The sequence below is a fragment of the Nocardia sp. GTS18 genome (assembly GCF_013839555.1).
Taxonomy (GTDB): Bacteria; Actinomycetota; Actinomycetes; order Mycobacteriales; family Mycobacteriaceae; genus Nocardia; species Nocardia rosealba.
Genome location: NZ_JACBIU010000026.1, coordinates 1 through 56,286, shown reverse-complemented (window position 1 = coordinate 56,286; position 56,286 = coordinate 1). Strand labels below are relative to the sequence as shown.

58 protein-coding genes (1 of these 58 only partly in view) are annotated in these 56,286 nt (G+C 68.3%); 27 read left to right on the top strand and 31 right to left on the bottom strand.

The genetic code is table 11. The features are described 5' to 3' along the window. The 6 genes from HYG95_RS19090 to HYG95_RS19065 form a co-directional block, all read left to right on the top strand. Positions 1-1,022, top strand: the 3' portion of a protein-coding gene (locus tag HYG95_RS19090) for a nitrate reductase subunit alpha (protein ID WP_181699597.1). It extends 2,689 nt beyond the left edge of the window; 1,022 of the gene's 3,711 nt are visible here — the last part of the coding sequence; the start codon falls outside the window, past its left edge; it ends in the stop codon at positions 1,020-1,022. A gap of 10 nt (positions 1,023-1,032) precedes the next feature. Then, positions 1,033-2,721: a nitrate reductase subunit beta gene (gene narH, locus HYG95_RS19085; protein WP_181699628.1), complete on the top strand. Its 1,689-nt coding sequence runs from the start codon at positions 1,033-1,035 to the stop codon at positions 2,719-2,721. Then, the gene (gene narJ, locus HYG95_RS19080; RefSeq protein WP_181699594.1) at positions 2,718-3,398 is read left to right on the top strand and encodes a nitrate reductase molybdenum cofactor assembly chaperone; all 681 of its coding nucleotides are present in this window, start codon (positions 2,718-2,720) and stop codon (positions 3,396-3,398) included. The genes narH and narJ overlap by 4 nt, the downstream gene beginning before the upstream one ends. Then, positions 3,395-4,150 carry a respiratory nitrate reductase subunit gamma gene (gene narI / locus HYG95_RS19075; RefSeq protein WP_181699592.1) on the top strand — a complete coding sequence of 252 codons (756 nt, stop codon included), beginning with the start codon at positions 3,395-3,397 and terminating at the stop codon, positions 4,148-4,150. Before narJ ends, narI begins: the two co-directional genes overlap by 4 nt. Positions 4,151-4,219: 69 nt before the next feature. Next, positions 4,220-5,383 carry an NADH:flavin oxidoreductase gene (locus tag HYG95_RS19070; protein ID WP_181699590.1) on the top strand — a complete coding sequence of 388 codons (1,164 nt, stop codon included), beginning with the start codon at positions 4,220-4,222 and terminating at the stop codon, positions 5,381-5,383. A 93-nt stretch (positions 5,384-5,476) separates the two neighbouring features. Continuing rightward, positions 5,477-6,124: a maleylpyruvate isomerase family mycothiol-dependent enzyme gene (locus HYG95_RS19065; protein ID WP_370465843.1), complete on the top strand. Its 648-nt coding sequence runs from the start codon at positions 5,477-5,479 to the stop codon at positions 6,122-6,124. A 77-nt stretch (positions 6,125-6,201) separates the two neighbouring features. On the opposite strand, the gene HYG95_RS19060 is transcribed toward HYG95_RS19065, so the two are convergent. The 4 genes from HYG95_RS19060 to HYG95_RS19045 all read right to left on the bottom strand — a co-directional run bounded on the left by HYG95_RS19060 (position 6,202) and on the right by HYG95_RS19045 (position 10,862). Beyond that, positions 6,202-6,546 carry a hypothetical protein gene (locus HYG95_RS19060; RefSeq protein WP_181699588.1) on the bottom strand — a complete coding sequence of 115 codons (345 nt, stop codon included), beginning with the start codon at positions 6,544-6,546 and terminating at the stop codon, positions 6,202-6,204. Between the two features lie 130 nt (positions 6,547-6,676). Further along, entirely contained in the window at positions 6,677-8,329 is a 1,653-nt protein-coding gene (locus HYG95_RS19055; RefSeq protein ID WP_181699587.1) for a class I adenylate-forming enzyme family protein, read from the bottom strand. Then, positions 8,326-9,495 (bottom strand): serine hydrolase, encoded by a 1,170-nt coding sequence (locus HYG95_RS19050; RefSeq protein ID WP_181699586.1) that lies wholly within the window; start codon positions 9,493-9,495, stop codon positions 8,326-8,328. Before HYG95_RS19050 ends, HYG95_RS19055 begins: the two co-directional genes overlap by 4 nt. Continuing rightward, complete coding sequence (locus tag HYG95_RS19045) at positions 9,492-10,862, bottom strand: NAD(P)/FAD-dependent oxidoreductase (protein WP_181699585.1); 1,371 nt, start codon at positions 10,860-10,862, stop codon at positions 9,492-9,494. Before HYG95_RS19045 ends, HYG95_RS19050 begins: the two co-directional genes overlap by 4 nt. A gap of 80 nt (positions 10,863-10,942) precedes the next feature. Between HYG95_RS19045 and HYG95_RS19040 the strand changes: the two genes are divergently transcribed. Further along, entirely contained in the window at positions 10,943-11,587 is a 645-nt protein-coding gene (locus HYG95_RS19040) for a TetR/AcrR family transcriptional regulator (protein WP_255495531.1), read from the top strand. 3 nt (positions 11,588-11,590) lie between these two features. Here the strand turns inward: HYG95_RS19040 and HYG95_RS19035 are convergent, their stop codons facing one another. The 3 genes from HYG95_RS19035 to HYG95_RS19025 all read right to left on the bottom strand — a co-directional run bounded on the left by HYG95_RS19035 (position 11,591) and on the right by HYG95_RS19025 (position 14,921). Next, on the bottom strand, positions 11,591-14,149 hold the full coding sequence (locus HYG95_RS19035) for a LuxR C-terminal-related transcriptional regulator (RefSeq protein ID WP_181699583.1): 2,559 nt from the start codon (positions 14,147-14,149) through the stop codon (positions 11,591-11,593). A gap of 155 nt (positions 14,150-14,304) precedes the next feature. Beyond that, positions 14,305-14,520: a hypothetical protein gene (locus HYG95_RS19030; RefSeq protein WP_181699582.1), complete on the bottom strand. Its 216-nt coding sequence runs from the start codon at positions 14,518-14,520 to the stop codon at positions 14,305-14,307. A 68-nt stretch (positions 14,521-14,588) separates the two neighbouring features. Further along, entirely contained in the window at positions 14,589-14,921 is a 333-nt protein-coding gene (locus HYG95_RS19025; RefSeq protein ID WP_181699580.1) for a TfoX/Sxy family protein, read from the bottom strand. Positions 14,922-15,068: 147 nt separating this feature from the next. Between HYG95_RS19025 and HYG95_RS19020 the strand changes: the two genes are divergently transcribed. Continuing rightward, on the top strand, positions 15,069-15,497 hold the full coding sequence (locus tag HYG95_RS19020) for an Ig-like domain-containing protein (protein WP_181699578.1): 429 nt from the start codon (positions 15,069-15,071) through the stop codon (positions 15,495-15,497). A gap of 56 nt (positions 15,498-15,553) precedes the next feature. Here HYG95_RS19020 and HYG95_RS19015 read toward each other — a convergent pair whose 3' ends face one another. After that, positions 15,554-16,519, bottom strand: a complete 966-nt coding sequence (locus tag HYG95_RS19015) for an alpha/beta hydrolase family protein (RefSeq protein ID WP_181699576.1) — start codon at positions 16,517-16,519, stop codon at positions 15,554-15,556. Positions 16,520-16,597: 78 nt separating this feature from the next. Beyond that, positions 16,598-17,530, bottom strand: a complete 933-nt coding sequence (locus HYG95_RS19010) for an NAD-dependent epimerase/dehydratase family protein (protein WP_181699574.1) — start codon at positions 17,528-17,530, stop codon at positions 16,598-16,600. Positions 17,531-17,627: 97 nt separating this feature from the next. Here HYG95_RS19010 and HYG95_RS19005 point away from each other — a divergent pair, with 97 nt between their 5' ends. Continuing rightward, on the top strand, positions 17,628-18,575 hold the full coding sequence (locus HYG95_RS19005) for a GlxA family transcriptional regulator (RefSeq protein ID WP_181699572.1): 948 nt from the start codon (positions 17,628-17,630) through the stop codon (positions 18,573-18,575). Between the two features lie 55 nt (positions 18,576-18,630). Here the strand turns inward: HYG95_RS19005 and HYG95_RS19000 are convergent, their stop codons facing one another. The 3 genes from HYG95_RS19000 to HYG95_RS18990 form a co-directional block, all read right to left on the bottom strand. Beyond that, positions 18,631-19,212 (bottom strand): TetR/AcrR family transcriptional regulator, encoded by a 582-nt coding sequence (locus HYG95_RS19000; protein WP_181699570.1) that lies wholly within the window; start codon positions 19,210-19,212, stop codon positions 18,631-18,633. A 25-nt stretch (positions 19,213-19,237) separates the two neighbouring features. Further along, positions 19,238-20,131 (bottom strand): hypothetical protein, encoded by an 894-nt coding sequence (locus HYG95_RS18995; protein WP_181699568.1) that lies wholly within the window; start codon positions 20,129-20,131, stop codon positions 19,238-19,240. A 96-nt stretch (positions 20,132-20,227) separates the two neighbouring features. After that, positions 20,228-20,953 (bottom strand): SDR family oxidoreductase, encoded by a 726-nt coding sequence (locus HYG95_RS18990; protein ID WP_181699566.1) that lies wholly within the window; start codon positions 20,951-20,953, stop codon positions 20,228-20,230. An 87-nt stretch (positions 20,954-21,040) separates the two neighbouring features. Here HYG95_RS18990 and HYG95_RS18985 point away from each other — a divergent pair, with 87 nt between their 5' ends. Beyond that, positions 21,041-21,928 (top strand): LysR family transcriptional regulator, encoded by an 888-nt coding sequence (locus HYG95_RS18985; protein ID WP_181699564.1) that lies wholly within the window; start codon positions 21,041-21,043, stop codon positions 21,926-21,928. 296 nt (positions 21,929-22,224) lie between these two features. On the opposite strand, the gene HYG95_RS18980 is transcribed toward HYG95_RS18985, so the two are convergent. The 6 genes from HYG95_RS18980 to HYG95_RS18955 form a co-directional block, all read right to left on the bottom strand. Continuing rightward, complete coding sequence (locus tag HYG95_RS18980; protein WP_181699562.1) at positions 22,225-22,971, bottom strand: sirohydrochlorin chelatase; 747 nt, start codon at positions 22,969-22,971, stop codon at positions 22,225-22,227. Next, on the bottom strand, positions 22,965-24,203 hold the full coding sequence (locus HYG95_RS18975) for a uroporphyrinogen-III synthase (protein ID WP_181699560.1): 1,239 nt from the start codon (positions 24,201-24,203) through the stop codon (positions 22,965-22,967). Before HYG95_RS18975 ends, HYG95_RS18980 begins: the two co-directional genes overlap by 7 nt. After that, positions 24,200-24,577, bottom strand: a complete 378-nt coding sequence (gene nirD / locus HYG95_RS18970) for a nitrite reductase small subunit NirD (protein ID WP_067491499.1) — start codon at positions 24,575-24,577, stop codon at positions 24,200-24,202. The genes HYG95_RS18975 and nirD overlap by 4 nt, the downstream gene beginning before the upstream one ends. A gap of 63 nt (positions 24,578-24,640) precedes the next feature. Further along, entirely contained in the window at positions 24,641-27,187 is a 2,547-nt protein-coding gene (nirB, locus tag HYG95_RS18965; protein ID WP_181699558.1) for a nitrite reductase large subunit NirB, read from the bottom strand. 30 nt (positions 27,188-27,217) lie between these two features. Then, a complete protein-coding gene (locus HYG95_RS18960) occupies positions 27,218-28,657 on the bottom strand; it encodes a NarK/NasA family nitrate transporter (protein WP_181699555.1) in 1,440 nt (479 codons plus the stop codon). A 266-nt stretch (positions 28,658-28,923) separates the two neighbouring features. Further along, positions 28,924-30,075, bottom strand: coding sequence for an MFS transporter (locus tag HYG95_RS18955; RefSeq protein ID WP_255495538.1), 1,152 nt, complete (start codon positions 30,073-30,075; stop codon positions 28,924-28,926). A gap of 294 nt (positions 30,076-30,369) precedes the next feature. Here HYG95_RS18955 and HYG95_RS18950 point away from each other — a divergent pair, with 294 nt between their 5' ends. Continuing rightward, entirely contained in the window at positions 30,370-31,041 is a 672-nt protein-coding gene (locus HYG95_RS18950) for a FadR/GntR family transcriptional regulator (RefSeq protein ID WP_181699551.1), read from the top strand. 150 nt (positions 31,042-31,191) lie between these two features. Continuing rightward, positions 31,192-32,673, top strand: a complete 1,482-nt coding sequence (locus HYG95_RS18945; protein ID WP_181699549.1) for an MFS transporter — start codon at positions 31,192-31,194, stop codon at positions 32,671-32,673. Between the two features lie 55 nt (positions 32,674-32,728). On the opposite strand, the gene HYG95_RS18940 is transcribed toward HYG95_RS18945, so the two are convergent. The 3 genes from HYG95_RS18940 to HYG95_RS18930 form a co-directional block, all read right to left on the bottom strand. Next, positions 32,729-33,580: a TIGR02569 family protein gene (locus tag HYG95_RS18940; RefSeq protein WP_181699625.1), complete on the bottom strand. Its 852-nt coding sequence runs from the start codon at positions 33,578-33,580 to the stop codon at positions 32,729-32,731. Between the two features lie 108 nt (positions 33,581-33,688). Further along, complete coding sequence (gene moeZ, locus HYG95_RS18935; RefSeq protein WP_067637377.1) at positions 33,689-34,870, bottom strand: adenylyltransferase/sulfurtransferase MoeZ; 1,182 nt, start codon at positions 34,868-34,870, stop codon at positions 33,689-33,691. 199 nt (positions 34,871-35,069) lie between these two features. Beyond that, positions 35,070-36,080, bottom strand: coding sequence for a DUF3152 domain-containing protein (locus HYG95_RS18930; protein ID WP_181699547.1), 1,011 nt, complete (start codon positions 36,078-36,080; stop codon positions 35,070-35,072). A 273-nt stretch (positions 36,081-36,353) separates the two neighbouring features. Here HYG95_RS18930 and HYG95_RS18925 point away from each other — a divergent pair, with 273 nt between their 5' ends. Further along, positions 36,354-37,019: a TetR/AcrR family transcriptional regulator gene (locus HYG95_RS18925; RefSeq protein ID WP_067985004.1), complete on the top strand. Its 666-nt coding sequence runs from the start codon at positions 36,354-36,356 to the stop codon at positions 37,017-37,019. 169 nt (positions 37,020-37,188) lie between these two features. On the opposite strand, the gene HYG95_RS18920 is transcribed toward HYG95_RS18925, so the two are convergent. Continuing rightward, positions 37,189-37,416, bottom strand: coding sequence for a DUF3107 domain-containing protein (locus HYG95_RS18920; protein WP_067491482.1), 228 nt, complete (start codon positions 37,414-37,416; stop codon positions 37,189-37,191). A 104-nt stretch (positions 37,417-37,520) separates the two neighbouring features. Beyond that, the gene (locus HYG95_RS18915) at positions 37,521-38,054 is read right to left on the bottom strand and encodes a YceI family protein (RefSeq protein WP_181699545.1); all 534 of its coding nucleotides are present in this window, start codon (positions 38,052-38,054) and stop codon (positions 37,521-37,523) included. A 100-nt stretch (positions 38,055-38,154) separates the two neighbouring features. On the opposite strand from HYG95_RS18915, the gene HYG95_RS18910 reads away from it, so the two are divergent. After that, a complete protein-coding gene (locus tag HYG95_RS18910; RefSeq protein WP_181699543.1) occupies positions 38,155-39,012 on the top strand; it encodes a helix-turn-helix transcriptional regulator in 858 nt (285 codons plus the stop codon). A 233-nt stretch (positions 39,013-39,245) separates the two neighbouring features. On the opposite strand, the gene HYG95_RS18905 is transcribed toward HYG95_RS18910, so the two are convergent. Next, the gene (locus tag HYG95_RS18905) at positions 39,246-39,935 is read right to left on the bottom strand and encodes a ferritin-like fold-containing protein (protein WP_181699541.1); all 690 of its coding nucleotides are present in this window, start codon (positions 39,933-39,935) and stop codon (positions 39,246-39,248) included. Between the two features lie 28 nt (positions 39,936-39,963). After that, positions 39,964-41,016, bottom strand: coding sequence for an alpha/beta fold hydrolase (locus HYG95_RS18900; protein ID WP_181699539.1), 1,053 nt, complete (start codon positions 41,014-41,016; stop codon positions 39,964-39,966). A gap of 430 nt (positions 41,017-41,446) precedes the next feature. Between HYG95_RS18900 and HYG95_RS18895 the strand changes: the two genes are divergently transcribed. The 5 genes from HYG95_RS18895 to HYG95_RS18875 all read left to right on the top strand — a co-directional run bounded on the left by HYG95_RS18895 (position 41,447) and on the right by HYG95_RS18875 (position 46,552). Further along, complete coding sequence (locus HYG95_RS18895) at positions 41,447-43,186, top strand: DEAD/DEAH box helicase (protein WP_181699538.1); 1,740 nt, start codon at positions 41,447-41,449, stop codon at positions 43,184-43,186. Between the two features lie 335 nt (positions 43,187-43,521). Beyond that, positions 43,522-44,757 carry a PQQ-binding-like beta-propeller repeat protein gene (locus tag HYG95_RS18890; protein ID WP_181699536.1) on the top strand — a complete coding sequence of 412 codons (1,236 nt, stop codon included), beginning with the start codon at positions 43,522-43,524 and terminating at the stop codon, positions 44,755-44,757. 26 nt (positions 44,758-44,783) lie between these two features. Next, on the top strand, positions 44,784-45,392 hold the full coding sequence (locus HYG95_RS18885) for an acid phosphatase (protein WP_181699535.1): 609 nt from the start codon (positions 44,784-44,786) through the stop codon (positions 45,390-45,392). After that, positions 45,389-45,868, top strand: coding sequence for a GNAT family N-acetyltransferase (locus HYG95_RS18880; protein WP_356985773.1), 480 nt, complete (start codon positions 45,389-45,391; stop codon positions 45,866-45,868). Before HYG95_RS18885 ends, HYG95_RS18880 begins: the two co-directional genes overlap by 4 nt. Positions 45,869-45,874: 6 nt before the next feature. After that, complete coding sequence (locus HYG95_RS18875) at positions 45,875-46,552, top strand: endonuclease V (RefSeq protein ID WP_181699533.1); 678 nt, start codon at positions 45,875-45,877, stop codon at positions 46,550-46,552. On the opposite strand, the gene HYG95_RS18870 is transcribed toward HYG95_RS18875, so the two are convergent. Next, positions 46,549-46,992, bottom strand: coding sequence for a hypothetical protein (locus HYG95_RS18870; RefSeq protein ID WP_181699531.1), 444 nt, complete (start codon positions 46,990-46,992; stop codon positions 46,549-46,551). The two genes, HYG95_RS18875 and HYG95_RS18870, sit on opposite strands and share 4 nt — an antisense overlap. Positions 46,993-47,092: 100 nt before the next feature. Here HYG95_RS18870 and HYG95_RS18865 point away from each other — a divergent pair, with 100 nt between their 5' ends. Together HYG95_RS18865 and HYG95_RS18860 are read left to right on the top strand one after the other, a co-directional pair. Continuing rightward, positions 47,093-48,037, top strand: a complete 945-nt coding sequence (locus HYG95_RS18865) for a diacylglycerol kinase family protein (protein ID WP_181699530.1) — start codon at positions 47,093-47,095, stop codon at positions 48,035-48,037. A gap of 252 nt (positions 48,038-48,289) precedes the next feature. Beyond that, positions 48,290-48,544 carry a WhiB family transcriptional regulator gene (locus HYG95_RS18860; protein ID WP_022567051.1) on the top strand — a complete coding sequence of 85 codons (255 nt, stop codon included), beginning with the start codon at positions 48,290-48,292 and terminating at the stop codon, positions 48,542-48,544. Between the two features lie 111 nt (positions 48,545-48,655). Here HYG95_RS18860 and HYG95_RS18855 read toward each other — a convergent pair whose 3' ends face one another. Further along, positions 48,656-50,170 (bottom strand): sensor histidine kinase, encoded by a 1,515-nt coding sequence (locus HYG95_RS18855; protein WP_067491462.1) that lies wholly within the window; start codon positions 50,168-50,170, stop codon positions 48,656-48,658. 31 nt (positions 50,171-50,201) lie between these two features. Next, complete coding sequence (locus tag HYG95_RS18850; protein ID WP_181699621.1) at positions 50,202-50,417, bottom strand: biotin/lipoyl-binding carrier protein; 216 nt, start codon at positions 50,415-50,417, stop codon at positions 50,202-50,204. 148 nt (positions 50,418-50,565) lie between these two features. On the opposite strand from HYG95_RS18850, the gene HYG95_RS25210 reads away from it, so the two are divergent. Continuing rightward, complete coding sequence (locus HYG95_RS25210; RefSeq protein WP_022597109.1) at positions 50,566-50,640, top strand: 50S ribosomal protein bL37; 75 nt, start codon at positions 50,566-50,568, stop codon at positions 50,638-50,640. A gap of 56 nt (positions 50,641-50,696) precedes the next feature. Here the strand turns inward: HYG95_RS25210 and rsrA are convergent, their stop codons facing one another. Continuing rightward, positions 50,697-50,960 carry a mycothiol system anti-sigma-R factor gene (gene rsrA / locus HYG95_RS18845; protein ID WP_181699618.1) on the bottom strand — a complete coding sequence of 88 codons (264 nt, stop codon included), beginning with the start codon at positions 50,958-50,960 and terminating at the stop codon, positions 50,697-50,699. An 11-nt stretch (positions 50,961-50,971) separates the two neighbouring features. Then, complete coding sequence (locus HYG95_RS18840; RefSeq protein WP_067491716.1) at positions 50,972-51,607, bottom strand: sigma-70 family RNA polymerase sigma factor; 636 nt, start codon at positions 51,605-51,607, stop codon at positions 50,972-50,974. 201 nt (positions 51,608-51,808) lie between these two features. Here HYG95_RS18840 and ybaK point away from each other — a divergent pair, with 201 nt between their 5' ends. Further along, positions 51,809-52,300 carry a Cys-tRNA(Pro) deacylase gene (ybaK, locus tag HYG95_RS18835; protein ID WP_181699528.1) on the top strand — a complete coding sequence of 164 codons (492 nt, stop codon included), beginning with the start codon at positions 51,809-51,811 and terminating at the stop codon, positions 52,298-52,300. An 88-nt stretch (positions 52,301-52,388) separates the two neighbouring features. Beyond that, entirely contained in the window at positions 52,389-52,697 is a 309-nt protein-coding gene (locus tag HYG95_RS18830) for a hypothetical protein (protein ID WP_181699526.1), read from the top strand. A gap of 21 nt (positions 52,698-52,718) precedes the next feature. Here the strand turns inward: HYG95_RS18830 and HYG95_RS18825 are convergent, their stop codons facing one another. Next, on the bottom strand, positions 52,719-53,492 hold the full coding sequence (locus HYG95_RS18825; RefSeq protein ID WP_181699525.1) for an SOS response-associated peptidase: 774 nt from the start codon (positions 53,490-53,492) through the stop codon (positions 52,719-52,721). A gap of 85 nt (positions 53,493-53,577) precedes the next feature. Between HYG95_RS18825 and aroA the strand changes: the two genes are divergently transcribed. The 3 genes from aroA to HYG95_RS18810 form a co-directional block, all read left to right on the top strand. Next, on the top strand, positions 53,578-54,888 hold the full coding sequence (gene aroA, locus HYG95_RS18820) for a 3-phosphoshikimate 1-carboxyvinyltransferase (RefSeq protein ID WP_181699616.1): 1,311 nt from the start codon (positions 53,578-53,580) through the stop codon (positions 54,886-54,888). After that, positions 54,885-55,889 carry a ribosome small subunit-dependent GTPase A gene (rsgA, locus tag HYG95_RS18815; protein WP_181699614.1) on the top strand — a complete coding sequence of 335 codons (1,005 nt, stop codon included), beginning with the start codon at positions 54,885-54,887 and terminating at the stop codon, positions 55,887-55,889. The genes aroA and rsgA overlap by 4 nt, the downstream gene beginning before the upstream one ends. 101 nt (positions 55,890-55,990) lie before the next feature. After that, positions 55,991-56,286: hypothetical protein (locus HYG95_RS18810; RefSeq protein WP_181699524.1), on the top strand; the 296-nt coding region annotated here is incomplete at its 3' end.

The window sequence follows — 56,286 nt, the reverse complement described above, 5'->3', positions numbered from 1 at the left end:
TCGGTCCGCTGGTCGACACGCTCGGGGTGACCACCAAGGGCATCACGACCTACCCGGACAAAGAGGTGGAATACCTCGCGGGCAAGAACGGCACCGTGGTGTCGGGGATCGCGGCCGGGCGGCCGTCGCTGGCCAAGGACACCTTCGCCGCCGAGACGATTCTCGCGCTGTCGGGCACCACCAACGGGCGTCTCGCGGTCGAGGGTTTCCACCAGCTCGAGCGCCGTACCGGCACGAAACTGGCCGACCTCGCCGCCGAGGCCGAGGGCAAGCAGATCACCTTCGCCGACACCCAGGCGCGTCCCGTTCCGGTCATCACCTCCCCGGAGTGGTCGGGCAGCGAGAGCGGTGGACGCCGGTACTCGCCGTTCACCATCAATGTGGAGCGGCTCAAGCCGTGGCACACCCTCACCGGGCGTCAGCACTTCTACCTCGACCACGACTGGATGATCGAACTCGGTGAGCAACTGCCGATCTTCCGTCCGCCGCTGGACATGTCGGCGCTGTTCGCGGAGCCGAGCATCGGCAATGTGAGCGGCAACGGGCTCACCGTGCGTTACCTGACCCCGCACTCGAAGTGGTCGATCCACTCGGCCTACCAGGACAACCTGCACATGCTCACGCTCTCGCGGGGTGGTCAGACGATCTGGATGTCGGATGTGGACGCCAAGAAGATCGGTGTGGCCGACAACGATTGGATCGAGGCGATCAACCGCAACGGTGTCGTCGTGGCCCGGGCGATCGTCTCGCACCGCATGCCCGAGGGCACGGTGTTCATGTACCACGCTCAGGACCGCGCGGTAGACGTGCCGCGCATCGAAGGCGCCGAGGACACCACCAAGGAAGCCAAGGGCAAGCGCGGCGGTATCCACAACGCACTCACCCGGGTGCTCATCAAGCCTTCGCACCTGATCGGCGGCTACGCCCAGCAGTCGTTCGCGCTGAATTACCACGGCCCCACCGGAAACCAGCGCGACGAGGTCACCACCATTCGCCGCCGCAACCAGAACGTGGAGTACTGACATGCGCGTTATGGCTCAGCTCGCCATGGTCATGAACCTGGACAAGTGCATCGGCTGCCACACCTGCTCGGTCACCTGCAAGCAGGCGTGGACCAATCGCGGTGGCACCGAGTACGTCTGGTTCAACAATGTGGAAACCCGTCCGGGACAGGGCTATCCGCGCCAGTACGAGGACCAGGAGAAGTGGAAGGGTGGCTGGACGCTCAACAAGCGCGGCAAGCTCACCCTGAAGTCGGGGTCGCGGTTCAAGCGGTTGATGAACATCTTCGCCAACCCGGATCTGCCGACGGTCGACGACTACTACGAACCGTGGAGCTACGACTACGACAACCTACTGTCGTCGCCGCCCACCGACACCACGCCGGTCGCCCGGCCGAAATCGCTGATCACCGGTGAGGACACCAAGGTCACCTGGGGTGCGAACTGGGACGACGACCTGGGTTCGGGCCCCGAGCAGGTCGGCAAGGACCCCTTGCTCGGCAAGCTCGAGGACAAGGTGAAACTGGAGTTCGAAGAGACCTTCATGTTCTACCTGCCGCGCATCTGCGAGCACTGCCTCAATCCCTCGTGCGCCGCGTCGTGCCCGTCGGGCGCGATCTACAAGCGCGAGGAAGACGGCATCGTGCTCGTCGACCAGGACAAATGCCGTGGCTGGCGGCAGTGCATCACCGGCTGCCCGTACAAGAAGATCTACTTCAACCACAAGACGGGCAAGGCGGAGAAGTGCACCTTCTGCTACCCGCGCGTGGAGGTCGGCATCCCGACCGTGTGCTCGGAAACCTGTGTGGGCCGGCTGCGCTACATCGGCGTGATGCTCTACGACGCCGACGCCGTGCTCGAGGCGGCACAGGTCACCGACCCGCAGGATCTGTACACCTCCCAGCTCGGAGTCTTCCTCAACCCGCACGACCCGCGAGTGATCGCCGAAGCGGAGAAGGCCGGAATCTCACCGGAATGGATTGCCGCCGCGCAGGATTCACCGGTGTACAAGCTGATCGTCGACTACCAGCTCGCGCTGCCGCTGCATCCGGAATACCGCACCATGCCGATGGTCTGGTACGTGCCGCCGCTCTCGCCGGTGGTGGATGTGCTCACCGAGACCGGCCACGACGGCGAGGACGCGCGCAACCTGTTCGGCGCCATCGATGCCCTGCGCATTCCGATCGGCTACCTGGCGGAGCTGTTCACCGCCGGTGAGATCGGCCCGGTACGCGCCTCGCTGCAAAGGCTCGCCGGGATGCGGGCTTTCATGCGGTCGGTGAACCTCGGTGAGGAACCCGATACGGGTATCGCGCCCTCGATCGGGCTGGAGCCCGAGGAGATCGAGGCGATGTACCGGCTGCTCGCCATCGCCAAGTACGAGCACCGCTATGTGATCCCCAGCGGCGCGACTTCCCGTGCGCACGAGCTGGATTCGCTGGCCACCGGGTGCAGTCTCGACACCGACGGCGGGCCGGGTATGACGGCGTTCGACCAGGTGGTGGAGAAGTTCTCCCTCGCCGACACGAATCAGGCCGCACCGGAGGAGAAGTCGGGGCGGATCAACCTGCTCAACTGGGACGGTCGCTCCACCGCGGGCCTGCTACCCGGCAGCGACAACGGCAACGGTAACGGCCACACCGGCAACGGCGCCGGATCCGGTGGTGGCGGCAACGGCGCCGCCACCACCGACCCGGCCGTCAGTGGGGTGCCGCAATGAGTCTGCTCTCGATCCGGCGGCGACCCGAGCCCGTCCTCGCACTGGCCGAGCACGAGCGGCGCATGGTCTGGCGCCTGGCCGCGCTGCTGCTGGACTATCCCGGCGAACAGACCCTGGCCCTGCTCGACCAGCTCGGCTCTGCCGCAGCACAATTGCCCGACGAGGTGCGCGTCCATTTCGAGCCGGTACTCGCCTACCTGCGCGACACCCCGGACATCGAGGTCGCCCAGAGCTACGTCGAGACCTTCGACATGCGTCGCCGCGCCAGCCTGCACCTGACGTTCTACGCCTACGGCGACACCCGCAAACGCGGCATGGCACTGCTGCGTTTCAAGCACGCCTACCGCCAGGCCGGCGCCGAACTCGGCGACGAGGAGCTGCCCGACCACCTGCCGGTGCTGCTCGAGTTCGCCGCCACCGTCGACCCGATCGGCGGTGAACGCCTGCTCGGCGAGCACGTGCCCGTCTTGGAACTGCTCCGACTGTCGCTGGGCGACAACAACTCCCCGTACTCGGGTGTCCTCGCGGCCGTCCTGGCGACCCTGCCACCGGTGACCACCGCCGACCGCCGCCGCATCGCCGAACTCGCCGCCCAGGGCCCGCCCGAGGAAGAGGTCGGCCTGGAACCCTTCGCCATGGACCCCGCCCTCTTCGACGCAACAGAAGGCCGCCGATGAACGCCACCATTCCGCTTCCCGAAGGCCTGTGGCTGATCCTGCCCTATATCGCCGCGACTTCCTTTGTGCTGGGCCATGTCTGGCGCTACAAGTTCGATCAGTTCGGGTGGACCACGCGGTCCTCGCAGATCTACGAGTCCAAGCTGCTGCAGCTGGGCAGTCCGCTGTTCCACTTCGGCATGCTCGGGGTGTTCGGCGGACACGTGATGGGTCTGCTGATTCCGCAGTCGTGGACGGCGGCGCTCGGGATCTCCGAGCACACCTATCACCTGGTCGCGGTCGGCGCGGGGTCCGTCGCTGGCCTGATGGTGGTGGCCGGAGTCGCCATCCTGTGTTACCGCCGCATCGTCGTGCCCGCCGTGCGCAAGGCGACCAGCCGCAACGACATCATGATGTACACGCTGCTCACGTTGGCGCTGGTCACCGGGCTGCTCAACACCTGGGGCTCGAACCTGCTGTGGGGCACCTACAACTACCGCGACACCGTGTCGCCGTGGTTCCGCAGCCTGTTCACCATCAACCCGGAGCCGGGGCTGATGGTCGGTGTGCCGTGGACCTTCCAGCTGCACGGACTGGTGGTGCTCGCCCTGGTCGCGGCTTGGCCGTACACCCGGCTGGTGCACATGTTCAGCGCGCCCATCGGCTACCTCACCCGCCCGTACATCGTGTACCGGCGCAAGGAAGTGGACACCAAGGACAAGACCCGTTTCGCCAAGGCCTGGGACGCCCCGGTGACTCCCGATCGCTGGTAGGTCACCTTTTCGCCCGGTGAGCGGGCGATACCGTTGCGGCCCGTAATTGAAACGTGTTTCACTTCGGGGATGAGCGATGTCCTCGCGCCGGCCCGCCTCGGTCCCCTCACCCTTCGTAACCGCGTGCTCAAGGCGGCCACCTTCGAAGGGCGCACCCCCGACGCGCTGGTCACCGACGAGCTGGTGGAGTTCCATCGCGAGGTCGCCGCCGGTGGAGTGGCCATGACGACGGTCGCCTACTGCGCGGTCGCGCCGGGTGGGCGCACCGATGCGCAGCAGATCTGGATGCGGCCGGAGGCGGTGCCGGGGCTGCGGCGGCTCACCGATGCCGTGCATGCCGAGGGCGCGGCGGTGAGCGCGCAGCTCGGGCACGCGGGGCCGGTGGCGAACGCGCGGTCGAACCGGGCGCCCGCGCTGGCGCCGAGCCGGATGTTCAATCCGCTGGGGATGCGGTTCACCAAGGTACCCGACGCGCTCGCCATCGCCGAGGTGGTTCAAGCGCATGCGCGGGCGGCGCGGTTGGCACGGGAGTCCGGATTCGACGCCGTCGAGGTGCACCTCGGCCACAACTACCTGGCCAGCGCCTTCCTGAGTCCGCTGCTGAACCGCCGCCGCGACGAATACGGCGGTTCGCTGGTGAACCGGGCACGGGTGGCGCGGGAACTGGTGCGTGCCGTGCGCGACGCGGCGGGCGACGACATGGCGGTCACCGCCAAACTCACCATGGAAGACGGTGTGCGCGGGGGTTTCTCGATCGAGGAGTCGCTGCGGGTGGCGCGCTGGCTACAGGACGACGGTGCCGTCGACGCCATCGAACTCACCGCGGGTAGCTCCCTGCTCAACCCGATGGCCATCTTCCGTGGCGACGCACCGCGCCGGAACTTCGCCCGTGCCCTGCCGATTCCGGTGCGCTGGGGTTTCCAGCTCGTCGGCGGCAAATTCCTGCGCGAATACCCTTATCGCCCCGGCTATCTGCTCGACAAGGCGCGGCGCTTCCGTGCGGAGCTGACGATGCCGCTGATCCTGCTCGGCGGCATCACCGACCTGGCGGGTGCCGAACAGGCCCGCGCCGAGGGCTTCGATTTCGTCGCCATGGGCCGGGCCCTGCTCCGCGAACCCGATCTCGTCCGCCGCTGGCAGTCCGACCGGGCGACTCCGTCGCTGTGCACGCATTGCAACGAGTGCGTGCCGACCATCTACTCGAAGACCCGCTGCGTGTTGCGAACCTCCTGACCGATAAATTCGCGGCGTTCACGTCGTCTGCATCATGGGACGTCGGCTCGGCACCACGGCGCCCGGTGATCGAGCGTGCCACGGAGGTTTCACGTGCCCGATTCCCGTGCCGCGCTGTGGGCGCTGACGCACGCCGAACGCGCCGCTCTCGCGGACGACCTCGCCCGCCTCGACGACGACCAGTGGAGTTCGCCGTCGCTGTGCGGTGCGTGGACTGTCGAAGACGTGGTCGCGCACCTCACGGCCGGTGCGAGTACCGGCCGGATGTGCTGGCTGGTGAGCGTTCTCGCGGCGCGCTTCGACTTCGACAAGCACAACGAGCGGCGCAAGGCCGAACACCTCGGGACGACACCGGCCGAAACCCTCGAACGGTTCCGGGCGATCGTCGACAGCACCACCGCACCTTCGGGCGATACCGCCGCCTGGCTCGGTGAAATCGTGGTCCATGCCCAGGACATCCGCCGACCACTCGGGCTCACCACCACCCCGTCTATCGAGGCGACCACCGCCGTCGCCGAATTCTTCGCCGGGCGCGACTTCACCGTCCCCAGTCGCACCCTCATCGAAGGCCTCCGCCTCGAGGCGACCGATGGTCCCTTCACCCACGGCACCGGGCCGCTGATCCGCGGAACGACGATCGCGCTGACCATGGCGATGGCGAGCCGAATCGCCTACTGCGACGACCTCACCGGCCCCGGCCTCCCCACGCTGCGCGACCGCATCACCGGCAACGAGAACTGAATCGACGCAGGTCCCGGCCGAGGCGATCGGCCTTTCCCCGACACCGCGCTTTCGTCCCCGCAGTGTCGGGCAGGATGTCAGGCTTCGGCGCCGAGAGCTTTGCGAACGGTGTCGAACCAGGCCTGGGTACCGGCCAGGCCCGCTTCGATGTCTTTGCGGCCGCCGTGGAAGCCGAAGAGTTCGGCGGCGTAGCGGCTGAGGACGGTCCCTTCCGACTCCTCGAGTTCGGTGAGGACGTCGAGGTCGCCGAGGAGGTAGGCGACGGCCGCGACCTGGCCTGCCGTCCACTCGGGGCGGTGGGTGTCCCAGCCGTCGGCGCGGACCGCGCGGGCGCGGGTGAGCAGGTCCTCGCGCAGGGCGTCGCGGTCGGCGTCGGTCGGCTTGCGCGGTTTACCCCAGCTGATCCGTTTCGCGTCAGACATGTCGGTCCTCTCGCTGCTGTGCGCGGGGCAGGTCGGAGCGACCGCCCGTTGTCAGCTCAGCGTCGCAGATCGACGCCGAGCCATCGCGCGCCGGGCCGCCACGGACACGAACACAGCCGCCGCCGCACCCCTACACCGCGAGGTCGCGCCGGGTCACCTTGCCGGTCGCATTGCGCGGCAACGCGTCGGAGGTGATCCGCCAGCGTGCGGGCACTTTGAAGTAGGCGAGCCGGGCGGTGAGGTACTCGCGCAATTCGTCCTGCTCGACCGCGCCCGGTTCGGCGACGACCACGGCCGCCACTTCTTGGCCCAGGTCGGGGTGCGGCACGCCGAAGACCGCGCAGTCGGTGACCGAGGGGTGTTCGACGAGGACGTTCTCGATCTCGGTGGGGTACACGTTCTCCCCACCGCGCAGGATCAGGTCGGTCCGTCGGCCCGACACGGTGAGCCTGCCGTCGGTCATCGTCCCGAAATCACCTGAGCGCAACCACCTTCCGTGGTCGAGGACCTCCGCTGTCGCGGATTCGTTGTTCCAGTACCCGAGCATCACGTACTGACTGCGAATGAAGATCTCGCCTTCGGCACCGTCGGGCAGCACCGCGCCGTCGGGGTCACGGATCTCCACCGACACCCCGATGATCGGCCTGCCGACCGACCCCGGGTCGGCCAGCAGATCCAGCGGTGTCGCCACGGTGGCGGCGGTGCCGCTCTCGGTGAGCCCGTAACTGGTGGTCAGCGACAGCGGAACTCCGGCGAGGTGTTCGCGCAACCGCTCGAGCAGGGCGGGCGCCGAGGGTGCGGAGTTCAGTGACAGTGCCGCGAGCGTCGACAGGTCGTACCCCGACACGTCGTGGTCGAGCAGGCGGGTGGCCATGGTCGGCACCGCCGCCCAGTTGGTGACCCGTTCACGCTGGACCAGGGTCAGCACCCGGTCCACGTCGAAGGCGCCGTGTGGGAACACCGCCGCCGCACCGGTGGCCAGGCGCGGGATCACCAGATTGTGCAGGCTGGCGATGTGGAACAGTGGGGCGGTGACCAGATAGCGGCGCTCGCTCGGGCCGTCACCGACCGGCTGACCGGTGAACGCGGCCTGCATCGCATCGGTGAAACGGTGGTATTCCGTGATCGCCAACAGGTTTCGCTGGGTATGCACCACGCCTTTGGCGCGCCCGCTCGTGCCGCTGGTGTACAGGATGACGGCCGGGTCGTCCTCTGCCACCTCGGTTTCCGGCATCGCGGCACCCCGGTACTCCGCGATGAGGGCGGGCAGGTCCTCCTCGAAGGTCAATACCGGCACCTCGCTGCCGGTCTCAGCCAGCCGCGCAGTCCTTTTCGCGTCGGCGACCACCACCTTCGGGGTGGTGTGGCCGAGTGCGTAGGCGATTTCCGGCGGCGCCCACCAGGCGTTGTAACCCACCGGGACGGCCCCGAGACACTGCGCCGCCCAGAAGCTGACCACCCAGTCGGGGCCGTTGGCGGCCAGGATCGCGACCCGGTCGCCCTTGCCCACGCCGTGGCGTCCGGCCAGTGCGGTCGCCAGCGCACCGACAGCCGCCGCATGCTCGGTGAAGCTGACCCGGCGGTCCTCGGTGACGAGATAGTCGCGATCACCCCAGGTCAGGGAGTGCTCGAGCAGCTCACGCAGGCTGCGCCGCCGACGCGCGAACACCGGCATCGGCGCGCCGAGCACCTCCTCGACCGTCATCTCGAAGGGCGCGCCGGGCGTGGTGAGCCCGGCCGCCACCTGCGCGACGAACACCTGGGGGTCAACGGCTTCGGTCATGAGGTCCTCCCTCGAGAACGGTCGGTTCCGGCGACCGCGTCGAAGACCGCCTTCAGATAGTTGTCGCAGCGGTCCGATCCGATTACGCCCGGCGCCATCCGATTCATGGTGTAGGCGAAGGTGATTCGGCGATCCAGGTCGTTGACCACCATGGCGCCGCCGTAGCCCGCCCACCAGCAGACCCGGCCGTCGGGAATGTGCGGGTAGGTCTGGGGACGCGGCAGCCCGTAGCCGATGCCGAACCGCAGCGGAGCGAGCAGCGCCAGGTCGAGGCCGTCGGCCTGTTCGCGGAAGATCGACTCGATCGTGGCGGGCGAGAGGAACCGCCTGCCACCGAGCTCGCCACCGCACGAAACCAGGGACTGCACGCGGGCGACCGAACGCGCGTTGCCGTGCCCGTTGACCGCCCCGAGCTCGGCGGAACGCCAAGCGGGAGTCGCTGTCTCGGCGATATCGAGCAGCGGGCTCGTCAGCGTTTTGACGAGAATGCTGTCGGGGTCGAGGGCGGACATGTCGAATTCGCGTTGCGGCGGCGCGACCAGTGTCGCGATCCGGTCGGCGTGCTCGGGTCCGGTGCCGATGTAGAAATCCGCACCGAGCGGCCCAGCCAGCTCGGCGGCGAAGAACTCACCGAGGGTGCGACCGGTGATGCGCCGCACCAATTCCCCGACCAGATGCCCGTAGTTGAGGGCGTGATAGCCCGAGGCCGTGCCGGGCTCCCACCACGGTGGCTGAGCGGCGAGCCGGGCGGCGGCGGCTTCGGTGTCGTAGATGTCGGCGAGCGCGATGGGCCGTTCCCAGCCCGAGACGCCCGAGGTGTGCGACAGCACGTGGCGCACCTCGACACGGTCCTTGCCCTCGGCGGCGAACTCGGGCCAGTACCTGGCCACGGGTGCGTCCAGGTCGAGGTCGCCGCGATCCACGAGCAGCAGGGCGCACAGCGCGGTCATCGTCTTGGTCACCGAGAAAACGTTCACCAGGGTGTCGGCCTGCCAGGCAACGGTGCGATCGGGATCGGCGTGACCACCCCACAGGTCGAGGACCGGATCGCCGTCGACCGTCACGCACAGCGACGCGCCGAGCTCTGCGCCCGTGGCGAGCTGCTCGTCGAATACCGCTCGCACCTGCGCGAAGTCGTCCCGGCAGAAGCCCGCTGCGCGCGTCATCGGCTGGCCTCGGCCTGAGTGCGGGCGGGTACCGGCAACGTATTGCCCGCGGCCGCGGCACGTTTGGTCCCGCGCTCGAGCTCCTTGGTCAGGCCGCGGACGTACGGCTCGAATTCGACCTGGATGGTGTGGCGCGGCGAATCGTAGTACCGGCCGGCGCGGGCATCGAGCCGCTCGTCGACCTCGGCGTCCATCTCGGCCCGCGAAGGCAGGTGATAGCGGCCGGTGAGGTAGGCGGCGACCAGCTTGGTCTGCCGTTCGGCGAAGTTGACCAGCGTCGGAGTCGGTTGTGCCAGACCGAGATAGAACAGATTGTCCACCGCGGGTCGCATCATCATCTGGAACAGCGGGAACCGGTTGTCGGTATCCGGCACCAGCGACGGATCGGTGAAGAACGGGAAGCTGATGTGATAGCCGGTGGCGCACAGCACCACGTCGACCTGTTCGCTCGAGCCGTCGGCGAAATGGACGGTGTCACCGTCGAGCCGGGTGATGGCGGGTTTGCATTCCACATCCCCGCAGCCGGCGCGGTGCAGGAATTCCTCACTCGCCGACGGGTGCGCCTCGAACGGTTCGTGATCCGGTGCGGGCAGACCGTAGTTCTGCATCAGACCGCGATTCTTGCGCACGAAGCGCTGTTTGAGTTTCAGCGCGACCTTCGGCGGCATCCACTTGGGCATCGACCGCCGGTCACCGACCTGGCCGCGCACGTATTTCGGCAGCACCCACACACCGCGCCGAGCCGACACGAACAGCCGTTCGGCCAGGAAACGCTGGGACAGTTCCGAGGCGATATCGAGCCCGGAATTGCCCATGCCGACCACTACGATGCGCTTGCCACGCATGTCGATGGGATCGAACGGGTCGTTGTAGGCGTGGCTGTGCATGAGCACACCGTCGAAATCACCGGGGTAATCCGGCATCCGGGGGTCCCAGTGGTGGCCGTTGCAGACGATCAGGGCGTCGAAGACCTCGGTGTCACCGGCCGCCGTCACCAGCCAGCGGCCGTCGTCGGCCCGCTCGGCGGCGGTGACCAGCGCGTTGAACCTGATCCGGTCGCGCAGGCCGAAATGGTCGACGTAGTCCTTGAAGTACTGGTGCAGTTGCGAATGGTGCGGAAAGTCCGGCCAGTCCGCGGGCGCGGGGAAGTCCTCGAACTGCAAGCGGTACTTGGACGTATCGATGTGCAGGCTCTGATAGCAGGCCGACATGCCGTTGGGATTGCGGTAGTACCAATTGCCACCCACCTCGTCGGACGCCTCGTAACAGACGAACGGAATGCCGTACTCGGCAAGGCGTTTGGCCGCCGTGATACCCGACGGGCCCGCCCCGATGACGCAAACCCTCGGCAGCTCCGATGTATTCATGCACGACTCCTCATCGACTCACGCTCGCCGACGTGACCCGCACCACACGATAGCGGTTCGCTGGACACAGCGTCCAGCGAATGAGCATGCCGTCTACGATGGGCCTCATGTCGCCGGAACCCACCGCCCAGCGGGGCTCGCTGCGTGAGGAACACAAGCGCCTGACCACGGCACGCATCGTCGACACCGCGCGCACGCTGTTCGAGACCCGCGGCTATTCCTCGGTCCGGGTCGACGACATCGCCGCCGCCGCGGGCTGCAGCCGGGCCACCTTCTACCTGCACTTCGCCGGTAAACCCGAGGTACTGCGCGCCATCGCCAACCAGGGCACGCTCACCAGCGTCCGGATGGTCTACGCCGACCTCGACCGCGTGCTCACCACCGGATCGCGCGCGGCGTTCGCGGACTGGATGGCTCGCGCCATCGACTGGTTCTTCGTGAACAAGGACATGCTGCCTGCCTGGGACGAGGCCACCGCGGTGGAACCGGAATTCCGCAGGCTGGCCCGCGAGGGGATCATGACGCTGGCCGACAGCATGCCGGACTACCTGGCCCGCTGGCCCGAGGACCGGCGCGACGAAGCCCGGTTACGGATCGAACTGCTCGTCGCCCAGCTCGAGCGGTTCTTCACCCGCTGGGCCATGCAGGGCACCATCGACGTGACCGCCGAACAGGCCGCCGAAGTCCTCACCGACGTCTGGTTCCCGGCGCTGCGCGCCCCGTGAAACTCAGAGCAGGCCGACGCACCGCGCCTGCGCGATGGCCGCACCGCGCGCGTTCACACCGAGCTTCTGGTAGATGCCACGCAGGTGTGTCTTCACCGTGTTCACCGAGACGCCGAGGTCGGCGGCGATGCTGGTGGCGGTCAGCCCCGACGGAAGACGGCGCAGCACAACGAGTTCGGTGTCGGTGAGCCGTGGTGCGTCGGCCATGGCGCCCCGGTGGGCGCGCACGTGGTCGACGAAGGCGTCGTAGCGACCGAAGTGCGAACCCAGCCGGTCGAGCAGTTCGGCGGCACCGGGCACGTCGAGGAACGGGCGGATCAGGTGTTCCCCACTCGCGTGGGCCAGGGCCTGCTCGAAGGCATCCTCGACCTTGCGCGGGCGATCGAGATGATCGGCGGCGACCGCGATGAGCAGCCACGCGGCCACGGCCTGACCGTCGGTGACCTCGCCCACCAGCGGTGTCAGCAGCGGCAGGACAGCGGCCGGGCGCTGGGTGTGCAGGGCGAGGGCGGCTTCGGCCAACTGGGTGTCGACGGTCTTGCCGAGCACCCGGGTCGCGTGGTCGACGAGGGCGCGTGCCTCGACCTTGGCATGCACCCGCAGCAGCAGCCACAGCACCTCGGTGACGAGGTTTCCGGCGCCGAGCAGCGCCGGGGCATCGTCGAGCAGGTGGTGCAGGCGTCTGCTCAGCATGGTGGCCGCGGCGGCACGGTCGACGGTGTCGTCGAAGGTGAGGACGCCGATGACGATGCGGGCCTGTCGCAGCAGGGCCGGCGTGGTCAGGTCGTCGGCCGACAGGTCGGGCAGCGGCTTGCCGTAAGCGCAACCCTGCCGGTGCGCGCCGTAGGCGGCGGTCACCCGGGCCATCGCGGCCTCCGACGACCCGGTGAGCCCGTAGCGATCAGCGCATTCGAGGGCCTGTGCGGCCAGCACCCGCAGCTCGCCGACCCGGCCCGTGATCCCCGATGCCGCCGCGACCGCGGTGCGTGCCCGTACCGCGACGCGTCCGAGTCCTGCCTCCTCGGCGTACACGACCGCATGCCGCAAAGCCGCTGTGCCGCTGACGATCCGGCCGCCGAATACTTCGGCCGCACCGCAGTGCAGCGCCACATAGCAGTCGAGATCGGTTTGCCCGGTGACCGGCGGCAACGGCCATCGCATGGACGCCGAATCACCCGCCAGCACGGCCACACCGGCGCTCACCGCATGATCGAGGGCGGCGATCCACTCGGCCGGAACCAGTGCCGACCCCGGCCACGAACCCACATGGGCCGCCTCCAAATACACTTCCGCCGCGGCGATCTCACCGTCTTCCACCGCGACGGCGGCGCGCAGCAACCCGACGAACGTGTCGTCCGACAGACCGGGTACCTGATCCAGAGCGTGCAACAGCAGATGCCCCCTGCCGTCGAGCACCAACCGTACGCCCCACTCCCACAGGAACGACGCCAGCCCCGGCGCACCCGGTTCGGCGAGCACATGGTCCAGTGCGCACCCGGGCAGGGCGGCGCCGGTGAACCACTCGGCGAGGTGACGGTGCAACCCCGGCAGGCGTTCGGCCCTGGTGTGCGCGGCCTCGGCCAGCAGGTAGGCGCGCAGCAGCGGGTGATAGGTGTACCAGAGCTGTCCGTCGGTGGCGACCGTGTGCAACGGGAAACTGGCACGCAGTAGTTCGTCGAGGATGCGCGACGCGTCCAGGCCGAGCAGTTCCTCGGCCATCGGCAGACAGAACCGGGTGGGAACGGCTGTGGTGAGCAGGAATTCGACGGTGCGTGGGGGCAGCGTCTCGATGAGTTCGGCGAAGAGGAAGTCGGCGACCGCGTGGGTCGGTGCGGCAAGCGCGGTGAGGGCGGTGCTCCGGTCGTCGGTGCCCAGCGAGATGGCGGCGATCCGGACCAGTGCGGCCCAGCCGCGGGTGAGCTCGTGCAGGGCGGCGAGTTCGGTGTCGTCGAGGTGGCAGTCGTGCTGGGCCAGCAGCTGGGCGACGCGATCCGGCGGCATGGCCAGCTCGGTCGCGCCGAGGCGGGTGAGCCTGCCCGCCAGGTCGAGCACGTGCCAGCGCAGCGGCGGTTCGAAACGGCCACCGAGCAGCGCGGTGATCTTCGGCGGCAACCGGGTGAGCAGGTACTCCAGACCCGCGAGTTGCAGCGGGTCGGTGAGCAGGTGGACATCGTCGATGACGAGGACCGTCTCCTCGGTGTCGGCGAGTGCGGCGACGAGGTCGGCGGCACGATCGGCAGGCGTGCGAAGGACACCGTCGGGAACGGTCGCGGCCGTCGGGTCGAGCGCGCGGGCGACGGCGGCGAGCAGGTCGGCGCCGGGGCTGGTGCTCACCGTCAACCAGGCCAGCCGCGGCGCGGGTCGAGCGGTGTTCACCCAGTCGACCATGGCCACGGTCTTGCCGCTGCCTGCCGGTCCGCACACCAGTACGACGTGCCCAGGCGCGGTGCGGGCACTGTCGAAGGCCGCGGTCGCCGCGTCACAGCGGACGGGAGCGAAAGACAGTTCGGGAACTCGGTCCTCGGTCCCACGGCCGGCCACAGCTATCGCGGAGCGTGCCATCACGAGCCTCCTGAACTCGAGTTCTCACCTGCCCCCGACATCGTGTGCGAGTTCGACGGTAGGCCACTCGGGCGCCACGAGTTTGCTGGTGACGACATCTCGACGTGCTCGTTACCAGATCGACGCAGGCTCTTTGCGTGGCCCACCCCGCCACCTCAGTCGGGCAGGCGTGACATCTCGAGCAGCGTGAGACCGAGGGTGTCGATGCGCGCGAGAATCCCCCGCACAGCGGTGCTGTCGGCGAGCGTGCCGAACAGCGTCGTTGTCCCGGCCGCCGCATGATCGCTGGGAATGAGCTCGGGAAACGCCGCGAGCACACGATCGGACAGTTCGCCCTCGAGGACGAATTGATAGCGCAGCGGCCCGGACATGGTGTCAGTCTGGCAGTTCGTGCCCGGTTCGCACCTCACCCGAGGCGGGTGAAATCGGCGGTGGCCGACTATTTGCTGGGCAGGGCTTCGGCGAAGGCGACGCCGCGAGTCACCCAGTCCCGCAGCGACGCATCGTCATCGACCGCCTCGGCGGTGACGCGTAACCAGCCGCTGAGCTCGCGACCACCCATCACCATCGGCGACACCGCGGATCCGTCGAGCAGCGCGTCGCCTTCGGCCGGGTCCACACGCACCAGCAACCCGCCCTGTCCGCTGGCGGCGACGGCCATGTTGCCGCCGATCAGGAACGCGAGCCCACCGAACATCTTCTTCTCGGCGAGATCGGCCCGAGGGTAGACGATCTCCCGGATCCGCTCGGCGAGTTCCTCGTCGTATGCCATGGGCCGAGTATGCGCCGGGACACCGACAGATTGCGCCCGGCTTTCCCGGCTCCCCAAATTTTAAACACCTCTTTTTCTGTTTTGCGGACCGCGGCCGAACCCACTGGCTAATCTCGCGCTCACCACAGCTCGACACAGGAGAACACCATGCAGACCTACCAGGCACGGCGCACCGGCTTCGGCCTCACGGCTTTCACCGCGATCGCGGCGGCCGCCGTGCTGACGGCACCGCAGGCCTCGGCGCTCGTCCAGAGCATCGCGGTGAGCGGCACCACCCACTACGTGGGCACGCCCTACACCGTGACGGCCGACGTCACCGCCACCTCGTTCCTGTTCAAGGTGACCTTCACCGACAACGGCACGCAGATCGGCGAGCCGGTTGTGGTCAGGGACGGCAAGGCGACCATCAGCTGGACACCGTCCACGCCCGGCGCCCACGAGATCAAGGCGGTGCAGGAACTCATCAGCTCCAAGACCGTCACCGTGCAGGTCTCCGAGAAGCCGACCACCCCGCCCGACGGTGGCGGCACCGGCTCCGCCGACCTGGGCGGACTGCTCACCGGTTCGGCGAGCTAGCCGCGGACACGACGACGGCCGCCACGTGCTGCGTGGCGGCCGTCGTCGTGTGTGGTTCAGATGCCGAGGGCGGCGGCGAACATCGGCCAGGAGTCGTGCACGTCGTCCTGCCAGTACGGCCAGGCGTGCGTGCCCGCGGCCCGGAACCGGACATCGGCGGGGATACCGAGCTGACCGAGGCGACCGACCAGCGGTCCCGAGCAGCTGCCGACGACGGCTTCCATGGTGCCGCCGACCAGGACCCGGTCGAGCAGCACACCGACATTGCCCGCGATGCTCGGATCGTTGAGCGCCTCGTGCGGGCCGGGGGCACCGTTGCCCGAGGACAGGTACACCGAGGTGCCACGCAACCGATCCGCATGCAGCACAGGGTCGTTGGCCACCCACGCCGGGTCGCCGGGGCCGCCCCACATGTTGTCGGCATTGGCGCCGAAGGTGGCGAGCTGGGAACGGACGAGGGTCTGGGCCAGCGGATTCGCGGTCTGGGTACAACCGCTGAACGCGCCGACCGCGCGGTAGCGGCCCGGTGCGGCGATGGCCAGGTTCAGTGCCGAGGTGGCCGACATCGACAGTCCCGCCACGCCGTTGGCGCCGGTCATGCCGAAGCGGTCGTCGAGCAGCGGGGGCAGCTCGCTGGTGAGGAAGGTGGTCCACTTGTTGCGGCCGAGAACCGGGTCGTCACGTTGCCAGTCGGTGTACATGCTGGCCCGGCCGCCGATCGGGACGATCACATTCACCGGCTTGTCGGCGAAGAAGTCGACCACATCGGTGCGCCGCATCCACGGCCCGCCGCTCTCCCCGCCGTCGACGGCATTGAGCAGATACAGCGCGGGCGCGCCGGGACCGGGATGTGACATCCACAGGGTGATCGGCCGGTTCATCGCCGCCGAATGGACGACGACCTCGAACTGCCTGCCGCCGAGCGGCCGGACGTCGAGGATCGATGAGTTCGCCGACGCCGCAGGTGAGTAGGCCACACCGCAGCCGAGCAGGACGAGCAGACAGCACAACAGCCGACGCATGCGCACGAGTGTGCCGCATCGATCCATAGATACCCTGCATTGACCGCGATTGTGTCCGTGTCGTCCGGTATGGGTGGGCTACGGCGTTTCGGCCGGTACCCGGGCGGCGCGGACGATGCCGGCGAGGACGTCGTCGATGCCGGTGGCGGTGAGGCCGAAGGTGGTGCGCACAGCTGTGTCGTCGACCAGGAAGTCGCGGCGCGACATGTGCGCGGTCTCCAGCAGTTCGGGCCAGAACGGGTCGTCGCGGCCGAGTTCGAGGATCTCGTCGTCGGTCATCTCGGTGAGCACGGGAGCCGGTGCGTCCGCGAGCTCCGCGAGACGGGTCGCGAGGGTACGGATGGTCGTCGTGACGACCGGAGCGTGCCAGGCGCGACCCCACGCACGACCGTCGCCGGCCACGGTGACCAGTGCCCGTGCGGCGTCGTCGACGACGGTGAACGCGTGCGCGAGATCGAGGCCCTGTGGCACGCTCGCGGGTTCGCCCGCCAGGACCGCGGGCTGCACGAGCAGGGAGAACAGGGAGACGGCGCCGACACCGACGAACTGACCCGCGCGCACCTCGGTGACGCGGACCCGGCCCGCCCGATGGGCGTCGAGCGCGTCGGTCCACACCTGGGCGCGAACACGACCCTTGGCACCGGTGGCCGCGAGCGGGGCGGTTTCGTCCACCACGCCCTCCACGGGTCCGTAGGCGTAGTGGTTGCCGAGCAGCACCAGGTCGGCGCCGGCCGCTTCGGTCGCCGCCCTGATCGAATCGAACAGGGGCGGAAGGGTTTCCGGCCAGGTGTGGTAGGCGGGCATGGCGCAGTTGAAGACGGTGCGGGCACCTCGGGCGAGGTCGGTCAGGGCGGCGGTGTCGGTGGCGTCGAGCGCGATCAGCTCCACGTTCGGGTGGGTGGGGCCGAGCCCGCCTCGGCTCACCATGCGCACCCGCTCCCCCGCTTCGGCGAGCAGCAGTGCGGTGGCTGTCGCGACGCCGCCACGACCGACGATCACATTCAAAGACACGGTATTTCCTTTCCCAACAGGATGTTTCGTCCAACGATGCCGGGCGGAGCCGGGCTACACTAGTGGCCGGAATGCCAGCTATCCCAAGGATCAGGCCATGAAGACGATCGCGGTGGTCGCCGTCGCGCCGGTGAAGGCGTTCGACCTGTCCATGCCCGAGACCCTGATGGGTTCGGTGCTCGTCGACAACGAACCCGGGTATCGGGTGGTGGTGTGTACGGCGGAACCAGGTGTATTGCCCTCCACGCCAGGCGGATTCGACGTGGTCGTCCGGCACGGGCTGGCGGTGCTCGATGAGGCCGACACCGTGATCGTGCCGAGCACCGGCAGTCGCACCGGCGCCGACCCGGTCACCCTCGCCGCGCTGCGAGCGGCCGTCGCACGTGGCGTGCACGTCACCTCGATCTGCAGCGGCGCCTTCGTTCTCGCGCAGGCGGGGTTGCTCGACGGGCGCACCGCCACAACGCATTGGGGGCTGGCCGAGGAACTGGCCACGGCATATCCGCTGGTCTCGGTGCGGGCCGATGCGCTGTTCATCGAGGACGGGCCGGTCACCACGGCGGCGGGGGCCGCGGCCGGGATCGACCTGTGCCTGCACCTGATTCGCACCGACTACGGCGCCACCGTCGCCAACGCGGCCGCCCGGGCCGCCGTGGTGACGCCGGTGCGGCCGGGTGGGCAGGCCCAGTTCGTCGACACCGCACTACCGCCCGACGAGGATCTCTCGCTCTCGGCCACCCGCGCCTGGGCCATGCAGCGCCTCGACACTCCCCTGTCGTTGCGCGATCTCGCCGCACATGCCCGGACCAGTGTGCGCACGCTGACCCGGCGGTTCCACGAGGAAACCGGGCTCAGTCCACAGAAGTGGTTGCTGCATCAGCGTATTCATCGCGCGCGCGAACTGCTCGAATCCACGACTTTGCCGATCGAACTGGTCGCCCGGCACAGCGGGATGGGGACGGCGGAGTCGTTGCGCCAGCACATGATCCGTCAGCTCGGTGTGCCGCCGAGTGTCTATCGCGCCAACTTCGCCACGGTTCGGTGAATCGTCGACGAACCGACTTCCGAGCTACAGCGGTGTCGCACCAACGCAGGCGGCGTCAGCTGAGGAGCGTGGTGACGATGCGGTTGGCGTCGCGCAGGCGAGCGGCGGCGTTCGGGGTGCGTTCGAGCACCCAGACACCCTGGAGGAAGACGAGCAAGAACCGGGCGAGAGCGCGTGGGTCGCTGTCGGGAGCGAGTTCGGCCTGGGCGCGGGCGCGGGTGAGAGCGCCGGTCAGCGCGGTTTCGGTACGCGCCCAACTGGATTCGACCGCCCTGGCGACCTCCTGATCACGGGCGGCCAGCTCCACCGCCGATGTGGTGACCAGGCAGCCGAGGAAACGGTCCTCGGCGCACGACTCGCGCACGAACTCGTCGATCAGCGCGCGCACGGCGGGCAGCGCCGGCCCGGGCACGGACAGCTGCGCGGTGACCCGTTCGTCGACGACCTCCAGGTGCCGCTGCAGTGCCCGCATGAACAGGTCGTGCTTGTTGCCGAAGGTGGCGTAGATGGAACCCCTTGCTATGCCGAGATGCTCGGTGAGATCGGCCATCGAGGTCGACTCGTACCCGCGCTCCCAGAACAGATCGAGTGCGCGGCCCAGTACCACATCGGGGTCGAATTCCTTGGTGCGCGCCACTGTTCGAGCCTAACAGCGCCGCTGGTCAGCGGGGTCCCGCGAGCGGGTACTGCGGGTAGGCCGGGCGGGCAGGTGCGAAGAAGGGCGCCGACTTCGGGTTCCAGAGCAGCACAACAGCTCCGAGCCCGACGGCGAAACCCGCGAGATTGAATGCCAGCGCACCCGCGGTGACCCCCAGGTCCGCCACCACCCCGAGTACCGCGTAGAGCGTCGAGAGCACGTTCAACCCGAAGAACACCGTCGAGGTGATCCGCGCCCAGTTCTTCCCGGCCCGGCACGCGAACGCCATCCAGATCCACAGCCCCACAGTGATCAGCGCCCCGACCACCGTCGCACCGACCGTCGCGTACACGAGGACATCGAGACTCGAGCCGCGGAACATGCCATCGGAGGAGTCGAGAAGGGTCGTGCGAACGGTGTCGATATCGGTGAGCGAATACGCCCCACCGAGAAACGACACCGCCGCCCCGACCAACATCACGATGAACGCCATCCGGATGTTCTCCGGAACCACCCGCGGCTCGGTCTCCGCCGGCTCGGGCACATACGCGGGATACGGCGCAGCCGAATACCCCGGCCCGACCGGCTGCTGCCCAGCCACATAGGGCTGCCCCGTAGCGGCGCCGGGCGGGAACTGCGCGCCGATCGCCTGCCCGGGCGGATAGGTCTGGCCGCCCGGCTGCCGGCCGGGAACATAAGACTGCCCCGTAGCTGAGCCGGGCGCGAACTGCTGCCCGGGCGCAGGCTGACCTACCGCGGGCACCGGTCCCTGCGGCTGACCCGGCGCATACGGGTGCTGACCCGGTGCGAACGCCGCGGTTGCTGGGGCAGGCGGCTGCGGGACGGCCACTTCGTCGGCGGGGTACGACGTCAGTTCGTTCGGCTCCTGCGCGTACTGCTTGTCGTCCGAACCGGACATGACCGGGTACCCCCTTCGATGGAAACCACACCACCCTATCGCGACCGGCACCCCACTGCCGCCTCCGAAGCGGTGCCCCGTCGCACCTGCGCACAGCTACCAGGCGACGGTTCCCCGATCGTCGAAGAAGCCGCCTCGGGGACCGTCGTCGGGGAGGGTGGCGAGGCGCAGGGCGATCGCGGCGCCCTGCTCGGGCGTGCGTTCCCCGGCGAATCCGGTGAAGTCGGTGGCGACGTAACCGGGGCAGGCCAGGTTCACGATGATGTTCGTGTCGGCGAACCGGCGAGCGTACTGGGCCGTGACGCTGTTGAGCATCGACTTGGACGGTGCGTAGGCGGCCATGACCGGCCCGGTCCGCAGCGTCAGCGAGCCCATATTGCTCGACATGTTGACGATCCGGGGCGCGGCGGCACGACTGAGCAGCGGGAGCATCGCGTTCGTCACCCGAATCACCCCGAACACGTTCGTTTCCAGGACCGTGCGCAGGACACCCAGGTCGAGGGTTGTGGGGTCCTGTGCGCCGTCCTCGAACCGGCCCGCGATCCCGGCGTTGTTGACGAGCACGTCGAGTCGCCCCGCTCGTTCCTCGATGCTCGCGGCCGCGGCGGTGACACTCTCGTCGGAGGTCACATCGAGGGCGACGCCGAACGCGTCTATGCCCTCGGCACGCAACCGCGCCACGGCCTCCCCACGTCGGGTCTCGTCGCGCGCTCCCACCGCGACCGCGAAGCCGAGAGATCCGAGACCTTCGGCGATGGCGAAGCCGATGCCCTTGTTCGCGCCGGTGACCAGCGCTGTCCTGGTGTTGTTCACGCACTCCATGCTCGGCGCGCGATATCCGTTGCGTCCAATATTGATCGGGTACCTCGAGATACCCGGCGGGTATCACCGGGCGGATACAGTGGGCGCGTGGACGACCTGGAGACCCGTGAGCTGCGGTACTTCGTGGCGGTGGCCGAGGAACTGCACTTCGGGCGTGCCGCCCAGCGGCTCGGGATCGCGCAGCCGCCGCTCTCCCGGGCGATCCGGCAGCTGGAACGTCGGCTCGGCGTCCAGCTGCTCGACCGGGACCGGCGGGGCGTGGCGCTGACCGGCGCGGGCGATGTGCTGCTGCACGAAGCCCGCCTGGCCCTGGACGCCGTCGCGGCTGCTGCCCGACGGACCCGGCGGGCGGCGGATCGGCAGCGACCCCTGGTGCTGGTGACGAAAGCCGGTGCGTCGCACGAGCTGCTGCAACGGCTTCTCGCCGCGTCGGCGGCCCGCTCCGATACGGCACCGGTGGAAGTTCTCCTGTGCGAGGTCGGTGAGCAGGCACGATTCCTGCGCAACGGGCGCGCGGACGTGGCCTTGATGCACCGACCGGTCGATGACCTCGCCGGGTTCGACACCGAAGACATCTGCACCGAGGGCCAGGTCGCCCTCCTCCCGGCACGACATCCGCTCGCCGCGCGTCCACAGCTCACCCTCGCGGACGTGGCCGACGTGCCAGGTCTTCCCATCGCGCGATGGCCCCGGCTCGACGGCTCCTACCCCGACGGCCCCGGGCCCGAAGTGCGCACCCAGTCACAACTCGCGCAGCTCGTGGCGCTCGGCAAGACCCTGCTCGTCATCCCGGCCTCGAGCCGCGCCTGGCAGTGGCCCGACCATGTCGCGGTGCCCGTCGTCGACGCCCCGAAGATCACCACCGTGCTCGCCTGGCCTGCCGACGACCGCTCACCGGCCATCGCCGCACTGGCCCGGGCCGCGGCCGAGGTTCGCACCATGCCACCAGCTGCGGCCCAGACAGCGGCACGGTAACGGACCACCGCGGGTACGGAACGCCTAGCGGACGACCGCAGGTGCGACACACCCAGCGGAGGACCGCAGGTACGGAACGCCTAGCGGACAACTGCAGGTGCGACACACCCAGCGGACGACCGCCGGTGCGGAACGCCTAGCGGACGACTGCTGGTGCGGAACGCCTAGCGGACAACTGCATGTGCGACACACCCAGCGGACGACTGCTGGTGCGGAACCGCCGGCGGACGATGGCGGGCACAGCACAGTAACGGACGATCGCGCGTGTTTTCACGGCGTGCCCGAAAGCACAACTCCTAGTGGACGTTCGCGCGGACGAGTTCGTGAGCGGCGGTGCGGTAGCGGTCGGCGATGAGACGGACTACCGCAGGGTGGACGCCGATCGGTTCGGCGACGCCATCGGCGCCCGCGTCGTGCAGGCGCTGATGGAATAGACCGTGGGCCAGCAGATACGACGCGATGAACACTCGCTGCGAGCCCGATTCGCGCAGGGCAGCAACAACTTCCGGAACGCGCGGGGCGCCGGTGGCCACGTAGGCGATCCGAACCGGTGCGGCGAGCTGCTCGGCGAGCATCCCGGCCGCGCGCCGAACATCCTGGCGCGCACGGGAATCCGATGAACCGGCGGCTGCGAAGACCACCGCGTCACCGGGCTGCCAACCGGCCGCGCGCAGGCGCATCGCCATGATCCTGGTCAGTGCTGGATCAGGGCCCATGGCGGGCGTGACCGCGACGGTGGCGTGGCCGCTCTCGGCGACCTCACGCGGAACGTCTTGATACACGTGGTATCCCGAGGCCAGGAATGCCGGGACCACCACGGCCGGGCCGTCGAGATCACGCAGCACCTCCGACGGCGACGGGCCGAGCACATCGACGAAAGCGGTGCGCAGCAACGGGTTCGGGCCGGTGGTGTCCATGCCGCGGCCGAGTTCGGTGCCGACCGCGTCGGCGAGGGCCGCGATCATCTCCACCCCGCGCGCACTGCGGGTGCCGTGCGCGACGAGCACGAGGGCCGGCTCACCCGGCCGCGCCGCGCTCACCACACCCCGATCGTCTGGGTCCGCGCCGACCGTGCGGGCGTGCCGATGCCCGCGGCATGCGGCGGCTGCACCGGCGGACGCGACGGCGCGTCGGAGCAGTCGGCCGCGTCGAGAGCGAGTCGATAACCGCGCTTCACCACGGTCTGAATGGCTTTCGGTGTGCCGAGTCCCGCGCGCAGGCGGGCGATCGCGGTTTCCACCGCATGGGTGTCGTCGCCACCGCCGGGCAGCGCCGACAGCAGATCCTCGCGCGAGACCACCCGCCCGGGCTGACGCGCCAGCGACCGCATCAACGCCATCGGCGCCGGAGCGAGCTGACGCACCTCACCGTCGACGACAACACAGCCACCGCGCACGCTGATGTGGTGCCCGGCCGCGTAGATCCGGTTGGCCCGGCGCGGCAGTTCCTCGGCCACGTGGCGGGCGAGCGCACCGAGCCGCGCCCGGCCGGGCATGGTCGTCGGCACGCCGAGTTCTTCCAGCGGCGCGGCGGTGATCGGACCGACACAGGCGGCGAGCACCCTTCCACGCAGGGCGTGCAGCACCGACTCGAGCAGCCCGGTTTCCTTGGCGCGCATGAGAAGTGAGGCCACGGCGGGGGCGCTGGTGAAGGTGACGCAGTCGAGGCTGCCGGAGATGATCGAGTCGATCATCGAGTCCATCGGCCCGCGATCGGCCGGGGGTTCCCACCGGTACACCGGCACCGGAACCACATCGGCGCCCGCGCAGCGCAGCACCTCGCAGAAGTCGGGTACCGGTTCCCACTCGGTGGTCGCGCCGTGCAACTGCACGGCGATCCGCACGCCCTCCACGCCCTCGGCGAGCAGGTGGTCGAGCACCTCGGCCGACGACTCGGACGCGGGCGACCACTCCTCGCGCAGTTCCGCGGCCCGGATGGCGCCCTTGGCCTTGGGTCCACGGGCGAGCATGCGGGTGGCGGCGAGGGTGTCACGTAGCGTCTCGGCCAATCCCCAGCCCTCGGCGGCCTCCATCCAGCCACGGAAACCGATGCCGGTGGTGGCCACGGTGATGGCGGGCGGGTCGGCGATGAGCTGTTCGGTGACCCGCTCGAGTTCGGTGTCGTCGGCGAGCGGGATGATGCGGATGGCGGGCGCGCTCACCACGGTGGCGCCACGGCGGGTGAGCAGGGTGCCGAATTCCTCGGCGCGACGAGCAGCGGTGATACCGATGGTGAAACCGGCGAGACAGGGTCCCGCTTCGGGCACAGAGTTCATGAAGTCACCGGTTCGTTCGACACCGAGACGATGCCGGCGTCGAGCCGCACGGCATACACCGGCAGCGACTGGGTCTCGTCGTCGAGGCAGCGGCCGTCGATCAGCGAGAAGGCCTGCTTGAGCAGGGGCGAGGCGACCACGGGTACCCCGCCTCGGTCGCCGACGATGCCGCGCGACATGACCGCGGCCCGGCCGAACGGATCGACATTGCCCACGGCGGCCAGCGTGCCGTCGGGTAGCAGGAACAGGGCGGCCTGCTTGCCGCCGTCGAGCAGGACCGCAACGCCGCGTCCCGGAATAAGGAAATCGAGTCGGCACGCCTGGGTCCAGGTCGTGGTCTCGGTGGTGATGGTGGGTGTGTCGATAACGGTCATCGGTTCCTCCTCCGAACGCCTTACCTATTGGTACAGGCGCCCTGTTTCCACAGGGTTAAGCGCTTATTTCCCGGCTGCTGCTGTGTCCGAGCCAACACCGGCGGGCATCCCCGGCAGACCGAGAAGCACTGGCACCTTGCGTTCGCCGCTCTCGTCGAAGGCGATCGTGGGATCGGCTTCGTCAGGGGCATTGACGAAGGAGACGAAGCGGGACAGCTTGTTCTCGTCCTCGAGCACCGCGGCCCACTCGTCCTTGTATCCGTCGACGTGCTTGGCCATGGCGGCCTCGAGGTCGGCGGCGATGCCGAGGCTGTCGTCGCACACGACGGCCTTCAGGTAGTCCATGCCACCTTCGAGTGCCTCCTGCCAGGGCGCGGTGCGCTGCAGGCGGTCGGCGGTGCGGATGTAGAACATCAGGTAGCGGTCGATGTAGCGGATCAGCGTCTCGTCGTCGAGGTCGCCGGCGAGCAGCACGGCGTGCTTGGGGGTGAGACCACCGTTGCCGCCGACATAGAGGTTCCAGCCGTTCTCGGTGGCGATCACGCCGACGTCCTTGCCACGGGCTTCGGCGCATTCACGCGCGCAGCCCGACACGGCCAGCTTCAGCTTGTGCGGCGAACGCAGGCCGCGGTAACGCTTCTCGAGCAGCACGGCCATGCCGACCGAGTCCTGCTGACCGTAGCGGCACCAGGTGGAACCGACGCAACTCTTCACGGTGCGCAGCGACTTGCCGTAGGCGTGCCCGGATTCCATGCCCGCGTCGACCAGGCGCTTCCAGATCAGCGGCAGCTGCTCGACGCGCGCGCCGAACAGGTCGATGCGCTGACCACCGGTGACCTTCACGTACAGGTCGAATTCCTTGGCGACCTCGCCGATCACGATCAGCTGCTCGGCGGTCACCTCACCACCGGGCATACGCGGCACCACCGAGTAGGTGCCGTTCTTCTGCAGGTTGGCCAGGAAATGATCGTTGGTGTCCTGCAGCGCTGCCTGCTCGCCCTCGAGGATGTGGTCGCTCGAGGTGGAGGCGAGGATCGAGGCGACGGTCGGCTTGCAGATATCGCAGCCCGAACCCTTGCCGTGCTTGGCGATCAGCTCCGAGAAGGTACGGATACCGGTGACATTCACGATGTCGAACAGTTCGGCACGCGACTGCTCGAAGTGCTCGCACAGCGCCTTCGACAGCGCGACACCGGACTGCTCCAGCAGCTTCTTGATCATCGGCACACAGCCACCGCAGGAGGTACCCGCGTTGGTGCAGCCCTTCACGGCCGGGATATCGCAGGCGCCCTCGGCGATGGCGCCGCAGATGGCGCCCTTGCTCACGTTGTTGCAGGAGCAGATCTGCGCGTCGTCGGGCAGCGCGTCGGCGCCCAGTTCGGCGCCGGCCGGGGAGATCAGCGAGGCCGGGTCGGCGGGCAGCGGACGCCCGACCAGCGGGCGAAGCGCGGCGTAGGCCGAGGCGTCGCCGACGAGGATGCCGCCGAGCAGGATCTCGGCGTTGTCGGAGACGACGAGCTTGGCGTAGGTGCCCTTGGCGGCGTCGTGCAGCACCACCGACAGCGCGCCCTCGGTGGTGGCGTGCGCGTCACCGAAGGAGGCCACGTCGACGCCCATCAGCTTCAGCTTGGTCGACATGTCGGCACCGGGGAACTCGCCCGCACCGCCGAGCAGGCGGTCGGCGACGATCTCGGCGGTGGTGTAACCGGGGGCGACCAGGCCGTAGCAGACACCTTCGACGGCGGCGCATTCACCGATGGCGTAGATGTCGGGGTCCGAGGACCGCAGGCCCAGATCGGTGAGAATGCCTCCGCGCGGGCCGATTTCGAGCCCGGCCTCCTTGGCGACGGAGTCGTGCGGGCGAATACCGGCGGAGAACACCACGAGCGAGGCGTGGATCTCCGACTCGTCGGACAGGTGCAGCTTGACCCCGCCGGTCTCCTCCTCGATCGACTCGATCTTGGCGGTGCCGACGCCCGTGTGCACGTTCAGGCCGATGTCGGAGACCAGCTTCTCCAGGATCGCGCCACCACCGGCGTCGACCTGTGCGGGCATCAGGCGGTCGTTGTACTCGATGACGTGCGGGGTCATGCCCATCAGGCGCAGCGCGTTGGCCGCCTCCAGGCCGAGCAGACCACCGCCGATCACCACACCGTGCGCGCCGGGGCCGGCCTTCTCGGCCGCGGCGCGGATGCCGTCGAGGTCCTCGATGGTGCGGTAGACGAAGCACTCGGGCAGGTCGTGGCCGGGCACCGGCGGCACGAAGGCGTAGGAACCGGTGGCCATCACCAGCGCGTCGTAGGCGATGACGTCACCGGTGGAGGTGGTGACGGTCTTGGCCGCGCGGTCGATGGACTCGCCGCGCTGGCCGAGCCGCAGCTCCACCAGCTCGTCGCCGGAGTACATGTTGCCTGGCAGCGCCAGGTCGTCGGGGTTCCAGTTGCCGACGTAGTAGGACAGGCCGACGCGGTCGTAGGCGGGCAGCTTCTCCTCGGAGAGCACGACCACGCGCCACTGTCCGGCGTCGTCGCGCGAGCGAAGGGCCTCGACGAAGCGGTGTCCGACCATGCCGTGGCCGACCACGACCACTGTCTTGCGAGTGCTGTTCATGAGAGTGACCTCCTGGATTGTGGTCGGTTGTCAGCGAGCCGACGAAGTGCTGGATTCGGCCTCGAGGACCAGGGATTCGGCCTCGGCCACGACATCGGAGTCGACGGCGGCGCGGGGGCGGCGCAGGAACACCGTCCAGGTGACCGCGGCGCAGACCACGTAGAAGGCGAGGAACACCCAGAACGCGGTGGTCGCCGAGGCGGTGCTGGCGTAGGAGGAGCGCAGCACCATGTTGATGCCGACGCCGCCGAGGGCACCGATGGCGCCGACGAAACCGATCAGGGCGCCGGAGGTGTTCTGCGACCAAGCGGCCTGTTCGGCGCGCGGCAGCGGCAGGCTCTTGGACTTGGCCTCGAACACCGACGGGATGATCTTGGTGACGGCGCCGTTGCCGAAACCCGACAGGATGAACAGGGCGATGAATCCGGCGACCAGGATCGTCATGGTCGATCCGGTGGCGATGCCGTTGTTGCGGTCGGCCAGCGTCGAGGCGAAGATCACGACCAGCGCGGCGGCCATCATGGCGCCGAAGGTGGCGATGGTGACCTTGCTGCCACCGATGCGGTCGGCCATCTTGCCGCCGTAGGGGCGGGCGAGCGAACCGAGCAGCGGACCGATGAACGCGATCGAGGCGGCGTGGATGGCGGCCTGGGTCGCGGTGTCACCACCGGCCTTGAAGCTGATCTGCAGGATCTGGCCGAAGGCGAAGCTGTAGCCGATGAACGAACCGAAGGTGCCGATGTAGAGGAAGGCGATGGCCCAGGACTGCGGCACGCGCAGGGCCTTGAGCATGTAGGACATGTCGGCCTTCTGGTTGGTCAGGTTGTCCATGTACAGCGCGGCACCGACCGCGGTGACACCGACCAGGACCAGGTAGACCGCGCAGATCACGTAGGCGTAGTCGCCACCGAGGGTGACCAGCACGAGCAGGCCGAGCAGCTGGATCACCGGCACGCCGATATTGCCGCCGCCGGCGTTCATGCCGAGCGCCCAGCCCTTGAGCCGCTGCGGGTAGAAGGCGTTGATGTTGGTCATCGAGGAGGCGAAGTTGCCGCCACCGAAGCCGGCGAACGCGGCGACGATCAGGAACGTGGTGTAGGAGGTGCCCGGCTGGTTGACGAAGTACAGCGTCAGCAGCAGCGGGACGAGCAGCAGGAACGCGCTGAAGATGGTCCAGTTGCGCCCGCCGAAGCGGGCCGTTGCCACGGTGTAGGGAATGCGCAGGAACGCGCCGACGAGCGTTGGCATGGCGACGAGGAAGAACTTGCCCGCCGGATCGATGCCGAACTTGTCGGTGGGCATGAACAGCACCATCACCGACCAGATGGACCACACCGAGAAACCGATGTGCTCGGCGATCACCGACCAGATCAGGTTGCGCTTGGCAACGTCCTTGCCGCCGGCCTCCCAGGCCGCGACATCTTCGGCATCCCAGTGCTCGATGTCGTGGTTACGCTTCAGCGTGCTCAAGTTGGGCCTCCCAAAAGTGCGATGGCCCAACGGTAGGAAATGGGTATTGCCGAAATGCTGCGGGAAATTGCGCTTGAATCAACGGTTTCTCACGCCGCCCCGGTCACAGGGGTGAGATCAGCCCTTTTGTTTCGGGCATGTGACACAACGATTTCCGCACGTAAGAAGGCGGCCGGAAATCATTCGAAACGCCCGTGAGGGTGTGATGTAGGTAGCATCGAGCCGAACGCACCATTACGCAACTCGAACGGTGAGTTTTCTTCCGCTCAATTCCAGGTGTCTTCGAGCATGCGCGGTTTGCAGGCCTGCCAGGCGCCGGTGAGGAGCACGCCGAGCGCGACGAGCAGCAGACCGAACGGGGCCAGCCAGCCACCGGTGGCGGTGTGCAGGATGCCGAACAGCAGCGGACCGACACAGGCGACGACGTAACCGACACCCTGGGTGAATCCGGACAGCGCCGCCGAGCCCTGCGGAGTGCGGGTACGCAGGTTGATGAGGGTGAGCGCCATCGGGAAGGTGCTCGGGCCGAGGCCGAGCAGCACCACCCACAACAGCGGCGCGCCCATCGGCGCGATCAGCAGGCCCGCGAACGCGATGACGAACAGCACCATGCACGCGACGACGACCGGGAACGGGTTGCGCATGCGCGAGACGACGGTCGGCGCACCGAGCGCCGGGATCAGGCCGATCAGCGCGAACAGCGCGACCATGTTGCCGCCGAAGGCCGCGCTGGCGCCCGCGTCGGCCAGGATGGTCGGCAGCCAGGTGAACATGGCGTAGGTGGTGAGCGAGGTCATGCCGAACATGCCCGCCATGCCCCAGGCCACCGGGGAACGCCACACTTTGCCTGTGGCCGTCGGTGTTTCGGACGGCAGCGCGGTGATGTCGGCCTTGTCGCGGCCACGGCGGTCGCGCAGGACGACCAGCCACGGCACCGCCGCGGCGAAACCGACGAGCGCCCAAACGCCCATCGAGATGCGCCACCCGTGCGCCTCGGCCAGCGGCACCGCGACGAACGCGGGGATGACCGTGCTCAGCTGCACCATCACGATGTAGAGCGAGGAGATCGACGCCAGCCGATCGGCGAAATACCGCTTGACCAGCGGCGGAATCACCACATTGCCGACGCCCATGCCGAGCAGCGCCACCCCGGACAAGGCGAGCAGCTCGCCGGTGCCGGAGGAGAACACGCGGGCGAGCGAACCGAATCCGGCCAGCAGCATCGCCAGCAGAACCGTGCGCTCCAGCCCGAAACGCCGCACCGCGAACGGGGTGACCAGCCCGGCGACGCCGAACATCGCGGTCGGCAGCATGCCGAACACGCCGACGATGGCGGTGCCGTACCCGATGTCGTCACCGATCTGCTCGGCCAGCGGGCTGAACGCGGTGACGGCGGCGCGCAGGGTGAGCGCCGACATGATGATGGCCGCGAGAACCAGCAGCCGTCCCTCGATCAGCGAGCGGCGGGTGAGCTGCTCGGACTCCGCCTGATCGACCTCGGCGGGCGGATTCGGGAGCGCACTCCCACCATCGACCGCATCCCATCGACCATCGACCTGCCCATCGACAGGGGTGAGCCGGGTCAAGGTTTCGGAGGAGGGCGGAGGAGTCACAGGGGAAATCATAGGATGACCCGATGATCGGCGCCAGCAAATGTGAGCGACGAGTCAGGCGTGGGTACCGGCCTGCCCCTTTGCCTTACGCTGGCTCACGTGCAACCCGTCCGGCGCTCCAGCCTCATCGCCCAGGTGACCGAACAACTGCGCGCCGAAATCCGGTCGGGCCGTTGGCCGGTCGGCGGCCGTATCCCTACCGAACCCGAGCTCACCGAACTCACCGGCACCGGCCGCAATACCGTGCGTGAAGCCGTGCAGGCCCTGGTCCACGCGGGCATGCTCGAGCGCCGCCAGGGTTCGGGCACCTACGTGATCGCCACCTCCGAGGTGGGCGGCACGCTCGGCAAGTACTTCGCCGACGCCGAGGAACGCGACATCCTCGAACTGCGTCAGGCGCTCGACACCACCGCCGCGGGCCTGGCCGCGCGTCGCCGCGACGACACCGACATCGCCAACCTGCGCCGCTTGCTCGCCGAGCGCAACGACCGCGACTGGACCAAACCCGACCCGGTGGCCATCGCCGCCGATGTGGAATTGCACCGCGCGATCGTCGTCGCCAGCCACAACGCCGTGTATCTGGAGTTCTACGACTCGCTGCTGCCGGTGATCGAGCAGGTGATCCACGCGCGCACCGCCAAATCCGACGACGCCTACGACAGCGAGCACATCGAACTGGTGCAGGCCGTCATCGACGGCGACGCCGAGCGCGCGATGCAGGCCGCGCGCTGCTTCCTCGGCTCGCTCATCGCCGAGTACCCGGATCGTTGAGTTTCGCCCGGTAACCGAGCTGTCACCTCGGCGCGAATCGCTCGGTGAGCCCGAGTTGGCTCGAATGTCACCTGAGGCCATTGTCACGCAACAACCGGCTTCTACCGTTTCTCTCGACACCGCATCACGCGCCCGATCGAGAGGAAGCCGATGACCGCAATCGCCGCCACCGGCCAGACGACAGACACCGCGTCGTTCGAGTATGAGAAGAAGGGCCGCTGGCTCACCCAGTGGGAGCCCGACAATCCGAAATTCTGGGAATCGGGCGGTGAGAAGACCGCCAAGAAGAACCTGTGGTTCTCGGTGTTCGCCGAGAACCTCGGCTTCAGCGTCTGGGTCCTGTTCGGTTCCATCGTCACCGCCATGGGCGCCGCGGGCTTCACGTTCCTGGAGGGCCTCGGCAAGGGCAACCCGACCGCCGTCGCCAACGCCCTGCTGCTGACCTCGGTGCCCACCCTGGTCGGCGCCACCCTGCGCATCCCCTACACCTTCGCCGTCCCCAAGTTCGGCGGTCGGGCCTTCACCGCCTTCAGCGCGGGCATGCTGCTGTTCCCGACGCTGGGCCTGGCGTACTTCATCAACCAGCCGGGCACCCCGATGTGGGTGTTCCTGCTGCTGGCCGCGCTCGCCGGTGTGGGTGGCGGCAACTTCTCGTCCTCGATGGCCAACATCTCGTTCTTCTTCCCCGAGGGCAAGAAGGGCGCCGCGCTCGGCATCAACGCCGCGGGCGGCAATCTCGGTGTGGCACAGACGCAATTGGCCGCGCCGCTGCTGATCACCCTCGGCACGCACCTGCTGGCCAAGGACGCGGCGGGCTACCGGTTCGGCCTCACCCTCGCCATCCTGGTCTGGGTGCCGTTCATCCTGGTCGCCGCGTTCGGCGCCCTGCGGTACATGGACTCGATCGCCTCGGCCAAGGCCGACGGCAAGTCCTACAAGCTGGCGTTGACCAATCCGCACACCTGGATCATGTCGTTCCTCTACATCGGCACGTTCGGTTCGTTCATCGGTTTCTCGTTCGCCTTCCCGACCCTGATCAAGGCCAACTTCCCGCACCTGACGCAGATCGGCTGGATCAGCACGGTCGGTAACCTCGCCTTCCTCGGCGCCCTCGTCGGGTCGTTCAGCCGCCCGGTCGGCGGGTGGATTTCCGACAAGGTCGGCGGCGCGCGCATCACGGTGATGGTCTTCACCGGAATGGCTGTGGCGGTCGCGTTGATCATGACCGCGCTGTCGATGAAGAGCTTCCCGCTCTACCTCGCCGCGTTCCTGCTGCTGTTCGTGCTCACCGGGGTCGGCAACGGCTCGACCTACCGCATGATCCCGTCGATCTTCGGCGCCACCGCCAAGAAGTACGCCGCCGAACACGGCATGGAGATCACCGAGGCACAGGCATCGGCACGTCGTCAGGCCGGCGCCGCGATCGGCGTGATCGGAGCGGTCGGAGCCTTCGGCGGATTCATCCTGCAGCAGGCACTTCGCTTGTCCAACATCAACTTCGGTTCCATGGCCCCCGCCTTCTGGGCCTACGCCGTCACCTTCGTCGTCATGGCGGGCGTCACCTGGTGGTGCTACCTGCGCACCTCCTTCGCCACCGACAAGGTCCCGTCCCTGGCCTACGCCAACGTCTGACGCCACGAAAGCCGCGCCCGGAATCCCCGACCGGGCGCGGCTTTCGGCATTTCTCCTACAGCACCAGGCGGACCATATCGGCCGTGCGGGCAAGGCCGGGAAAGGCTTCCGGGGTGGAGCGGGGGTGCAGGGCGTGCACGGCGAGGCGGAAGATCAAGGCGCGCAACAGCATCTGTGGCCATTCGGGCAGGCTGGACCAGCGTTCCAGGAGGCCGTCGTCACCGCCGCCCCAGGCCAGCGCGTCGACGACGACCACGCCGGCCGCCCAGGCGGCGGGGCGCCAGTAGGGGGTGATGTCGGTGAGGCCCGGTGCGTGCGCGCCGGAGAACAGGACCGTACCGAACAGGTCGCCGTGCACGAGCTGGTCGGGGCTGCGCACCGGTTTGCGCAAAGTGGCCAGCTGGCCGATCAATTCGAGGCTGCGCTGACCGTCGGGGGTCGCGGTGAGCGGCACGCCGCCGGCGCGCAGGGTGCGCAACGGCACCGACTCCCAGGCTGCGCGGTCGGCGGCGACGAACACATCCACATCCACCCACGGCGCGACGGGCGGCTGCACCAGGAAACGCGGGCGTTCCAGCTGTGCTGTCGCCTTGTGTAATCGCAGCGACACCGACACCACCTCGTCGTGGCGGGGTTCGGGGGCGCCGTCGATGAAGGTGTCGGCACGCCAGCCCGACACCACGTAGCGGCCGTCGGTGGCACGCACCGGCCGCGCGACGCGCACACCGTCGACGGCGAGGGTTTCGCGCACCTTGGCCGACCACGCCGCGCGGGCGTGATCGGCCACCGGGCTCAGCACCACATCGCCGAGCCGCCAGCCACCGTCCCAGTCACCGAGGGAGACCGGCGTCACTTCGCGAAGACCGAATGTGGCCCGCACATGCTCGGGTGGTTCGACTGAAGTCACTGACGTCACGGCCGTACCGTAACCCTGAGGACGCGTCAACAGCCCGAAGGCACGCTGGCACGCGACCCCATTGCGACCTCCCCGCAATCAACGGCGGATCGGTACGGATCAGTACACGGGCAACGACGGATCGACCTGCTTGGCCCACGCGACCACGCCGCCCTGCAGGTGCGTGGCGTCGGCGAAACCGGCGCGCTTGAGCGCGGCCAGCGCCTCGGCCGAGCGGATCCCGGTCTTGCAGTGCAACACGATCGGCTTGTTCTGCGGCAGCTCCGAGAGCGCCTCACCGGACAGGATACGGTCCTTGGGGATCAGCGTCGCACCGTCGATGTGCACGATGTCCCACTCCACCGGCTCGCGCACGTCGATCAGTTCGACCTTGTCGGCGTCGAGCAGGTCCTTCAGCTCGGCGGCGGTGACGGTCGACCCGGCAGCGGCGGCCTGACCCTCCTCCGACACCACACCGCAGAACGCCTCGTAGTCGATCAGCTCGGTGATCGGCTGACGTTCCGGATCGCGGCGCAGCTTGATGGTGCGGTAGTTCATGTCCAGTGCGTCGTAGACCATCAGACGGCCCAGCAGCGTCTCACCGATACCGGTGATGAGCTTGATCGCCTCGGTCACCATCACCGAACCGATCGACGCGCACAGCACACCGAGTACGCCGCCTTCGGCGCAGGACGGGACCATGCCCGGCGGCGGGGCCTCCGGGTACAGGTCGCGGTAGTTGATGCCACGCCCGTCGGGTGCGTCCTCCCAGAACACCGACACCTGGCCCTCGAAGCGGTAGATCGAGCCCCACACGTAGGGCTTGCCCGCGAGGACGGCGGCGTCGTTGACCAGGTAGCGGGTGGCGAAGTTGTCGGTGCCGTCGACGATCAGGTCGTACTCGCGAAACAGCTCGACGGCGTTGTCGGGTTCGAGGCGGATCTTGTGCAGCCGCACGTCGATTCCCGAGTTGATCTCGAGGATCGAATCACGGGCGCTGTCGGCCTTGGACCGGCCGATATCGGACTCACCGTGGATGACCTGACGCTGCAGGTTCGACATGTCGACCTCGTCGAACTCGACGATGCCGAGCGTGCCGACGCCCGCGGCCGCCAGATACAGCAGGGCGGGCGAACCGAGACCGCCCGCGCCGATCACGAGCACCTTGGCGTTCTTCAACCGTTTCTGACCGTCGACACCGAGATCGGGGATGATCAGGTGGCGGCTGTACCGCGCGACCTCGTCCTTGGTCAGTTCCGCCGCCGGCTCGACGAGCGGCGGCAAGGACCCGTTGAAAGACACCTTCGGAACTCCGTTTCACTAGCGGCTGGCGCCGCGGGTTTGCGACCTGTTCCCTTGATCTTCCCTCCCGCCGGGCACTCCTTCGTCGCACCCTCTGGTCAGTCCGGATCAAGGCGGCCGCAAACCGATGGCCGTGTGTATCTACAACACTGCCCGCCATACTGTTCTTCCCGCCCATGGTCTCGCACAGGCGGAGCTGTCAGCCGCGCGGGTACGGCCAGGGGTTGAAGCGGCAGGTCTTGCCGTCGGGCGGGACCACACCGTGCGGGTCGAGCAGGGCGATGTCGTTGTTCTTGGTGCCGAAGGTCTGCTGCATCATGATCGGCGCCAGGCCGCCCTCGGTCTCACACGGCTGGTGGCCGTGGTAGCCGATGGCGTGGCCGACCTCGTGGTTGACGAGGTACTGCCGGTAGGAACCGATGTCGCCGTCGAAGGCGAGCGCGCCGCGCACCCAGCGGGCCTCCGACAGCACCACCCGGTCGATGCTCGCGTTGTAACACGACGAGTCGATGGGGATCTCGAATCCACAAGCGGCGCGGGTGCTTTCGCGGGAGGTGAGGGAGAGCCGGAAGTCGGGTTCGCCGACGTCGATGCGCTGGAACCCGAACTTGGAGTCCTTGGTCCAGCTCTTGGGGTTGGCCAGGGTGGTCTCCACCATCTTGGCCACGGCCACGTCGCCACCGTAGGCCGAGGTGTCGATACCGTCCTCCACCTCGACGGTGTAGCGGAACACCCGCTCGGTGCCCGCCCCGACCTGTGGGCCCGCGCCCGGCACCACATGCCAGGTGCCCGCGCCGCGCTCGACGAACGCGCCGCCCTCGGGGAGCGCGCCGAGCGGCAGGTCGGCGGGGAACTTCCCGTCGCCGGGCGGTGCGCCGATGATGCCGGACTGGGCGACGTTCGGGCTCAACGCCCCGAACCCCGGGTCCACCGGGGCGGGCTGCTTGGCTACGCGCAGCGCGTCGAAGATCACGAACGCCGTCACCGCCAGCAACACCGGCAGCGCGTAGGCCCGCCACCCGTAGGTGGACACGAAGCGGCCGAGGGCGCTCTGCTTCTTGGCGTCGCGCTGTGGGCTGCGCGGCCTGCCGGTGTCGGCTTCGGCGGGATCCCAGCGTGCACGGAGGGGCTGACGCGATCGGTCGGCCGGTTGGTACAGCCCGAGGGGGTCGTAGACCTGCAGTTCCCGCCCTTCTGACTCCGAAGTCACTGAACCGGACTCGGTGGTTTGCGTGGGGCGAGCGACATCGCGCCCGCCGCCGGATGGTCGTTCCGGGCGGTCGGTCACCACACCAGATTCTCACAGTGGCCAAATCGGTGACGCGGGTGGCCGGGGAAGATCCGCCGGTTACGGCCCGGCGAACGTTCCCGCCTGGTACTACATTTCCGTAGGCGATACTCCGGGGGAACACTGTGCGAGTATCGTTCGTGGGACATCGGGCGCACATTCGCCTGCCTGGTGTAGTCGACAAAGAGAGCCGAGATGACTGACCTCGTGGACCGCATGACCTCGCGCCGATCGGTGCCGGAGACGGTCCCGGCAAAGCGCGGCACCCGCCTGCCTCGTGATGAGCGGCGTCAGCAACTGCTGCTCGCGGCGAGCGAGGTATTCGTCCAGCGTGGTTACCACGCCGCGGGCATGGACGAGATCTCGCAGGTGGCCGGTGTCAGCAAGCCGGTGCTCTACCAGCACTTCGCGAGCAAGCTGGAACTGTATCTGGCGGTGCTGCAGAACTATGTGGACATCCTGGTGTCGAGCGTGCGTCAGGCGCTGCGCTCCACCACCGACAACAAGCAGCGGGTGCGCGCCGCCGTCGCCGCCTACTTCGACTTCGTCGACAACGAGATGCAGGGTTTCCGCCTCGTCTTCGAATCCGACCTCACCAGCGAACCGCAGGTGCAGCGCCGGGTCGAACAGGCCACCGAGGCCTGCGTCGACGCGGTGTTCGACCTGGTCGCCCACGACTCCGGTCTCGACCCGTACCGGGCGCGCATCCTGGCCGTCGGCCTGGTGGGGGCGAGCCAGTTCTCGGCGCGCTACTGGCTCGAGGCCGACCGCCCGGTCCCCAAGGACGAGGCCGTCGACACCACCGTGGCCCTGGCCTGGGGCGGCCTGAAGCACGTGCCGTTCCGCCTCTCCGGGTCTTGAGGCCAGACTCGGGTTCGTGGGCATTTCCGAAGGCGGCAAGCCCTCTGGAAGTGGCTGGGTCAGCCCGTACCCGGTGAGTTACCCATGTACTGACGAAATCAGTTGTCTCGTCCGTGACAAGAATGGGCCCGCCTTCGGTGTGAAGGCGGGCCCATTCGTGTTTCGCGTCTTACACGGTGGCGAAGCCGACGCGGCCGACGGCCGGGGAACCGATCTCCACGTAGGCGACTTTCGCGGCCTGGATCAGGAACTTGCGGTTCTTGTCGTCGGTGAGCTTGACGACGCCACCGGAGCCGCTGAGGGCATCGGTCACCAGCGCCTCGATCTCGTCAGGGCTCTGCGAGCTGTTGATGACGAGCTCCCGAGGGCTATCCGAAATACCGATCTTGACCTCCACGGCCAACCTCCGAACGTAAGAGTCCTGTGTTGTCCTCTTCAGGCTAATGCAGCCACCCGACCCCGGTGACACACCCGCCTGCGCTGTGAGCGAACGAGCGGGGATCAGGGTTCGACGAGCTCGATCTCGAGTTCGATCTTGACGGTGTCCGACAGCATGCCCGGCATGGGGCCGCCGACACCGAAATCGGTGCGCTTGATGGCACCGGTCGCGGAGAAGCCGGCGTGGCGCGAGCCGTCGGGGAAGTCGCCGACGCCGCCCCACTCCACCTCGAGGGTGAGCGGCTTGGTGACGGTGCCGAGGGTGGCCTCGCCGGTGACGGTGAAGGTCTCCGCGATGCGGACCGGTTCGGTGGCGCGGAAGCTCAGGGTCGGACGGTTGGCGACATCGAGGAAGTCGGCGTTGCGCACATGGGCGTCGCGGTCGGCGTTGCCGGTGTCGAAGGAGTCCAGGTCGATGGTCGCGCCGATGGTGGCGGCACCGGATTCGTCGACCACGAACTCGGTCTCGAACCGGGTGAAGCCGCCGCGCACCTTGGCGATGCCGAGGTGGCGAACGGTGAACGAAACCGAGGAATGGCTGCGGTCCAGCGTCCAGGATCCGGCCTTCAGCTGCTGTGTCTGTGTCGAAGAAGTCATGCGTCCAGCCTGACCGGACCGTGGTCCGTTAACCAGACCGCCGTTATCCTGGACCTGTCAGGGCCAGGCTGTCAGAGCCAGGACCAGGGAGGATGGAGCAATGCCCGACCAGCTTGGAGCCCGCTCGACCTTCGCCGAACTGCTCATCGCCCGGCGCGCGGAACTGCGCCCCGAAGACGTTGGCCTGCTCGGCGGCGGTCGTCGGCGCACACCGGGACTGCGCCGCGAGGAGGTCGCGGTGCTGGCAGGCGTGAGCGCGGACTACCTGGCCCGGCTCGAACAGGGCCGCGACAGCAACCCCTCCCCGGCCGTGGTCGACGCCCTGGCCACCGCCTTGCGCTTCAACGACACCGAACGCGCCCACTTCGGCTGGCTGGCACTGACCACCAGCAAGGAAGCGCGCTGCCCCAGTACAGCTTTCGACCCGAAGCTCGATCAGGTGCCGCCCGCGCTGACCGCCGTGCTCGACGCCCTCACCCCCACCCCCGCCTTCGCCCTGGGCCCGCGCGCGAATGTGCTCGCGTGGAACGACTCCTGGGAAGACCTCGTCGCCCCGCTCGGCCTGCTCGATGATCCCGAGCAGGTGAACCTGGCGGTCTGGGCGTTCCGACATCCACTGGCACGCACCACCATCACCGACTGGCCGCAATACGCCGACCTGCTCGCCGATCAGCTGGCCCGCACGAGACTGCGCCGCCCCGAAGACGAGAGCATCGCCTCCACCATCGAATTCCTCACCACCGAACCGGAATTCGCCCGCCGCTGGCAACCACACCGCCTCGCCGAGAACCTACCGAGCCTGCTCGGCCTCGAACACCCCACCCGAGGCACCCTCACCTTCACCGTGCAGACACTGTCCGCCGAGAACGATCAGCAGATCGTCATCTGGCTCCCCCGCGAAACCGCCGCCCGCGCACCGGAACTACGCCTGATCCACCCCCAAGCAGCAAACGGCTGACAGATCCGGCAAGAACATGGGTAACTCACCGGGGCACGAGCTAACCCAGCCACTTCCCACAAGCTCGCCGCGTCCCCAGGTCTCCCCGCGCCCGAGTCTGGCCAAGGTCGCGGAGAGGCAGGTGAGCACATGGGTAACTCACCGGGTACGGGCTAACCCAGCCACCTCCGGAAAGCTTGCCGCCTCCACAACTCCCCCGCACCTGAGTCTGGCCAAAAGACCCGGGGAGGCGGTCAGAGCCCTAGTTGGGCCATGCGGGCCGCGTGGCGCTCCTGCATGCGGTCGAACAGGGAGACGATGCCGTTGAGGTCGCCCGTGGCGGCCAGCACCAGTTCGGCCAGTTCGTCGCGCTGAGCCATCACGTACTGCGCCTGGGTGATCGCCTCACCGAGCAGCCTGCGACCCCACAGGGTGAGCCGGTCGCGTTCGGACCGGCTGGCGGTGACCGCGTTGCGGACCTCCTCGACCACGAACTGCGAGTGCCCGGTCTCGGCGAGCACGTCGCGCACCACATCGGCGACCTCGGCGGGGAGCGCGCCGGCGATCTCGGTGTAGAAGTCGGCGGCCAGGCCGTCACCCACGTAGAACTTCACCATCGACTCGAGCCACGTCGACGGGTCGGTGGAGGCGTGGTAGGAGTCCAGCGCGCCTTGGTACTGGTCCATCGCCCGCTCGGTGTCCACCCCGCGCGCGCCGAGCGCCGCCTCGAGCGCCTCGAAGTGCGCCAGCTCCGCGGCCGCCATCTTGGCCACCGCCACCCGCCCGCGCACCGACGGCGCGAGCTTGGCTTCCTCGGCGAGCCGATAGAACGCGGACAGCTCGCCGTAGGCGAGGACCGCGAACAGCTCCGTCACCCCCGGGTGGTCGGCGGACAGCGGTGCGGTCGAGAAAACTTCCGGCGCGGCAGAGGTCTGGGCTCCCATGACCACCAATCGTAGTCGCGATCGCGGATCAGTCGCGATCGGCCAGGAATTTGTCCAGATGCGTCCAGGTGGTGTCGCGGGCCTGTGGTCCGGTGAGAATGCCGAGGTGGCTGCCCGGAACGACCTCGTAGGTCACCGAGGGCGACCCGGTGAGCGTGCGCAAACCGGCCTCGACAGCGGCCTTCGGCGTGATGACGTCGGCGGTGCCGCCGAACAGCAGTACCGGCACCCGCACCTCGGCGAGGTCGATGGTGAGGTCGCGCAGGTGCACCCGGCCCTTGCCGATGTCGTTGGCCAGGATGAACCGGCCCCACAGCTGCCCGTAGAAGCGGCCGGGGTAGCCGGGCATGGCGGCCTGGAACCGATCGATGGATTCCATTCGGGCCAGCGTCTCGGTGCGCGCGATATTGCCCGCGATGAACATCGGCCGCGCCAGTTCGCGGTCGAACGCCGCCACCCGGTAGGCGAATTTCGTCAGCGGCGCGGGGATACCGCCGACGGCCCGCACCACGTTGGTGACCGCCTTGCCGCCGGTGATCCGGGCGACCGCGCGCACCTGCGGCATGCCGAGCATCTTGTCGTAATCGAGCGGCGGGCCGACGCCGGTGACCGAACGGATCGGCAGATCGGCGTTGGCGGCGGTGGTGAGCAGGGCGAAGATGCCGCCGATGGACCAGCCGACGAGGTCGACGGGCGCGCCACCGCGATCGGCGCTGACCCGGCGGATCGCCTCGGGCAGGATGTCGGTGACCCAGTCCTCGAAACCCATCCGGCGATCGGCGAAGCCGATGTCGCCGTAATCGATGAGGTAGGTGGGGCGGCCGGTGGACACCAGGTGGCGAACCAGGCTCTGGTCGGGGCGCAGGTCGTAACAGGTGGCGGGCGCCGCGAGCGGCGGAATCAGCAGCACCGCGGAATCGGTTGTGGCGGAGTCGCTTTCGGTGCCGTAGCGACGCAGCAAGCGGTGCGGTTCGTCCCACAGCACGGTCGAGGGCGCGGGGTCGGGTGCCTCGATGCCCGCGCCGAAGCTCAGCGCCCAGGCGTTACGCGCGGCGGTGGTGACGGTGTCGGTGATGCTCACGACAAGAAATCTCTCACATCCCGGTACCGCCGGTTACAGTGACCTCTATTACATCCGCGACACGCGCGAAAACCGGAAACGGTGAATTGCGCTGCGACGCACTGTGTATGCGGGTGTGACCGGCGGCGATTTCGTTTTTCGTACGACACTCGAACGGCGTGAAATTCGGATTGCGCAGAATATCACGCTACAATCACTGTGGACAACGCTAGTTTCGTAGCCCCGGCACACTTCGCGGGCGCGTCACACCACGGCGCACAGCGCCACCCGGCAGCGTTGACCAGGAAAATGTGCGCGCACCGAATCCGTATCACCGATGTGCCGCGCCGATGACGCAGACGCGATCGGCGCTGGCCCGGCGAGTATCACAGGCGGATATGTGGTCGTCGCGGGCCGACCGGCCCGCCCCACCTCGTGCGTGCGAGATGCAATGACGAGGAAGGCACGTACCCTGAGCAAGATCACTGTCGAACAGGAACCCGGTGTGGCCGACACCCTGCTGACGGCCGAACTGGACGACACCCACACGCCGCCGAGTTTCGCCGAATTGGGGGTGCGCTCCGAAATTGTGCGCGCGCTCGGCGAGATCGGTATCGAACGCACCTTCGCGATCCAGGAACTCACCCTGCCGCTGGCACTGGCCGGCGAGGATCTCATCGGCCAGGCCCGCACCGGTATGGGTAAAACCTTCGGTTTCGGTGTGCCGTTGCTGCACCGCATCGCGACCGCCGACACCGGGACCACCCCGCTGGACGGCACGCCGCGCGCGCTGGTCATCGTGCCCACGCGCGAACTGTGCATCCAGGTGACCAAGGACCTGGAGAACGCGAGCAAGTACCTGACCAACCACCAGGGCCCGCTGAAGGTCGCTGCCATCTACGGTGGCCGCCCCTACGACTCCCAGATCGCCGACCTGAACAAGGGCGTCGACGTGGTCGTCGGCACCCCGGGTCGACTATTGGACCTGGCGAACCAGAACCATCTGATCCTCGGCAAGATCGGCGTGCTCGTCCTCGATGAGGCCGACGAGATGCTCGACCTGGGCTTCCTGCCCGATATCGAGCGCATCCTCACGATGGTGCCCGACAAGCGTCAGACGATGCTGTTCTCGGCGACCATGCCCGGGCCGATCATCACTCTCGCCCGCACCTTCCTGACCAAGCCGACGCACATCCGCGCCGAGCTGGCCAACGATTCCGCGGTGCACGACCGCACCAAGCAGTTCGTCTACCGCGCGCACGCGATGGACAAGGCCGAACTGGTCGCCCGCGTGCTGCAGGCCGAGTCCCGTGGCGCGACGATGATCTTCACCCGCACCAAGCGCACCGCGCAGAAGGTGGCCGACGATCTGGCCGAGCGCGGGTTCGCTGTCGGCGCCGTGCACGGCGACCTGAACCAGGTGGCCCGGGAGAAGGCGCTCAACAAGTTCCGCAACGGCACCATCGATGTGCTGGTCGCCACCGATGTCGCCGCGCGCGGTATCGACATCGACGACGTCACCCACGTCATCAACTACCAGTGCCCCGAGGACGAGAAGACCTACGTCCACCGCATCGGGCGCACCGGTCGCGCGGGTCGCACCGGCGTGGCGATCACCCTGATCGACTGGGACGAGCTGCACCGCTGGGAGTCGATCAACAAGGCGCTCGGCCTGAACATGGCCGATCCCGCCGAGACGTACTCGCGCTCGCCGCACCTGTATTCCGACCTCGGCATCCCCGAGGGCATCACCGGTGTGGTCCGCAAGCCGAAGCCGGAGCGCGACGAGGACGCGGTCGTCGTGGAGCGCACCGAGCGCCCCAAGACCACGCGCAGCCGCCGCCGCACCCGTGGCGGCAAGGCCGAGTCCGCCGAGACGACCGCTTCGGAGACCACCACCGAGGAATCGTCGGACGCGAGCGACATCACCGAAGGCGACAAGCCCGCCCGCCGCCGCCGTCGCCGCCGCAAGCCCGCCGAGGGCACCGACGCGACCACCGAGTCGGCTGCCACTGATTCGGCGGTCTCCGAGTCGGCACCGACCGATTCGGCCACCACCGAGTCGGCTCCGGCCGATTCGACCCCCGCCGACGCGACCGATTCCGACGCCGAGCCCAAGCCCGCTCGCCGCCGCCGTCGCCGCAAGCCCGCGGACACCAGCGCCGATACGCAGGTAACCGTCGACGCCTGACCGCACCAAGCACCACCCGAAACGGCCCGCCATCACCAGATGGCGGGCCGTTCGCGTACTGACCCGGCATAAGTGCCCACTACCTTCAGCAGGCAAGCACATGGGTAACTCACCGGGGACGGGCTAGGGTGACCTGCTACCCCGTCTGGCCGCCGACGCAACCCTCACCGCACCTGAATCTGGCCGAAATCCCCGGAGCAGCAGTCCAGCACATGGGTAACTCACCGGGTACGGGCTACCGCGACACACCGAATCGTCTGGCCGCCGACGCAAAGTTCACCGCACCTGAGCCTGGCCCAAATCCCCGGGGAGGCGGATGAGCTAGGGTCGCTGGCGTGGTTGTTCCGGAGCGGCGTACCCGTGCCGATGTCATCGCCGCCGTAACGATCGCCGTTGTCTGCCTGGTCGCGGCGGCCGTCGTCTGGGCGCGTGCCGACGCCACCGGCACCGATTCCGTCACCGCCGACTCCCCCGCACCGACCGTGGTGGCCGCGACGCAGTTGCCGGGCACGCTGCGCGAACGGTGGCACGCGGCGGACTCGGCGAGTTCGCGGGCGCTCGTGGCCGGGAATGTGGTTGTCACCGGCGACGAAGGCACGGTGAGCGGGCGCGATCCGGTGACCGGTGAGCAGCGGTGGTGGTACCGGCGGGACATGCCGTTGTGCGGGGTGGAGGCGCAGTGGGGTTCGGTGATCGCGACCTACCGCGATCAGCGTGGTTGCAGCCAGACCACCATGCTCGACGCGGACACCGGTGGCCGCAGCATCGCTCGCAGCAGCTACATGGACGACGCGATCCGGCTTTCCGGCGACGGCACCTATCTGCTCGCCCTCGGTGCCGACCGGCTGGAGATGTGGCGTTCGGATCTGGTCCGCACGCTCGAGTACGGCTACGTGGACGCGCCCGTGAACCCGAATACCCAGCCACGCAACGGATGTGAGCTCCGGTCTGCCGCGTCGAGTTCGTCGCGGCTGGCGGTGATCGAACGGTGCCCGGACGATCCGGGCGCCCGGCTGACGGTGCTCGCCCCGTCGCCGAAGGAGGCCACCGCACCCGAGGAGCACGGCTCGCGCCTGCTCACGGCACCGGGTGCCGACGCCGCCGAGGTGCGGGTGATCGCGGTGTCGGATGCCAAGATCGCCGTCTACTATCCGCCGACTCCGGCCACCGCGACAGGACTCGCGCAACCGGCCCGCATCGCCGTGCACGACGGCACCGGCAACGAGGTGTCCTCCGCCGCGCTGGCCGAACCGTGGACCGACCGCACCACCGTGACCCGGCTCGGCTCGGCGATCTACGTGTTCACCGGGAAGACCTTGATCGCCTTGAGCGCCGCCACATTACAGCCCACCTGGACGGTGCGCGACGTGCTCGGTGCCCCGGCGTCGATGGCGGGCAAACTGCTGGTCCCCGTCACCGACGGCATGCTCGCGGTGGATTTCGCCACCGGAACGACCGTTGCCCGGATCGCGGTGCAGCGCAGCGGTTACCGCGGCGACCCGATCAGCACGGCGGTGCTCGGCGACACCGTCTTCGAACGACGCGGTGGCAGGCTCTACGCACTCGGCTGAGCCCGCCGGGCTGTCATGATGGAGCCATGTCCGCATCCGACGCCCGTTTGGTCCTGCTCCGCCACGGTGAAACCACGTGGTCCGCGCAACGGAAGCACACCAGCCACACCGATCTGCCGTTGACCGAGCTCGGCGAGGCGCAGGCCCGCGCGGCCGGGCTGGTCGTGAAGTCCCTCGACCTGCGTGATCCGCTCGTCTTCACCAGCCCCCGCCGGCGTGCGCGCCAGACCGCCGAACTGGCCGGGCTCGCCGATATCCACGTCGACGACGAACTGGTCGAATGGGATTACGGCGACTACGAGGGCATCACCACCGCCGAGATCCGCGAAACCGTCCCCGGCTGGACCGTGTGGACTCACCCGGTGCCCGGCGGTGAGACGGCCGAGCAGGTGAGCGCCCGCGCCGACCACGTCCTCGACCGCGCCGAGCCGGTCCTGGCCGACCGCGATGTGGTGCTGGTGGGGCACGGACACTTCTCCCGCGTGCTGATCGCCCGCTGGGGCGAGTTCGCGGTGCGCGAGGGGCGGCGGTTCGCGATGTCGACCGGCGCGGTGAGCGTTCTCGGTTACGACCATGGGGCGCATACGATCTGGGCCCACAACCTGACTCACCGCACCGAAGGAGACCTCCGTTGAGCGTGCGTCGCGCCACCGCAACCGACGTGCCCGCGATGGTCGGGCTCGTGCACGATCTCGCCGAGTACGAGAAGGCTCCCCAGGCGTGCACACTCACCGAGGCGCAGCTGAGCGCGGCCCTGTTCGGGCCGTCGCCCGCCGTGTTCGCCCACGTCGCCGAGCACGACGGCGAGGTGGTCGGGTGCGCGATCTGGTTCCTGAACTACTCCACCTGGGACGGCGTGCACGGCATCTACCTCGAGGACCTCTACGTGCGTCCCGAAGCGCGCGGCACGGGGCTCGGTCGCGCCCTGGTCGCGGCCTTGGCCGCCGAGGCGGTCACGCACGGCTACAGCCGGGTGTCGTGGTCGGTGCTCACCTGGAACACACCGTCGATCGAGTTCTACCGATCCCTCGGTGCCACAGCGCAAGACGAATGGATCGGGTATCGGCTCGCGGGAAAGGAACTGTCCGCGCTCGCCGCGTCGGTGCGGTGATATCGGATGCGCATAGCTCTACCGCACGATTGGCCCGCCACACCCGAGGACGCCGTCGCACTGCAAGATCGGCTACGCCCGCTGGTTCGCGCCGAAAACCCTGTGCCACCGCAATTCTCGACAGTGGCCGGAATCGATTCCGCCTACGCCGAGGACGGGACCGTTGCCACGGCGGCGGTAATTCTCGACGCGCAAACCCTGGAGACCGTGGAAACGGCGGTGGCATACGGTGTTTCGACATTTCCCTACGTGCCGGGCCTGCTCGCTTTCCGGGAACTCCCCGCCACCGTCGCCGCACTCGAAAAACTCACGCGCACACCGGATCTGCTCGTGTGCGATGCGCAGGGCCGGGCACATCCGCGCCGATTCGGCCTCGCCTGTCATGTCGGATTGCTGACGGGAATTCCGACGATCGGTGTCGCCAAATCGGTGTGGGGCGAATACGGCGAACCCGGGCCGCGACGCGGTGACAGCAGTGCGGTGACGATCGACGGCGAGATCGTCGGCCGCGCACTGCGCACAAGGGACGGTGTGAAACCACTGTTCGTCTCGGTGGGTCATCTCGTCGACCTCGACACCGCCTGCGCTCAAGTGCTCGCGCTCACGAAGAATTACCGGCAACCGGAAACGACTCGCGCCGCCGACCACCTGTGCCGCCAGGCGCTGCGCGCGAGGACCGGCTAACGCTCTTCGGGCAGCTCGCCGTAGTCCTGCGCCATCCACCGGCTCGACGCGGGTGCGAACAGGGCGGCCAGGCCGCCGAGCGCGACGATGGCGAGCAGGGTGCCGTACAGCGGCTGATGCGAGTCGGTCAGCAACGACCAGGCGACCGGCAGCAACAGGATCTGCGCGATGACCGCGATGGCCCGGCCCCAGCGCTTGCCGCGCAGCAACGCGATCCCGGCCGCGAGCACCCCACCGAACAGCGCGATGAACCACATGGCCGTGCCGACCCCGCTGGCCACCGACTGGTCGTGGCCGGTCAGCGCCCGCACGATCAGCACGACCGCGGTGCCGACACCGGCAAGACCCTCGAGGGTGACGATCGCACCGGCCACCCGCACCGTCGTCGGGATACCGCTCTCGGCCTGCGCGCCGTCGTCGTGCTGGTCGCCTGTGGTCATGTCGTGCTCCGTCACGGCGCCAAGCCTACGACGACGCGTCGTCGGGTGCCGTCGGCCGGGCGGGAACCGGCATCCGGGCACTCGCATTACCCTCGACCCAGTGCGGACGCTGCTCATCGTTAATCCGAATGCCACCTCGACCACGCCGGCCACCAGGGACCTGCTCGCGCATGCCCTGGAGAGCCGGACGCAGCTGACCGTTGCGCACACCCAGCATCGCGGTCACGCGGCCGAACTGGCGCAGTGGGCATCGACCCAGGAGATGGACCTGATCGTCGTGCACGGTGGCGACGGGACGGTCAACGAGACCATCAACGGCTTCCTGCCCCTGCCTCAGGTGGAAGACGATCAGGTGTGGCGGCCCCGCCTCGGGGTGATCCCCGGCGGCTCGGCCAATGTGTTCGCCCGCGCCCTCGGCATCTCTCCCGATCCGGTGACAGCTACCAACCAGCTCATCGATCTGCTCGGCCGCGACGCGGACCGCCGGATCGGGCTCGGTCTCGCCGATGACCGGTGGTTCACATTCAGCGCCGGAGTGGGCCTCGACGCGGATGTGTGCGAGGCGATCGACGCGGCCCGCGCCAAAGGTCGCAAGGCCACTCCGGCGCGCTATCTGCGGACGACGGTTCGGCAGTTCTTCCGCGCGCGCAGGCATGAACCGAGCGTCACCGTTACCGTTCCGGGACACGATCCGGTGGAGTCGGTGTATTACGCCTTCGTCACGAATTCGAGCCCGTGGACCTATCTGGAGGATCGTCCGGTTCGCACGAATCCCGGTACGACCTTCGAAACGGGACTCGGGGTGTTCGCGATGGGGACGATGAGTGTGACGCGCACCCTGTTGCTCGCCCGGCAGTTGCTGAGCGAGAATGGAAACCCTAAGGCGGACGCACTGTTTCGGATCGACGATGTCGATTCGGTTCGCATCGATTCGCCCGGTGAGATCGGCCTGCAAATCGATGGCGACTTCATCGGAAAACGCAAGATGGTGCATTTCACATCAGTGCCGAGCGTGCTCGATGTGGTAGCTCCGAAGCCCGTCTGAGCAAGGAACTCTCGAAAAAATCTCCGGGTTGCGCTGCGAAAACCTGGAGACGCGAGTACAAAGGACCGGGCAGGTGCCCCATGTGGGCAGCCTAGAGCGTGATCTCCCCCACGGTGCGCCGCAGACCTATTGACATCTACGGTGATCGTGAAAGCATTCACAAGCAACCGTGCGGAAACATTCGAGTCGCACAAGTGAACGATCCACTAACCAGAGGTGCCCTTTGTGGCGCCCGCGCAAAGGAGCAGAGGAATGGACTGGCGCCACAAGGCCATCTGTCGCGACGAGGACCCCGAGCTGTTCTTCCCGGTGGGTAACAGCGGTCCTGCGCTCGCGCAGATTGCCGATGCCAAGCTGGTCTGCGCCCGCTGCCCCGTCACCGCCGATTGCCTGTCGTGGGCCCTGAAGTCGGGCCAGGACGCCGGCGTGTGGGGCGGAATGAGCGAAGACGAGCGTCGCGCGCTCAAGCGGCGCAACGCGCGCACCCGTACGCGTACCTCCGTCTAGGTAGACAAGACGGGCGTTACCGGGCCAGCAGCCCCGGTCCGGTAACGCATGTGAGAACCCGGCACCCATGGGTGCCGGGTTTATTGTTGCCCTGCAACAGTTTTCGAAGCTCTATCGTGCGGAACGGCGGCCGAGCGGAACCCGCAGCACCGCGTCGGTACCGACATCGGCACCGGGGTGCAACCCGATCGAACCGCCCAGTTCCGAAGTCACGAGAGTCCGCACGATCTGCAGGCCGAGGCGGTCGGAACTCTCCAGGCTGAAGCCGGTGGGCAGGCCACGACCGTCGTCGCTGATGATCACGTCGAGCCAGCGCGCCGAACGCTCCGAACGAATCGTCACGGTACCGTTCTGCCCCGCGTCGAAGGCGTGCTCGATGGCGTTCTGCACCAGTTCGGTCAGCACCATCACCAGCGGGGTCGCCCGCTCGGCCGAGAACACACCGAGCGAACCCGCGCGGCGCACCTTGATGCGCGCGGTGTGCACGGTGGCCACGTCGGCCATGATCGGCAGCAGCCGGTCGACGACCTCGTCGAGGTCGACTTCCTCGTCCACCGACATCGACAGCATCTCGTGCACCGACGCGATCGAGGTGACCCGGCGCACCGATTCCGTCAGTGCCACTTGGGCTTCCGGATTCTCGGTGCGACGCGCCTGCAGCCGCAGCAGCGCCGCGACGGTCTGCAGATTGTTCTTCACCCGGTGGTGGATCTCACGGATGGTCGCGTCCTTGCTGAGCAGGGCGCGGTCGCGGCGCTTCACCTCGGTGACATCGCGCACCAGCACCGCGGGCCCGGCCAGCTGCCCGCCCGGCCGCATCACCAGGGTGCGCAGCAACACCGTCGCACCCCGCGCCTCGACCTCCATCCGGCGACCCGTACGGCCCGCGAGCGCGGCCTGGATATCGGCCACCACCTCTTGCGCGTCGAAGGGGTCGGTGATGAGCGAGCGCGTCGTCACCGCGAGATCCTGCCCGACCAGGTCGGCCTGCAATCCCATCCGGTGGTAGGCCGACAGCGCGTTCGGGCTGGCGTAGACCACCTGGCCCTGGGTATCGAGCCGGATGAAGCCGTCCCCCGCGCGCGGGCTGGAATGGGTGGCCGCCCGGTCCTCGGGGGTGGGGAAGCTGCCGTCGGCGATCATCTGGCACAGGTCGTCGGCGGCCGACACATAGGCCGTCTCCAGGGTGGAACGCACCCGGGAGCGCTGCAGGTCGCCGTCGCGGCTCAGCACGGCGATCACGTCCTCCCCGCAGCGCACCGGAATGGCCTCGCGCACCGCGTGCACCGGGCTCGCGTCCGCGGCGCCGCTCACCCGCACCTCGGTGTCGGTGCGCACGGCGGCCCCGGCGAGCAGCGCGTCGAACACCTGCGGGAAGTCGGTCCGCGACGCGGTGGTGCCCACCTTGTCGTCGAGGTGCACCGTCGGCGCCGTGGTGGGCCGGATCTGGGCCACGCACACCACGTCGGCGCCGTCGGCCACCGGGCCGGCGCCCACCCACAGCAGCAGATCCGAGAACGACAGATCGGCGAGCAACTGCCAATCGCCGACCACTCGTTGCAGATGGTCCACGGCGGTGCCGGGAAGGTCGGTGTGTTCGGCCAGGAGCTCGCTCAGTGTTGCCACGCTGGATCTACCGCTTCGTTTCTCGTGTGACTTACGCGATGGTGGCGATCAGGTCGCCCGCCTGTAGAACCTGGCCAGGGGAGACGTCGACCGAGGTGACCTCGCCGTCCACCTCGGTGAGCACCGGGATCTCCATCTTCATGGACTCGAGCAGCACAAGGGTCTGATCGACGTGCACGTGATCACCCACCGCCACCTCGACAGCGAGCACGGTGGAGACCATCTCCGCGCGCACTTCTTCCACCATGACACCCCGTTCGTAGTCGTGTCGGCCACCGCGCTCGCGGCCGTGGCCGTATCCGCCGAAGCTACAGCCAACCACACGTGAAACAATGGCTCTCGATCAGATTGTGCTCCGCGCTGCGGCGGGGAGGACCCAGAGAAGGGAGCTACCTATGGGTAAGCGCGGACGTAAGAAGCGCAGCCGTAAGGGCAACGCAGCCAACCACGGCAAGCGGCCCAACGCCTGAGCCAGGCTCGGGACACGAAAAAGGGGCACCCGTCGGGTGCCCCTTTTTTGCTGCCGTCAGCCTTCGGTCGACTCGACCCTGGTGACGGTGATGCAGCGGTGGATCTCCACCTTCAGCCGTTCCCGCAGACCCTCGGGTGCGTGCTCACCACCGCACTTGCGGTTGAGCAGACCCTTGATCTTCTCCTCGATGCCGTAGGCCTCGATGCAGGGGCTGCAGTGGTCCATGTGTTCCTGCAACCGCGTGCGGGTGGCCTCGTCGCATTCACCGTCGAGCATGAGCCACACATCCGCGAGTACGGCGGTGCAGTCCATCTCCATATCGGGGTCGCTCACTTCGAAACCTCCTGGCGTTCCCCACGGTCGAATCCACGGTCGCGCGCCACCCCGGCGAGCAGACCTTTGAGTTGCTTGCGGCCGCGGTGCAGCCGCGACATCACGGTACCGATCGGGGTGCCCATGATGTCGGCGATTTCCTTGTACGGGAAGCCTTCGACGTCGGCGTAGTACACCGCCATCCGGAACTCCTCCGGCAACTCCTGCAGCGCGGCCTTGATCTCGTCGTCGGGCAGGGCGTCGAGGGCCTCGACCTCGGCCGAACGCAGACCGGTCGAGCTGTGCTCGGCGGTGGCGGCCAGCTGCCAGTCGGTGATCTCGTCGGTCGGGTACTGCGCGGGCTGGCGCTGCTTCTTGCGGTAGGAGTTGATGTAGGTGTTGGTCAGGATCCGGTACAGCCAGGCACGCAGATTGGTGCCCTCTTTGAAGGACTTGAATCCCTGGAACGCCTTGACGTACGTCTCCTGCACCAGGTCTTCGGCGTCGGCCGGATTCCTGGTCATCCGCAGGGCGGCGCCGTAGAGCTGGTCGAGCATCGGCAGCGCGTCGCGCTCGAACCGGGCCGCCAGCTCGGCTTCGTCGACTTGCGCGCCGGACGCCTCGGTAGGCACCACGTCATCGTCGCTCGTCACACCAATCCCTTCGATCGCCGTAGCCACCGAATCTACCGGCAGCACGGTGTCGATGGGCAATCGCACGTCCCCCGACGCGAGGGGACGCTCCTCGAGCAGCAGTGTCACTATCTCTCCTCACGTTGTCTCGGGGGGTGTCACTGCTGTGCAACAGGCACTCCCCCGGCTGTGTTCCCGATCGGCCGGTTTTAGGGTGTGCTCATGGCTGCCGCGTCGACGCCCGCGATCAAGGTTCTTACCGCTGCGAAAATCGCGCACGAGGTCCACTCCTACGCCCACGACCCGCGTGCGGACTCCTACGGCGCGGAAGCTGTCGACGCGCTCGGCGACGCGCTGGGTGTGGTGGCGGCACAGGTGTTCAAGACCTTGGTGATCGAGCTCTCCACCGGCGCGCTGGCCGTCGCGGTCCTTCCGGTACCCGCCAAGTTGTCGCTCAAGGCCGCCGCGGCCGCGCTCGGTGCGCCGAAGGCCGGCATGGCCGACAAGACCAAGGCCGAACGAACCACCGGATATGTACTCGGCGGGGTCTCCCCGCTCGGGCAGCGCAAAAGGCTGGCAACCGTCGTCGACGCCTCGGCGCTGGAGTGGGATCGGGTGCTGTGCAGCGCGGGTAAACGGGGCCTGGAGATCGAGCTCGCGCCCGCCGATCTGGTGCGAGCAGCAGGCGCGGTGACGGCTCCGATCACCGCGTAGCAATCCGATCACAGTCCCGTTCCGAATCCACTACCGACGCATTCCGCGCCCGGTACGACCGATTCGACCCGAGGATGTGATGCGAAAAATGTCCACTCGCTCGACGATCGCCACCCTGTCCCTCGCCCTGATACTCGGCTTCGGCGCCGCGGAGGCCGCCGTTCCCGCCGCGGCGATCCCACCGGTGGCGCCGTCCGCACCGACCGAACCCGGCGACTACCCGCTCAACGGCCAGGGCACCAGCCCGAAGAACGCGCCGGAAGCCGAGAACAACGAGCAGGCCGAGAAGACCGAGAACCTCGGCGGCGGACTGGCCACCGAGATCATCGACCTGGTCACCGGCGCCATCAAGTGCGGTCTGAACATCGCCACCGATTCGGTGCCCTGCCCACTCTGAGTTCCCGGCGGCCGGGCACGATCACAACAGTGTGGTCTGCCCGGCCTCTTCGTCGGGAACCAGCAGTTCGGGACCGTTGTTGCGCACGTTGTTCACTAAGGTGGACACCGGTCGCGCGACGATATTCGCCACCTCGTCCGCGGCAGGCCCGCCGAGCAACTCGGCGGGTGCCGGATGGTCCGGGTCCAGCCAGGCGTCCCAGTGCTCACGCGGCATCGGTAAGGGCATGCGGTCGTGGATGCGGGCCAGCTCGCCCACGGCGTCGGTGGTGAGGATGGTGCACGACATCAGCGGTTGCGCGTCGGGCTTGCTCCGGTCGCGCCACACCGACCACAGTCCGGCCATGTAGATCTGCGAACCGTCGGCATGGGACATGAAGAACGGCTTCTTGACCGCCTTGCCCTTGCCGGTCGGAGCGGGTCCGACGAGCCACTCGTACCAGCCGTCCATGGGGACCAGGCACCGCTTGGACTTGGCCGAGTCACGGAACGACGGTGCCGTGACGATCTTGTCGGCCCTGGCGTTGAACAGCGGTTTGCCCTTGGCCGGAACACCCGGCTCGGCCGCCTTGGTCCAGTGCGGGATCAGCCCCCAGCGCATCCGGCGGATCCGCAGGCGCGGATCGTCGTCGGGATGGTCGTGCTCGTGGCGTTCGACCACGGTGAGCACCTGGCTGGTGGGCGCCACGTTGTAGCTCACCGTCTCGTCGGGGTCGTCGAGATCGGTTTCGTCGACCGCGTCGAGCTCGGCCGCCAGGCGACCGGGGTTGGTCGTAGTCGCATATCGTCCGCACATGAGAACCATGGTGGCACCGGAGTCCGACAAATTCGGCCGACGCGGCGACGCGAATTCCTACGCCACCCGTGTGTCCGGACCGCACATGAGAGAGGATGGGCGGGTGAGTTTCTGGCCAGCGCCCCACATCGAGGTCCCCGTCCACGCGACCGTGACCCTGCCCGGTTCGAAATCCATCACCAATCGCGCGCTCATCCTCGCCGCACTGGCCGATGGGCCGTCCACCCTCACCGGTGCCCTGCGCAGCCGCGACACCGACCTGATGATCGCCGCCCTGCGCGCCCTCGGCACCGAGATCGTCGGCGACGCCGAAACCCTCGAGGTCACCCCCGCACCACTGCACAGTGCCGCCGTGGACTGCGGCCTCGCGGGAACCATCATGCGGTTCCTGCCGCCCGCCGCCGCCCTGGCCACCGGCGATGTCGCCTTCTTCGGCGACGAGCAGGCCAGGCACCGGCCGCTGTCGACCATCCTCGACGCGCTGCGCAGCCTCGGCCTCGACATCGAGGGTGACGCGCTGCCGTTCGTGGTGCACGGCACCGGGACCCTGCGCGGCGGTGAGGTCACCATCGACGCCTCCGGGTCCTCGCAGTTCGTGTCGGGCCTGTTGCTCTCGGCCGCCCGTTTCGAGCAGGGCATCACCGTCAACCACAGCGGTGGTGTGCTGCCGTCGATGCCGCACATCGAGATGACAGTGGAGATGCTGCGCCGCGCCGATGTCGCCGTCACCACCCCGAGCGACGTGCGCGGCGCGCAGACCTGGACGGTGGCGCCCGGCCCGATCCGCGCCGTCGACTGGGAGATCGAACCCGACCTGTCCAACGCGACGCCGTTCCTGGCGGCGGCCGCGGTCACCGGCGGCGAGGTGAGCGTGCCGATGTGGCCGCGCGGCACCACCCAGCCAGGTGACGTGATCCGCGAGATCCTGGTCCGCATGGGCGCCGAGGCTCGCGTCTTCGACGGGATCCTCACCGTGCGCGGGCCGGAACGGTTGGCCGGCATCGATATCGACCTGCACGACGTCGGCGAGCTCACCCCCACCGTCGCCGCGCTCGCCGCGCTGGCCGATTCGCCGTCGGTGCTGCGCGGCATCGCCCATCTGCGCGGGCACGAAACCGACCGTCTGGCAGCGCTTTCCGCCGAGATCAACCGGCTCGGCGGCAATGTCACCGAGACCGCCGACGGGCTGGAGATCGTGCCCGCCCCGCTGCACGGCGGGCAGTGGCATTCCTACGCCGATCACCGGATGGCCACCGCCGGTGCGATTCTCGGCCTGCGGGTGCCCGGTATCGAGATCGAGGACATCGGCACCACCGCCAAGACCCTGCCGACTTTCGTCGCGCTGTGGGAGCAGATGCTCGCGCCGGCGTTATCGGGTGAAGGAGTGGCGCGCTGAGTCGCCGAGGACGCACCGCGGCCAGCTACGACGAATCCGATGTGCGGATTCGTCCCGGCAAGGCCTCCTCCCGCCCGCGTACCAAGACCCGGCCGCAGCACAACGACGCCGAGGACGCCATGGTCGTCGCGGTCGACCGGGGCCGGTGGGGGTGTGTCCTCGACGGTGACCCCGACCGGCGCATCGTCGCCATGCGGGCCCGTGAGCTCGGCCGCACCCCGATCGTCGTCGGCGACCGGGTGGGCGTCGTCGGTGATCTCACCGGCAAGCCCGACAGTCTTGCCCGGATCGTCCGGGTCGCCGATCGGCGAACGGTGTTGCGGCGCACCGCCGACGACACCGATCCGTTCGAGCGGATCGTCGTCGCCAATGCCGAGCAGTTGTTCATCGTCGTCGCCCTGGCCGATCCGCCGCCGCGCACGGGATTCGTGGAACGGACCATGGTCGCCGCGTATGCCGGTGGGCTGGAACCGATCCTGGTGCTCACCAAGCGTGACCTGGTGGCCGAGTCCGAATTCGCTTCGGCCTTCGAGGGTTTGGACCTGAAGATCCTGTACGCGGGGATCGACGACCCCATCGAACCGGTGGTCGAGATCTTGCGCGACCGGCTCACCGCCCTCATCGGGCATTCCGGGGTCGGCAAGTCGACGATGGTGAATCGCCTTGTGCCCGACGCCTATCGGGCGGTCGGCGAGGTATCCGGCGTGGGCAAGGGCAAGCACACCTCCACCCAGTCGGTGGCGCTGCCGCTGCCCGGTGGGGGCTGGGTGATCGACACACCGGGCGTGCGGTCGTTCGGTCTGGCCCACATCACGCCCGACGACGTGATCGCCTCGTTCACCGATCTCGCCGACGCCATCGAGGACTGCCCGCGCGGCTGCACCCACCTCGGGCCGCCCGCCGACCCCGAATGCGCCCTCGATCAGCTGCCCGGTGTCGAGCGACGGGTCGCCGCGATCCGCCAGTTGCTCACCGCGCTGATCTCCAATGAGGCGTGGTAGCACTCGATCAGCGCGCGAATGGGTCTCGGTCGGATTGCGAATTCGACTCGCGTTCGCTCGCGTTCACGACTGCGACACTCCGCGCCGGTACGGTCATGCCCATGAAGCCACCGGCGATCGGATACCTGCGCCGCGACATCTCGGGTGTCGCCCAGTCCTGGGACGAAACGCAGATCCGATCCCTAGCCGAACGCCTCGGCTACCGCTTCACCAAAACGGTGGCCTTCAGCGACCGCACCACCGATCCGCTCGGCCGCCTGCTCGACGTGGTCGCCGCGACCTCCGCCGCGGCCGTCGTCATGCCGAGCCTGGCCCACCTCGGTGACGACTTCCCCCACACCCTCCTCGCCGCCTGCGACATCGTCACCGTCGCCCCCGAGGTGACCCACACCCGCAC

Coding starts and splice junctions, on each gene's coding strand:
- narH (WP_181699628.1), top strand. CDS start 1,033: ATGGCTCAGCTCGCCATGGTCATGAACCTGGACAAGTGCATCGGCTGC.
- narJ (WP_181699594.1), top strand. CDS start 2,718: ATGAGTCTGCTCTCGATCCGGCGGCGACCCGAGCCCGTCCTCGCACTG.
- narI (WP_181699592.1), top strand. CDS start 3,395: ATGAACGCCACCATTCCGCTTCCCGAAGGCCTGTGGCTGATCCTGCCC.
- HYG95_RS19070 (WP_181699590.1), top strand. CDS start 4,220: ATGAGCGATGTCCTCGCGCCGGCCCGCCTCGGTCCCCTCACCCTTCGT.
- HYG95_RS19060 (WP_181699588.1), bottom strand. CDS start 6,546: ATGTCTGACGCGAAACGGATCAGCTGGGGTAAACCGCGCAAGCCGACC.
- HYG95_RS19055 (WP_181699587.1), bottom strand. CDS start 8,329: ATGACCGAAGCCGTTGACCCCCAGGTGTTCGTCGCGCAGGTGGCGGCC.
- HYG95_RS19050 (WP_181699586.1), bottom strand. CDS start 9,495: ATGACGCGCGCAGCGGGCTTCTGCCGGGACGACTTCGCGCAGGTGCGA.
- HYG95_RS19045 (WP_181699585.1), bottom strand. CDS start 10,862: ATGAATACATCGGAGCTGCCGAGGGTTTGCGTCATCGGGGCGGGCCCG.
- HYG95_RS19040 (WP_255495531.1), top strand. CDS start 10,943: ATGAGCATGCCGTCTACGATGGGCCTCATGTCGCCGGAACCCACCGCC.
- HYG95_RS19035 (WP_181699583.1), bottom strand. CDS start 14,149: ATGGCACGCTCCGCGATAGCTGTGGCCGGCCGTGGGACCGAGGACCGA.
- HYG95_RS19030 (WP_181699582.1), bottom strand. CDS start 14,520: ATGTCCGGGCCGCTGCGCTATCAATTCGTCCTCGAGGGCGAACTGTCC.
- HYG95_RS19025 (WP_181699580.1), bottom strand. CDS start 14,921: ATGGCATACGACGAGGAACTCGCCGAGCGGATCCGGGAGATCGTCTAC.
- HYG95_RS19020 (WP_181699578.1), top strand. CDS start 15,069: ATGCAGACCTACCAGGCACGGCGCACCGGCTTCGGCCTCACGGCTTTC.
- HYG95_RS19015 (WP_181699576.1), bottom strand. CDS start 16,519: ATGCGTCGGCTGTTGTGCTGTCTGCTCGTCCTGCTCGGCTGCGGTGTG.
- HYG95_RS19005 (WP_181699572.1), top strand. CDS start 17,628: ATGAAGACGATCGCGGTGGTCGCCGTCGCGCCGGTGAAGGCGTTCGAC.
- HYG95_RS18995 (WP_181699568.1), bottom strand. CDS start 20,131: ATGTCCGGTTCGGACGACAAGCAGTACGCGCAGGAGCCGAACGAACTG.
- HYG95_RS18990 (WP_181699566.1), bottom strand. CDS start 20,953: ATGGAGTGCGTGAACAACACCAGGACAGCGCTGGTCACCGGCGCGAAC.
- HYG95_RS18975 (WP_181699560.1), bottom strand. CDS start 24,203: ATGAACTCTGTGCCCGAAGCGGGACCCTGTCTCGCCGGTTTCACCATC.
- nirD (WP_067491499.1), bottom strand. CDS start 24,577: ATGACCGTTATCGACACACCCACCATCACCACCGAGACCACGACCTGG.
- nirB (WP_181699558.1), bottom strand. CDS start 27,187: ATGAACAGCACTCGCAAGACAGTGGTCGTGGTCGGCCACGGCATGGTC.
- HYG95_RS18955 (WP_255495538.1), bottom strand. CDS start 30,075: ATGTCGGCGCTCACCCTGCGCGCCGCCGTCACCGCGTTCAGCCCGCTG.
- HYG95_RS18945 (WP_181699549.1), top strand. CDS start 31,192: ATGACCGCAATCGCCGCCACCGGCCAGACGACAGACACCGCGTCGTTC.
- HYG95_RS18925 (WP_067985004.1), top strand. CDS start 36,354: ATGACTGACCTCGTGGACCGCATGACCTCGCGCCGATCGGTGCCGGAG.
- HYG95_RS18915 (WP_181699545.1), bottom strand. CDS start 38,054: ATGACTTCTTCGACACAGACACAGCAGCTGAAGGCCGGATCCTGGACG.
- HYG95_RS18910 (WP_181699543.1), top strand. CDS start 38,155: ATGCCCGACCAGCTTGGAGCCCGCTCGACCTTCGCCGAACTGCTCATC.
- HYG95_RS18905 (WP_181699541.1), bottom strand. CDS start 39,935: ATGGGAGCCCAGACCTCTGCCGCGCCGGAAGTTTTCTCGACCGCACCG.
- HYG95_RS18895 (WP_181699538.1), top strand. CDS start 41,447: ATGACGAGGAAGGCACGTACCCTGAGCAAGATCACTGTCGAACAGGAA.
- HYG95_RS18885 (WP_181699535.1), top strand. CDS start 44,784: ATGTCCGCATCCGACGCCCGTTTGGTCCTGCTCCGCCACGGTGAAACC.
- HYG95_RS18875 (WP_181699533.1), top strand. CDS start 45,875: ATGCGCATAGCTCTACCGCACGATTGGCCCGCCACACCCGAGGACGCC.
- HYG95_RS18870 (WP_181699531.1), bottom strand. CDS start 46,992: ATGACCACAGGCGACCAGCACGACGACGGCGCGCAGGCCGAGAGCGGT.
- HYG95_RS18860 (WP_022567051.1), top strand. CDS start 48,290: ATGGACTGGCGCCACAAGGCCATCTGTCGCGACGAGGACCCCGAGCTG.
- HYG95_RS18850 (WP_181699621.1), bottom strand. CDS start 50,417: ATGGTGGAAGAAGTGCGCGCGGAGATGGTCTCCACCGTGCTCGCTGTC.
- rsrA (WP_181699618.1), bottom strand. CDS start 50,960: ATGGAGATGGACTGCACCGCCGTACTCGCGGATGTGTGGCTCATGCTC.
- ybaK (WP_181699528.1), top strand. CDS start 51,809: ATGGCTGCCGCGTCGACGCCCGCGATCAAGGTTCTTACCGCTGCGAAA.
- HYG95_RS18830 (WP_181699526.1), top strand. CDS start 52,389: ATGTCCACTCGCTCGACGATCGCCACCCTGTCCCTCGCCCTGATACTC.
- HYG95_RS18825 (WP_181699525.1), bottom strand. CDS start 53,492: ATGTGCGGACGATATGCGACTACGACCAACCCCGGTCGCCTGGCGGCC.
- aroA (WP_181699616.1), top strand. CDS start 53,578: ATGAGAGAGGATGGGCGGGTGAGTTTCTGGCCAGCGCCCCACATCGAG.